We start from the raw sequence: 56055 nt of genomic DNA, 5'->3' as shown, positions 1-56055 counted from the left end.
CTCAACGGGATCTTCTTCCACGTATCGGACGATGCCGACCCGGTGCTCAAGGCTGCCGCGACCGACGGCCACCGTCTCGCGCGTTTCACCCTGCCCCGTCCCGACGGCGCGGAGGGGATGCCCGACGTGATTGTGCCGCGCAAAGCCGTGGCCGAACTCCGGAAACTGCTCGAGGAAGCGATGGACGGGAATGTCCAGATCGACCTGTCGGCCAGCAAGATTCGCTTCACTCTCGGCGGCGAGGGCGGCGTAGTCCTGACCAGCAAGCTGATCGATGGCACTTTCCCCGACTATTCGCGCGTGATTCCAACGGGTAACGACAAGCTCCTCAAGCTCGATCCGAAGAGCTTCCACGAAGGTGTCGACCGTGTGGCGACCATCGCCACCGAGAAAACGCGCGCGGTTAAGATGGGCCTCGACAAGGACAAGGTCACGCTGACCGTCACCAGCCCTGACAACGGCACGGCGACCGAGGAAGTGCCCGCCGAATATGCCTCGGACGGCTTCGAGATCGGCTTCAATGCAGCCTATCTCAAGGATATCCTCGGCCAGATCGACAGCGACAATGTCGAGATCCACCTCGCCGATGCCGGCGCGCCGACGTTGATCCGCAAGGACGAGAACTCGCCTGCCCTTTACGTCCTCATGCCGATGCGGGTCTGACCGGCTTTCTTCAGGCGGCGGGAACGGCGGCTCGGGGCCGGGCTTGCTGCACGCGCGCAAGGAGCCATACACGCGCAGGCTTGTCGCAAAACCGGTCGAGTGCCAGCGACAGCGCCGCTATCGCAGCGCATGCGCCTGCAATTGCGAGATCGCCGCCTCCGGCTGCCAATGCGATCAGTGGTACGTGGACGCAATATAGCGGGTAGGAGAGGTCGCCCAGTACGGCCGCTGACCGGCGCTGGGGCACTTCGATCCGCGCCGTCCATGCGACGATAAGCGGGACGCCGATCAGGGCTGCGACGACGGCCGCATTGTTGTCTGCCGTACCGATTGTGAGGAAGCCGACCACAGCCAGGCCGATGGGAAGCCAGGCGCCATTGCCAGTCTGCCGCCGGTCGATGTTTTGCCTGCGATAGATCAACACGCCCGCAGTAAAGCCGTAGCCAACTCGTGCGAGACCGCCCACGATCGATGGCCAGTCGGCTCCGAAGTCCGCAAACCTTCCCGGTGAAAATGCCATGTTAATCAATACAAGGGCGCTCACAGCCATGATCGCGAAGAGCGCTATCGATTTCGAGCGGTAGAGCAGCAGGGCGAAAGCGAAATAGGCGAGCATTTCGAACATGAGCGACCACAGCGGCGGGTTCGCGGGAAACAGCAGGGTGGGTGATTTCCAATTGGGAAGGAGGAACAGCATACCTGCATGTCCTCCATGCAGCATGATGCCCAGCACCGCGCCCAGTGCGAGCATCGGCCAAAGCCTGACAGCTCGCCGAAGCAGGAATTCGCGCGTCGAGAACCCGTTCCTCAATCGCTGTTCGTAAGCATGAGCGATGACAAAACCGCTGAGACAGAAGAACAGGTCAACGGCGAGAAAGCCGCCGGTCATATGCAGAGCGAAGCTGGCCTCGGCGTGGAAGAGCATGACACAGACGGCTGCCACACCGCGTAGCGCATCCATGGTCGCGAAACGGCCGTCTGCTGGGGTGCTCCTGCCCATTGTTCCGGGCTAGTCCAACATGATTAAGGAAGGCTTGTCGGTGACCTGTCGCCAGAACCGTTTCCGCACGCTAGCGTGACATTGAAGGAGAATTCACGATGGTCACGCAGGTGCATGTCAACAAGTCGGATATCGGCAAGGCCGAGCTTGCGGAATTGGCCACGGAAACGCTTGCCGACCGTGCGGTACGGCTCGCGATCGAGAGTTTCTCGGTCACCGCCAACAACGTGACCTACGCGGTGGTCGGCGACGGTTTCGGTTACTGGAACTTCTTCCCCGCGCCGGACGGGAAGGGCATCGTGCCGATGTGGGGGCACGCCCGGGTCGTCGAGAGCAACCACCCCGACATCGCCGTTGGCGAACGGGTCTATGGCTACCTTCCGATGGCGAGCCATCTCGACGTGCTGCCGGGCAAGGTCTCGGCCGGCGGGTTTACCGACATGGCCGAGCATCGCCAGCCGATGAGCCCGATCTACAATCAGTATTCGCGCCTTGCAGCCGATCCCGAACACGTTCCTGCACGCGAGGGCGAACGGATGATCTTCGGCCCGCTGTTCAAGACCGGCTTCCTCATCGAGTATTTCATGCGCTCGGAAGATTGGTTCGGCGCATCGCAGGTCATCCTTACCAGCGCCTCGTCCAAGACCGCTATGGGCCTGGCGAGTGTGGCCAAGCAGCGCTCGCCGCAGGTGAGGCGGATCGGGCTGACTTCCGCGGGCAATGTGGAGTTCGTGAAGGAAAGTGGTCTTTACGACGAGGTGCTGGCCTATAACGATGTCGGCTCCATCGCAGCCGAACCCAGCGTATCGGTCGATTTCGCCGGCAATTCCGGACTGCTCAAGTCGATCCACACGCATCTCGGCGAGGCGCTCAAATACTCCTGCCTCGTCGGTGTGACGCATATCGACGAGCGTGCCGGCGGGACCGAGGACATTCCGGGACCCACGCCGACGCTGTTCTTTGCGCCGGACCATGCGGTGGCGCTGTTCAAGAATGTTGGGCCGGAAGAGGCTGGCAAGATGCTGGCGGAAAGCTGGCACGCCTTCCTCGCCGATGCCGGAGACAGCGTGACGATCGAGCGCCGCCAAGGGCTTGCTGCCGCACGTGACGTCTTTGTCGAAATGGTAGGCGGGACGGTCGATCCGGCGAAAGGGATCGTAATCGAGCCCTAGATCTCGATCGCAATCTTGCCGAAGTGGCTGCCGCTTTCCTGGTGGCGGAATGCATCGGCGAGGTTTTTCAGCGCAAAGCTGTCGCTGATCTGGGGTTTGATCCCATTCGCGTCGATCGCGGCGATCATTTCCTGCTGCATCGTGCGGCTGCCCACGGTCAGGCCCTGCACCTTGAGGTTCTTCGAGAACAGCAGCGCGGTCTGGACCGGTCCGGCGAAGCCTGCGAGCACGCCGATCAGCGCGATATGTCCTCCGACGCGCGTTGCCAGCATCGACTGGTCGAGCGTTCCGGCACCGCCGATTTCGATCACGCAATCAACGCCGCGCCCGCCGGTGATCTCGAGCGCCTTGGGGCCCCAGGCCTGCACTTCCTTGTAATTGATGAGGTAGTCCGCGCCCAGTTTGCGGACACGCTCCAGCTTCTCGTCCGAGGAACTGGTGGCGATCACCGTCGCACCCGCCGCTTTGGCGAATTGCAGCGCGAAGATCGATACGCCGCCTGTGCCCTGCACCAGAACCGTATCGCCGGGCTTCAGCGAATAGTCGACGAACAGCGCCCGCCAGGCGGTCAGCCCCGCGCAGGTCAGCGTCGCCGCCTCGGCATGGCTGAAGCCCTCGGGGGCCCGCGTGAACCAGTGCGTCGGCGCGGTGATCGCCTCGCGCGCATAGCCATCGATCCCGTCGCCGGGCACGCGGGTGAAGGCGGTGGCGGGCGGTTCTCCGTCGAGCCAGTCGGGAAAGAAGGTGCTGACGACATGGTCGCCGACCGCAAACTCGGTAACGCCTTCGCCGATGGCGGTGACTTCTCCGGCGCCGTCCGACATGGGGATGCGGCCCTGCTGGGTAGGGATCATGCCTTTGACCACGGCATAGTCGTGATAATTGAGCGAGCTCGCCTTCAGCCCGACCGTGATCTCCCCCGGTCCCGGGGCAGGTGCATCGTCGATCTCGCAATAGTCGAGCGCTTCGAGTGTCGAGGGGCTGGCGCCGGTGCGGATGGCTTTCATTGCGAACTCTCCGAATTTTTGAATTTCCCGTGACGTCCGGTCCCGGCGGCGAAACGCGCTGCCCCCGATTGCGTCTCGCCACTTTCGACTATGGCCATGCCGAGCTGCATTTCGTTGCGGATGGCATCGTCCTCTTCGAGCGACCATTGCTCGATGGCGGAACGGCGGTCGCTGCGCATGCAGGCCTGCGGGAAGCTGGCGATCTGGTTGGCCAGCGCAAGGGCATGTTCGAGGGCACTCCCGCTGGGAGCCACCCGGTTGGCCAGTCCGATGGATTCAGCTTCTTGTGCATCGACCGGCCGGCCCGTCAGGATCAGGTCCATGGCGCGCGAGTGGCCGATGAGCCGGGGAAGCCGGATTGTCCCCATGTCGATCAGCGGCACGCCGAAGCGGCGACAGAACACACCGAGCACGGCATCTTCCGCCATGACGCGCAGGTCGCACCACAGCGCCAGTTCGAGCCCGCCGGCGACCGCATGGCCTTCGATTGCCGCGATCACCGGCTTGGACAGCTGCATCCGGCTCGGGCCCATCGGTGCATCGCCATCGAGCGCCAGACGATTGCCGCCGCCCTCGGCGATCGCGTGCAAATCGGCCCCGGCGCAGAAGGTGCCTCCCGCGCCGGTCAGGATCGCGACATTCGCCTCGGCGTCGGTATCGAATCTGGTAAACGCCTGCACGAGCGCTTCTGCCGTCGGGCGATCGACGGCATTGCGGCGTTCCGGCCGCTCGATCGAGACGATCGCGACGGGTCCTTCGCGCCGGTATCCGACCGTCATGCGCTTATTCCGCAGCCTCCAGCATCTCGACGCGCTGCGGCCCACGGATCAGGCCGCCGGGGGTTTCGCCCGTCCATTCGCCTTCGCGGAAAGTGACCTTGCCGTTCTTGATCGTGGCGACATAGCCTTCGGCCTTCTGCAGCAAGCGCTTGCCACCGGCGGGCAGGTCGAAGGCGAGCCACGGCTTGCCGAGCTTCAGCCGGTCCATGTCGATGATGTTGAGATCGGCGAGATAGCCCGGCGCGATGATGCCGCGATCCTCGAGGCCGTAGAGGCGCGCGGTGTCGTTGCACTGGCGCTTGATCGCATTTTCGAGCGTGATCGTGCCGCGCTCGCGGTCGCGTACCCAGTGTTGAAGCATGAAGGTGGGGGAGGCTGCATCGCAGATCGTCCCGCAATGCGCGCCGCCGTCGGACAGCGAATTCACCGTGTCGTCCGACTGCTGGAGCTCCATCAGGAAGTCGAGATTGCCATCCGCGTAATTGAGGATGGGCAGGTAGATGAAGCCCTTGCCGTCGTCGCTGCACAGCAGGTCGTAGGCATATTCGTCGCCCGACTTGCCCGCGGCCTTGGCGCGTTCGAGGATGCTCTCGGCCGCGGTCGGCTCGTAGTTGAAATCGGGGTCCATCTCGAACTGCATGTTCCAGCCCCCGCAGACCACCATGATCAGGCCGATGATATCCTGATTGACCTCGGAGAAGTCGTGCTGTTCGGCCAGCAGTTTCGCCTTGAATTCGGGATCGAACAGCTTGGCCTTCTGCTCTTCCCACGGCAGGTCCTCGATTTCCTTCCAGCTCGGCTTGAGGCGGAAGGGGTGGACGGTGCCCTGCCAGGCCATCACGATGCCATTCCCGCGCAGGGCGATCTGCGCGACGATATTGGCGCCATTGTCGTTCTCGGCGCGCATGCTCTCGATCTGCTCTTCGAGCGGCAGTTCCTTGGCGATCGACTGCAGCGCGGCGAAGGTCACGGGCAGGCCGGTCTCGCGGCTCATCTTGCCCATCCAGCCGAATTCGTCCCATTCGCGCATCATGTCGGATGCCATTTCGAAGACGCCGTGACCCGCACGGCCCATCGCGCGGCCAATCTCTACCAGTTCCTCGGCGGTGGCGGTGGTGCCCGGGACGACTTCGCCGTCGATGTCTCGGTGGAGCACGGTACGCGAGGTGGAGAAGCCCAGGGCGCCTGCGCGAACGCCTTCTTCGACGATCTGGCTCATCTGGGCGATGTCGTCCTCGGTCGGCACGGCGCCGGGGCGCTCGCGATCACCCAGCACATAGGCGCGCACCGAACCGTGGGGCACATGCGTACCGACATCGACCGTGCGCGGCATTTTCTCGAGAGCGTCGAGATATTCGGGGAAGGTCTCCCAGTCCCAGCTCATCCCTTCGGCGAGCGCGGTGCCGGGGATATCCTCGACTCCTTCCATCAGGCCGATCAGCCATTCGTGCTTGTCGGGCTTGGCGGGGGCGAAGCCGACGCCGCAGTTGCCCATCACGACCGTGGTCACGCCGTGCCAGCTCGACGGGGCCATCTCCTGGTCCCAGGTGGCCTGTCCGTCATAATGCGTATGGATATCGACGAAGCCGGGCGTGACCAGATGGCCGCCCGCATCGATTTCCTCTCTCGCATCGCCGCTGACTTCGCCGACCTGAGCGATCAGTCCATCCTTGATTGCTATATCGCCGGAAAAGCGGTCCTGGCCGGTGCCATCGACGATGGTGCCGTTACGAATGATCAGGTCGAATGCGGGCATGATTGCGTGCTCCTCTCTCCATGGAGGAAGGTTCCACATTGCAACCGATGAGTCCAGCGGTGTTTAGGTAGTGCGTTCGGGCATTCGGACGGCCAGCAAAATGACGAGACCGATAAGGAATAGCAGGTGGATCGAGGTCATGCCGATCCGCTGATCGCCCGACCACAGCGTGAATTGTTCGACCAGCAACGGTCCCATCCAGACAGTGATCGTGCCGGCGATGGCATAAAGCCCGAAGAACTCGCCACTGCGCCCCGGTGGGGCGAGAGTGACGAGCATGGTGCGGCTCGACGAAATGCTCGCGGTGGCGGTCACCGCGATGATGCTGATCGACCCAAGGTAGACGAGGTCCGAAAGCGTCCGGAAAACAAGGCCGTCCCACACCACGAAATTGTCTACGAGCCCGAGGAACAGGCTTTCGCGGGTGATCGTAAGCTGGAACAGTCCGACCAGCACCATGCCGAATATCTCGAGCGCGAGCGCGCGCTTGACGCCGACCTTGCCTTCCAGCCAACCGCCGAAAATGCCGCCGCCAAATGCGCATGCACTGGCGAAAATCGCGTAGCAGAGCATTTCGAGGAAGTTCCAACCGAGGAACAGGGCGACATAGACGGCACCCAGCGCAAGCAATGCTGCCATGCCATCCGCGTAGAACATCCGCGCGATGAGAAATTTGAGCAGCTCGCGATATTTGGTCGCCTCGCGTACCGTGCGCCAGACGCTGCGCGCACCTTCGCGGAATGCTGCGATCCAGCTTGCTCCGGGAACACCGGGATCCTTGGCGTTGGTGAAGAAGGGGATAGAAAAAAGCGCGAGCCAGACCGCGCAGATGGGGCCGGCGAGACGGGCGTGCTCGAATTTCGACAGGTCGACACCGAATTGCGGGGCGGCGAAGGGCCAGCCGACCATGGCGGGCAGGACGAAGAGCAGTGCGATGGCGAGGAATATGAGCGTCGCCGCGCCATTGCCGAGGCCCAGCCCAAGGCCCGAAATCATGGCGAGCCGCCTGGGCTCGCCCGACACGCTCAGCATCGCGTTATGCGTCACCTCGGAATAAGTGTAGCTCACATAGGCGATCACCAGCAGTGCCATGATCGCCGATACGGGCAGGCCCTGTCCGCCCGGCATCGCAAACCACAGCAATGCCGAGCAGATCGTTATCGAGCCCAGGAAGACGGCAAGGATCGGTTTGAGCCTTCCGCCCCGATCGAGCGCCGCCCCGAGAAAGGGGGCGGTCAGCGCGGCGATGAAACCTGCCCATTTGGTAACCGAGGCAATGGTCGCCTGACCCTGTGCATTTGCCGCGGCTCGCGCATCTTCTTGCGACAGATCGTCGAGCGCGCCGCTAGCCAGCAGATCGGCCCCGATGATATCGCGCGCGAAGTAAGGCGCGAAGATGTAGATGACGATCAGGATGTAGTAGGGGTTGCGGGCCCATTCGAAGATCGCCCAGGCAAATCCCGTCCTGCCCAGCGCCCCGCCTTCACCGGTCGTCTGTCTGACGGGCTGGTTAGCGAGCGGGTTGGCGGAAAGGGCTGGATCGGTGGCCATCGCTTGTCCCTGTCCGATCCCGCTGCAGGCCCATTCAGGCAGCCCGGGCCATCTCCGCTTCGGTGGCCGGCGCATCGAGGAAAGTGCGTAGCTTGGCCACGCTGTCGTCGGCATGGGTCAGCAGAAACAGGTGCCCGCCGCCCTCGATCACGTCGAGCTGGGCATTGGGTATTGCCATAGCAAGGATGCGGCCATTGACGAGCGGGACGATCTGGTCGTCGTCGCCCATCATCACCAGCACTTCTTTGCTCAGGAAGGGCAGGGCGGGTAGGCTCGTCCAGCCGAGCATGGCGATGAGCTGATAGAAATAGCCGCGCGGCGAGGGCGGCTTGAGACGGCCGATATGGCTGTCCTTCTGGTGTGCCTGCCCATCGGGATCGATCCCGCCATAAAGCGTCTGAAAATGCTCGTTCATGAACTTTGGATCGATGTAGCGGCGCGGATTGGCCATCTTGGTCAGCGCCTTGGGATTACCCGGCACCATCAACATGCCTGCCGTGGTCGCGGCGAGTACAAGGCGGCGCGTGCGCTTGGGGTATTGCAGGGCGAAATGCTGCGCCATTGCGCCGCCCCAGCTCACTCCCATCACATCGACTTCGTCCACGCCGAGCTGGTCGAGGATAAGGCTCGCCGTCCAGCTCATGGTGAAGGGGTTGTAAGGCAGTGTGGGATCGGGGCTCTCGCCCGTGCCCGGCATGTCGAACATGACGAAAGCACGCTCGGTCAACATCTCTGCGAGCGGTGCGACCGCCTCGATATTGGCGCCGATACCGTTGAAGAACAGAATCGGCGGATGGTCCGATGGCTCCTCCAGCCGCCAGTGAGCGACGCGTAATGTCCGACCACCCGCCCCCATCATCTGGATGTTCGCGGTCCCAGAGGATTCTTGGGGCTCGTTCTTGCTTACGGTCACTCGCGCGTCCTTTGTGCGGCTGCTCAGCAGGGTTCCATAACGTAGAGACCCGGGGCCGGGTCCAGCGGCGTGTAGTCCTTGTTCCCCAGCTTAGCGGGCGCTTTCTTCTTCTCGCCCGCGCGCGTCTGCACCCATTCCATCCAGAACGGCCACCAACTCCCGGCGACCTCCTCGGTGCCCTTGAGCCATGCGTCCGCCGTGTCGGGCAGCTTCTTTTTCGGGTCCTTCTGGACGTAATACTTCGCCTTGGGATTGCCCGGCGGGTTGAGGATCGCCTGCATGTGCCCCGAATGGCTGAGGACGTAAGTCACGTCTTTCGACCCGAACAGGCGGGTCGAGCGATAAGTCGCTTTCCACGGAGTGATGTGGTCGGTGACCCCGCCGAGAATGAACAGGTCGCTGGTGACCTTCGACAGGTCGATCTTGTGGTCGACCATCTCGACTTCGCCCTGCCTGGTGAAGGCGAGCGTTTCGAAGATGGTCAGGAAGTCTCCCATCAGGCTGGCCGAAAGATTGGTCGCATCGGCATTCCAGAACAACACGTCGAAAGCGGGCGGGTCCTGGCCGAGCAGGTAGTTGTTGATGACATAGTTCCAGATGAGATCGTTCGGCCGCAGCCAGGCGAAACCGCGCGCGAGGTCGTCCCCCTTGATGACGCCCTTCTTCTCCGCCCGGCGGCGGGCGAGTTTCAGCCCGTTTTCGCTGACCAGCGAGCCGGCCTCGATATCGTTCTGCTTGGGATGCAGCACACAAACCATCAGAGTGAGCGCACCCAGCAGATCGTCCCCGTCCGCGGCCATCTTGGACGCTAGCATCGCGGCGGTCTGCCCGCCCGAGCATCCGGCCGAGACATTGACCTTCTTCGAACCGGTGATTGTGCTCACCGCCTCCATCGCCTCGCGGCAGGAACGGACGTAATCGGCCATGTCCCACACGCCCTGTTCCTTGCTCGGGTTCTTCCAGCTGATGACGAAGGTCTGGATGCCGTTGTCGAGCTGGTACTTCACCACCGATTTCTCCGGCGAGAGATCGTTGATGTACATCTTGTTGATCTGCGGCGGGATGGTGAGCTGCGGGACCTCGTAGACCTCGTCGGTGGTCGGGGCATACTGGATCAATTCCATCATCTCGGTGCGCAGGACGACCGAGCCTTTCGACGTCGCGACATTTTCGCCCAGTTTGAAGGGCTTCTTGTCCACCTGGCTGACCATGCCCTTGTTGTAGACCATGTCGTCATAGGCGTTCTTGAGGCCCTTGATCAGGCTCAGACCGCCGCTGGTGATCGCCATTTTCTGTGCGCTCGGATTGCCGACCAGCGTATTCGTGGGCGCAAGGCCGTCGATGATGATGTTCGAGATGAACCGCGCGCGGTCGCGCTCGAGTTCGTCCAGTTCGAGATCCTCGAGCCATTTCGAGGCGCCCTTCTGCACCGCGAGGTAGTATTGCATCCCGGCGCGCATGAACGGGTTGTACTGCCAGGCGGGATCCTGGAAACGCTTGTCCTTGGGGTGAGGGGCGAGATCGCTCTGGCCGGTCATGATCTTGATCATGTCCTCGCCCATCGCCTGACTGTGCTTGACCAGGCGTTGGGGGTCCGAAGCCGTTTCGCGCAGCATGACCGCGACTGCGCCGAAGATATCCTCGCGGGTCAATCCGACCAGTGGTCCGAGGGCGCTGGTGGACTGGGCGGCTTCGTCTTCGAGCTTGGCCATATTCGAGCTGTTCTCCATCCTACTTCGCGCCGTTCTGCAGCGGCTTGTCCCACGGGTCATGCGGCGTACGGACGAGCAATGCAAGCGAGCCCTATCCGCTGCGCGCGGCAATCATGCTTTCGACATCGACGAATTTCTCGCGCGGAGCGCCTTCGCGCGCGGCGGCAATTTCGGCTTCCTCGATCTTCTGCCAGTCGCGGAAAGAAACCACGTCGAGCCCGCGCGCCTCGGCCAGCTCGTCGAAGCCTTCGCGTCCGCGCTTTCGCGAGGAGGACGCAAAATCCTGATCGACGAGATCGATTACCGCGTAGCCGTCGGGCCGGTTGGTCCCGATCGTCCCGCTTGGCCCACGCTTGGCCCAGCCGACGCAATAGAGGCCGGGCAGGATCCGCCCATCGTCATTGGCGAACCTCCCCGCACGCTCTTCGAAGGGGACACCTTCGATCGTGTTCGTCTGATACCCGATACAAGTCACCACCAGATCGGCGGGGAGGCGATAGACCTCCCCCGTGCCGACCGCACGCCCGGCTTCCACCGTGGTCCGCTCCACCTCGATCGCGGTGACCTTTCCGCCCTCGCTGACGATCGCATTGGGGTTGGCGAAGAAGTCGAAGTTCAGGGCAAGCGGCTTCTCGCCATGGATGCTTTCCGGGATCGCTGCGAATTCACGGAGCAGGGTAACCGACTTGCGCAGACCGGGCTCGAGAATCGCATCGTCTTCCACCGGCGGCAGGTCGGCCGGATCCACACGCGGGCTGGCGCGCTCCAAATGCAGCAATTCGCCCAATTCCTTGGGCGTCATCATGATTTGGTGCGGACCGCGCCGACCGAGAATCGTTACCGTTTCGATCTTGCTTGCCTGTAACGCGGCGAGGGCATGGGCGACTATGTCCGAACCGGCGAATTCAGCCTCGGTCTTGGACAGTATGCGCGCGACGTCTAGCGCGACGTTGCCCATGCCGATCACCACGGCGTGCCGCCCCGAAAGATCCGGGTCGAGCGCGGCAAATTCGGGATGGCCATTGTACCACCCGACGAAGGCTGCGCTGCCGACGACGTTTTTCGTCTCCGCCCCTTCGATATTCAGCGGTCGGTCACTTGGCGCGCCGGTAGCCAGCACGACGGCATCGTAGAGCTCCCGGAGCTCGGCGATCGAAATGTCTTTGCCGACGGTAACATTGCCAGCGAACCGCACCGTGTCGCCCACCGCAGTTTTTTCGTATCGCCGGGCAACGGCCTTGATCGACTGGTGATCGGGGGCGACGCCGGTTCGGATCAGGCCGAAAGGCACCGGCAGTCTGTCGAATACGTCGATGCGCGCGTTTTCGCCCCATTTCTTCACCGCCGCTTCCGCCGTGTAATAGCCCGCCGGTCCCGAACCCACGATAGCGATGTGACGCATGCCCCTCTCCCACAAGACCAGCACTCAATGCACATGTGCCGCATGACTGGCAAGATAACGCAATCTTGCAGAAGGTCAGTGCAGACATGGTTATCCGTTTGGAAAGATATCGTCTCTATAGACGACGATTGGCGCAAGGCGTCAGAGACGAGGCCCGAGAGTTTTCAGTTGGGAGTTCGATAGCAGATGGGAGGGTTCTTCTCACGATCGGCACGGGCAGTTGCCGATGGAGATTTCGCGCCGGAGAATGCGCCGGTAAACCCGATTGCCGCATCCGACGCCGTTCGCCGGGTCGAACTCCTCGACAGCTTCGAGGCTGCCGGCCTCGGCTGGTTCTGGGCAACCGACGCCCAGGGACGGCTCATATATCTATCCGACAACGCCGCTCGAATGCTCGGCTGGACCGATGGCGAGGCGATCGGAAAGCCGCTCGGCGAGCTGTTCATTCCCGAGCGAGCCGGTGATCCGGACAAGGCCGAACGTCCGCTTGCCTTCCTCTTGAGCGCGCGCAACTCGATCAGCGGGTTCAATGTTCGACTGGCTGTCGAGGGGCAGGAAGTCTGGTGGGAAATTGCCGGCAAACCGCAATTCGACGAAAAGCAGCGCTTCACCGGCTACCGCGGCAGCGCGAAGGATATTACCGCCACGCGCGAAAGCCAGCGCGATGCCGCACGTCTTGCGCAATATGATCCGCTGACGGGCCTTGCCAATCGACATCGGATTACCAGGCGATTGACCGAGACGCTCAAGGCCTACCGCAATTCGAAGCGCACCTGTGCGCTGGTGATGCTCGACCTGGACCGGTTCAAGCAAGTCAATGAAACGCTCGGGCATCAGGCTGGCGACGAATTGCTCAAACAGGTTGCCACGAGGCTCGGGCGTATCGTCGACAACAAGGGCGAAATCGGCCGACCGGGGGGTGACGAGTTCCAGATCATCCTGCCCGATATGGATGATCGCGGCGCACTCGGCGAACTGGTTCAACGTCTGATTCAGATGGTCTCGCAGCCCTATTCGCTCAACGGCACGCGTGCGATCGTCGGGACGTCGGCCGGTATTGCCATTGCTCCTTATGACGGCCTCGAAGCCGAGGAGCTCACTGCGGCTTCCGATCTTGCTCTACATGCTGCCAAGGGTGGGGGCCGTGGCCAGTATCGCTTCTACTCAAGCGACCTCAAGGACGGCGCAAAGAACCGCCGCCGGATCGAAGAAGACCTGCGCGACGCGATCGAGAACGGTCAACTTTCGATGCATTACCAGCCGCTGGTCTGCGCCAAAACGCATGAGGTCCGGTGTTGCGAAGCGTTGATGCGCTGGGAACATCCCGATCGCGGTGAAATCTCTCCCGCGGAGTTCATTCCTGTCGCCGAAGAGGTCGGAATCATCAAGGAAATGGGCGAGTGGGCCTTGAACGAGGTTTGCCGCCAGGCGAAACAATGGCCCGTCGACCTGCGCGTAGCGGTCAATGTTTCGGCCGTGCAGTTTGCGGACGACGATTTTCCGCAGGTCGTCAGCAACGCCTTGGACAATACCGATTTCGAGCCTGAGCGCCTCGAACTCGAAATTACCGAGAGCGTGTTTCTGGGCGATGCGGGCCGTGCGGAGATCATCTTCGGCAAGCTCAAGGCACTGGGCGTCAAGCTTGCACTCGACGATTTCGGAACGGGTTACAGCTCGCTCAGCTATTTGCGCACCGCGCCATTCGACAAGATCAAGATCGACCAAAGCTTCGTTCGCGGCGCGACCGAAGAAGGCAACAACAACGCCGCCATCCTCAGCGCGATCGTCAGCCTCGCAGGAGCGCTCAACATGGAAACGGTGGCCGAAGGGGTCCAGGCAAAGGACGAGCTGGATCTTGTTACCGAACGCGGAGCGACGCTGATCCAGGGGCAGATTTTTTCCCGTGCCCTGACCAATGACGATTTCCTCGGCCGCCTGCAGGAAGGAAAGATCAAATACGAACCGAGAGGGCCGGCGAAGTACCGCGCGGATCGCAAGAAGGTGTTCCGCCGGATCGGGCTGATCCACGAAGACAGTCGCTACAAGGTGGTGATGCGCAATCTGTCGAAGACGGGCGCGATGATCGAAGGCCTGCTGGAAGTGCCGTTGGGGACGCAGGTGGTGCTCGATCTCGGCGGTGGCCAGCTGGCCGTTGCGACGGTGCGCCGGTCCAAGGGATCGGTGCAGGGAGTAGAGTTCGAGACCCCGCTGATCAGCGACGGCGCGGATGGCCTGTGCACCCGCCATCGCGTCTCGCCCTATCAAATAGAGGCAGCCGGTCGCCCCTTGGCCGCGCTGCCGCACGATCCCTATTCGCTGATCATGGCCGAGCGGATGGGCGCCGGCGCGCCTAAGAAATTCGTCGAGGTCGAAGTCGGCACACCCAAACCCGGCGCTGGCCCCGGATCGTAATCCATTCGCGACTAGGCAAGCGCGTGCGTCGCGTCGCATGGACCCTAGCGGATTGGCCCGCGTTGCTAGGTTGAAATCTACCTGGGCAGCAGGGAAGTTGCTGCGCGCGCTTTGCTAGCTGACAGGCGGTTTCTGTGCAGCTAAAGGGCGCTCGCAATGACTGACCTTTCCAAGATCCGCAATTTTTCGATCATCGCGCATATCGACCATGGCAAGTCCACGCTGGCCGATCGGCTGATCCAGCACTGCGGCGGGCTGACCGATCGCGAGATGTCCGAGCAAGTCCTTGATAATATGGACATCGAGAAGGAGCGCGGCATCACCATCAAGGCGCAGACCGTGCGCCTCGACTACACCGCGCGCGATGGCGAGACCTATGAGCTCAACCTCATGGACACGCCCGGCCATGTCGACTTCGCCTATGAAGTCTCCCGCTCCCTCGCCGCCTGCGAAGGCGCGCTGCTCGTCGTCGACGCAGCCCAAGGCGTCGAGGCGCAGACGCTCGCCAATGTCTACCAGTCGATCGAGCACGACCACGAGATCGTCCCGGTCATCAACAAGATCGACCTCCCCGCCGCCGAACCGACCCGCGTCGCGGAGGAAATCGAGGAAATCGTCGGCATCGAGGCCACCGGCCCGTGGGAGGAAGGCGGCGCCGTCCTCACCTCGGCCAAATCCGGCATCGGCATCGAGGAAACGCTCGAGGCGCTGGTCAAACGCATCCCGCCCCCCAAGGGCGACCGCGCCGCACCGCTCAAGGCCATGCTCGTCGATTCGTGGTACGACCCCTATCTCGGCGTCGTCATCCTCGTGCGCGTGATGGACGGCGTCATCACCAAGGGCCAGCAGGTCAGGTTCATGCAGGGCGGCACGCAGCATTTGATCGACCGCGTCGGCTGCTTCACCCCCAAGCGCACCGATTTGCCCGAACTCGGCCCCGGCGAAATCGGCTTCATCACCGCGCAGATCAAGGAAGTCGAACAGGCCCGCGTCGGCGACACCATCACCACGGTGAAGGGCGGGGCGGACACGGCGCTGCCGGGCTATAAGGAAGTCCAGCCCGTGGTCTTCTGCGGCCTCTTCCCGGTCGACGCCGCCGATTTCGAGAAGCTGCGCGAAAGCATCGGCAAGCTGCGCCTCAACGATGCCAGCTTCAGCTACGAGATGGAATCGAGCGCCGCGCTGGGCTTCGGCTTCCGCGCCGGCTTCCTCGGCCTGCTGCACCTGGAAATCATCCAGGAACGCCTCTCCAGAGAATACGACCTCGACCTCATCACCACGGCCCCGTCCGTGGTCTACCGCGTCCACCTCGCCCACACCAAGACCGAGGACGCCAAGGTCATCGATATCCACAACCCCGCCGACTGGCCCGACGTCAACCGGATCGAAGCGGTGGAAGAACCGTGGATCAAGGCGGTGATCTACACGCCCGACGAATACCTCGGCGCGATCCTCAAGCTGTGCCAGGACCGCCGCGGCATCCAGACCGACCTCACCTATGTCGGCGGCCGCGCGCAGGTGAGCTACGAGCTGCCGCTGAACGAGGTGGTGTTCGACTTCTACGACCGCCTCAAGTCGATCAGCCGCGGCTATGCGAGCTTCGATTACGAGCAGATCGGCCTGCGCGAAGGCGACCTCGTGAAGATGAACATCCTCGTCAACAACGAACCGGTCGACGCGCTATCGCTGATCGTCCACCGCTCGGTCGCCGAAGAACGCGGCCGCGGCATGTGCGAGCGCCTGAAAGACCTCATCCCCCGCCACCTGTTCAAGATCCCGATCCAGGCCGCGATCGGCGGCAAGATCATCGCCCGCGAAACCATCGCCGCCCTGCGCAAGGACGTCACCGCCAAATGCTACGGCGGCGATATTTCGCGTAAGAAGAAGCTGCTGGAGAAGCAGAAGAAGGGCAAGGCCAGAATGAGGGAATACGGAAACGTCTCGATCCCTCAGGAAGCTTTCATTGCCGCGCTGCGGATGGGTGAAGAGTAGCCCTAATTCTGAGGATGCGGGAGCGCCCGGTAGCGTAGCTGGCCAGAGGCCAACGGTGGCCTGTCCCCGCGTAGGCGGGGAGGAATGTGAGCATCCCGCAGGAGGCGTTTATCGCTGCGCTCCGGATAGGGGAGGAGTGAGGAAACTGGGTATAGATTGATCCAGAACGGATATAGAACGTGGCCTTTTTGAACCAAACTGAATATGGCTACACTAGGAAGCATCTAAGTTTGCTAGGCTGATGAAATTCAAGGACCAACAAACAGCTCAAAAGCTGCGTGGCGGATATTACACGCCTCTGGATCTCGCCTCGTTCATCGCGCGCTGGGTCGGAGAGATCAATCCCGACAAAGTCCTCGAGCCGAGTTGCGGTGATGGCGCATTCTTTCAGGCCATGTCCGATGTAGGCGGCTTCGAGAAGTCGGCCCTGACCGGCTTCGAGCTCGACAGCGACGAAGCAGGCAAGGCCGCCCGGCGAGCAAAGGAACTCAACCTTTGGAAGCCGGCCGTCCGGTCCGAGGACTTCCTCGGCTGGGCAATCGAGAACATGGTGAAGGGCGGTGAGCGATTTGACGCCGTGGTGGGAAATCCACCCTTCGTCCGATATCAGTTTCTTCCTCCGCAATTTCAGGTCCGGGCCGCCACGATCTTTGACGAGCTCGGGCTCAAGTTCACGAAGCACACAAATGCTTGGGTGCCGTTCATCCTCGCTTCAATGTCGCTGCTGCGCCCCGGCGGGCGATTGGCAATGGTAGTCCCGGCCGAGATCATTCACGTCACTCACGCGCAATCGCTCCGCAGCTATCTCGGTAAGGAGTGCCGGCGACTTGTCATCATCGACCCGGAAGAGCTTTGGTTCAACGGTACGTTGCAAGGCGCTGTAATTCTCATGGCGGAGAAGCGCAGCAGCCCCAGACAGAATACCGAAGGGCTCGGCATGGTGCCCGTCCGGGGGCGGGAGTTCCTCCGCCGCTCACCGTCTGAAGTCTTCTTGGAGCCGCAGTCAATCAACGGTAAGACGGTCGCTGGCAAATGGACCCGGGCGCTGCTCGACCTCGAGACCCGTGACGTTTTCGACGAGCTCGAGGCCCACACCGAAGTGCATCGCTTCGATGACATCGCCCGCGTGGACGTAGGCATCGTCACTGGCGCGAATAAGTTCTTCCTCGTCCCTGACGCGACAGTCGAGGCTTACGGCCTGAGCAAATATGCGCACCCGATGTTCGGGCGCAGCGAACACTGCCCGGGCGTGATCTATGATGAACAACAGCACGCAGCGAATGCCGATAAGGGAAGCCCAACCAACTTCCTCTGGTTCGATGACGCGCCCGCCAAGATGGCGAAGCGAGCGCGCCAGTACATCGAGCGCGGCGAAGCCGAGAAGCTGCACACCCGCTACAAGTGTCGTATTCGTGCCCCTTGGTACAAAGTCCCCTCGGTCTACTCGACCGAAGTGGGAATGCTCAAGCGCTGCCACGACACACCCCGCCTAATCCTCAACAAGATCGGCGCGTACACGACCGATACGGCGTACCGCATTCGCACCAAGGAAGCGGACGGGAAGCGGCTAGTTGGCTGCTTCATAAACCCGCTCACAGCGCTCAGTGCCGAGCTTGAGGGACGGCACTATGGCGGCGGAGTACTCGAACTCATACCGTCCGAGATCGAGCGGTTGGTCATTCCGATGCCCGAGAAGGTCGAACTCGACCTAGCTGAGCTAGATAACTCCATCCGGAACCGGCCTACGCATGAGACGCTCGAGCGACAAGGCAAGGTTGTTCTCGGGGCACTTGGCATCTCGAAGGCAAAACAGGCTAGCGCACTCGAGGGTTGGCGGAAACTTCGCAACCGGCGGCATCGGACTTCGACGGAGGCTGTCTAGGCTTAATCAAACTCAATCTGGAACTCGGTTGGGTCCTCGGTCGAGCGCCAAATACGCATGGTCCGGTCGAGGAGGTCCTCTCGTGCAACAAGCGGACGCGCCTCGTCCCAACTGAGGTTGGTTGGGGATTGGCTTCTTTCATAGGCCGTTGCAGCAATCGTCAGGCTGTGACGCACGGTTAATTCAAAAGTCCCGACAAGGACGCCTTTTATGACAAGATCGAAGTCCTGCTTGGCCGTTTCGATTGTGCCGTTCGAGGTCCAATTGAGATGCCCAAACAGGTCGTCACGGAAGTATGTTACTCGGTCTATGTCATCGAAGGTTCCCGAGCCGAGCGTAGTTGAACCCGTAGGATTTGAACTCGCGCCGGTTGGGATGCCCAAAGAACGGCGACTCAACGGCTTGCTTTCCCAGACGAGTTCGAGGTGTGGAGCAACTGTCGCTGAGGCACCGGCTGCGTTGCCGGGAGCTGCTGCGGCCGGTGCCGCCGGTGCCGAAGCTGGAGCCGGAGCCGTAGGTGCTTTTGGCTTGGGCTTTCCGCGCACAGGCTTCGGCTGCATTTTCATCCGTGGAGTGGGGTCAGTGCTTCCAGCTTTGGCCCTAGTCGGGCTCCGAGGTGGCGGGGTCGCAGTCTCGTCGATCAGTCGCCCGGCGTCCAAGAGCTCGTCAATTACGGCCTCGTCATCAATCTGGAAGACGTTGTCGGGGTGCTCACCAGCGAGGCCGTCAAATGAGACCTCGAGCTCATCGACGAATTTGCTTTCGTCCTCATCGTCGAGGTCGAGGTCGAGCAGCAAGCCCGCTTCGATATTATTGTTCAGGCCGCCCAGCGTCAGGTTCGCGCTGCCGACAGATAGCTGAGCAGCCTTGTCTCGCCGGACGTGATACATCTTCGGATGGAATAGAAGAGTCCGTGACCCGGTATCGACGGCAAACAGGGACACCCCCATCGCCAAAAGCCGCTTCATCGCCTGAGCGGATGTGATCTCGTTCCTAATCCCTGCGAACACGGTGATTTTATCGGCGTGGGGTGCGAGCAATGGTGCAATGAGACTGACGCCATCATCTGATACAAAAGCAACGCTGACAATCGCACGATCGAGTTCGCCTTCGAACATTTCTATTAATGCTGCAGCGTGAGTACGATCGGTCAGACCTTGGAGAATCAGTTCCATGTTGAACTGATTACTTGTTCAGTTGTTTAGATCAATCCCACCCCTCATCCTTGATCGTCCGCCGGCGCGGGTTCTCCGGCGGGGCCGGCTCATCCTCCCCCTCGCGCTTGGCCCAATCGGGCGGGGGTAGGGGCATCGGGTCGGGCTCGCGAGCGGCGTGCTCGCGGTCGAAATACATCGGGTGCTCGGGGTCCTCGCTGGCGCGGTAGCCGCGGGCGGCGTCTTCGGCGCGCAGGCGCTCGAATTCGGCGCGGGCGGCGAGGGTGCGGGGGCTCAGCGTCATCTCCTGCTGGCGGCGGAAGGCCTCGACCTTGCGCTCGATGCTGGCGCGCACCTCGGCGGGGGAGACGCGGCGCTGCTCGGCCTCCCATTCGGCGCGCCACTTCTTCTTCAACCGCTCCTCCTCCATCCGGCCGACCGCGTTGAGGGCCTTGGGGCGGCCTTCGGCAAAGCGCTCGGGCGCGCGGTTTCTCAGCATGAACATCAGCAGGCGATCGTTGTGGACGGTGCGCGTGCCCACGAGCTTGCCGTAGCTGTAGACGGGTACCTCCACGCCGTTGAGTGCGCGGTCCATCGCGGTGTCCTCGATCCGCTGCACGCCGAGATCGAGCGCGGCCTCCCATGCGGCGGCGAATTCCTCGGCGCCGGGCTGGCGGCGCAAATGGTAGGCGCCGACCGTGCTGCGGCGGACCATGCGGCAGGCCGCAGCGACCGAGCCGGTATCGGCCAGCGCCTCGATGAAGGCGCGCTGGACATGCGGCTTCCACCCGTTCGAGCGGTCCTTCTTGCGCGGGACCGGGGTGAAGCTGGGGAGGGTGGAAGGGGGTTTTGGGTCGTTGCTCATCGCGCAGGATGAAGCAGATTCGGCGCGAGTAGGAAAATCGGGGGAGGGAGGGGGGGGGAGTCCTTGCTTTTCGAACCCGCCTCCGCGGGTTCGTCCTCGGGGCCGTCCCTCCGCTTCGCTACGGGCCCGCAGCGGGTGCAGCTTGCTGCACGTCTAGCGAGGACGAACCGACGGAGGTCGGTTCGCAAACCAAAAACCCACCCGGTTCGCAAACCAAGCTCTCTTGCCCCGGCGAAAAAGCGCAATAGGATTGCGGGGAGGGAGGCCCGACGATGCTCGAACGCCTGCGCGGCCTGCGCGATGCGCCTGCGATCCTTGCGGGGCTGATCGCGCTGGCGCTGGTGGTGGTACTCCAGCTGGCGCAGCCGGGGGCGTTGGGACGCGTGGGGCTGGCGGTGTTCGATGCCTACCAGCGCGCCGCTCCCCGCGACCTGCCCGGCGAGGAGCGGGTGGCGGTGGTCGATGTGGACGAAGCCTCCATCGCGCGGCTCGGTCAATGGCCCTGGCCGCGCACCGAACTGGTCACGCTGACCGAGCGGCTGACGGATGCGGGCGCCGTGGCGGTGGTCTACGACATCGTCTTTTCCGAACCGGACCGCACGTCGCCCGAGCAACTGACTGCCTCGCTCGACCTCGGCGAGAGGCTTGCGGACCTGCCGTCGCACGATGCGCTGCTGGCGGATAGCTTTTCCGCACAACCCGTGGTCACCGCCTATTTCCTCGACCGCGAGCCGCGCGGCGGTGCGATCGAGCCGAAAGCGAGTTTCACGCTGCACGGTTCGCTGCCCTCGCGCGACGTGCCCGGCTATGCGGGCGCGATCCAGCCGCTCGCGGTCCTGGAAGGGGCCGCCCGGGGCAGCGGTTTCGTCAGTCTGGAAAGCGATGCCGACGGGATCGTTCGCCGGATACCGCTGGTCGCGATCCATCGCGGCGTATTGGTGCCTTCGCTGGGCCTCGAGGCGGTGAGGGTCGCCGAAGGAGCCGGTTCGCCCAACCTCCTCGCCAGCGATGGCAGTGGGGAAACGCAAGGGGCGGGCGGGGCGGCGGTGGCCGTGCGGCTGGCGGGGCGCGAGATCCCCGTCACCGATGCCGGCGAGATGTGGGTGCATTTCCCCGCAACCGAGCGGGCGTCGCTGCCAGCCTGGCAGATTATCGAAGGGGCGATCGACGATGCCGCGCTGGCCGAAGCGGTGCGCGGGCGGATCGTCTTCATCGGCGGGAGCGCTGCGGGGCTGCAGGATCTCGTCTCGACCCCGGTGGCCGAGCGGGTCGCGGGCGTGACCGTCCATGCCGCCGGGGTCGAGCAAATGCTGGCCGGCCATTTCCTCGAGCGGCCCGACTGGGCCTTCGGACTCGAACTCGTGCTCGTGATGGTGCTGGGTGGAGCGCTGGCATTGCTGCTCCCCCGCCTGGGCGCGACGCTGGGTGCGGTGGCGGTCATCGCGGGGATCGCGCTCGTCGCCGGCGGAAGCTGGCTGGCCTTCACCCGCGCGCAATATCTGCTCGACCCGACCTGGCCGGTGCTGGCGCTGGTCGCGGTCTATGCGGTGCAGACGGTCGCCGTCTTCTACCGAGAGGAGCGCCAGCGCGCCTATATCCATTCGGCATTCGACCGTTATCTCTCGCCCGAGATGGTCCGCCGTATCGCCGCCGATCCCGACCAGCTCGAACTGGGCGGCGAGGAACGCGACATGAGCGTGCTGATGTGCGACATCCGCGGTTTCAGCCGCATGTCGGAGCGCTATTCCCCGCGCGAGGTAATCGATTTCCTGATCGAATTCCTCACCCCGATGAGCGAGATCCTGCTCGCGCGGAAAGCCACGCTCGACAAATATATCGGCGATGCCATCCTGGCCTTCTGGAACGCCCCGCTCGACGATCCCGACCACCATCGCAACGCCGCGCGCGCTGCGCTCGAAATGGTTGCGATGGTCGAAGAGCTCAACCGGACCATGCCGACCCGCAAGGGCGTGGTCTGGCCGGGCGAGGTCGGGATCGGGATCGGGCTCAATTCGGGATTGTGCTGCGTCGGCAACATGGGCTCGCGCCAGCGGCTGTCCTATTCGCTGATCGGCGATACGGTGAACATGGCCTCGCGCATGGAAGGGCTGACCAAGCAGTATGGCGTACCGATCGTTACCGGGAGCGCGCTGGCGCGCGAACTGCCCGGTTTCGCACTGATCGAGCTGGATCGCGTGCGCGTGGTCGGCCGCGATGCGCCGGAGACGATCTTCGCGCTGCTGGACGATGAGGCGCGTTCGAGCGAAGCCAATTTCGCACGATTGTCCGCCGCCCATCACGACATGCTCGCTGCCTATCGTGCGCAGGATTGGGACCTGGCCGATGCGATCCTGGCCAAGGCGGAGGACCATTATGCGGCGCTAGGCATCCCGAAACTGTGCGCCCTCATGCGTGAGCGGATCGAAGCGCTGCGCAGCGACCCGCCGCCACCCGAATGGGACGGGGTCTACCAGGCCACCAGCAAATAGCTTTGCGTAGGCGCGGGGTGGCTACCGATTGCGATAATTGTTCGACTGGTTGCGATTGTGGTCCTGCGTCCGGTCGTCGGGCTCTTCATCGTCGTCCCCGTTGCTGCCGCTGAGCAGCGCGCCGACCGCAATGGCTCCCGCAATCGGGAGCAGCGCGCGCAGCAAGCCGCCGCCGCCACCGCTCGCCGCGCGGGCAACCTCTGGCTGTAGCTGGTCCTGCACTTGCGCCAGGCCGGGGCTCGAGATGAAGAACGGCCCGATCGGCTGGGCGCCGTCGCGCGGGATGTAGGCGGCGAGGCCCGGCTGGTCGAGCAGCACGGTCTTGCCCGCAGCGCTGACCTCGGCCTGCCCGACGGTGAGGTCGCCCGCGGTTCCCGCACCCGGCCCGCGCAGCACGACCAGCGTCGCCTCGTCCCTGTCGCTGTCGACATTGCCGACGAATTCCTCGTCCTCGGCGATATCCTCGGCTTCCTCGCCGACCAGCATGTCGAGCGCGGTGCCGCGAATGCCGATCCGCCCCGAGGGAGTCTGGATTTCGCCGCTGTTGTCGCCTTCCGCGCTGCCCGAGAAGAAGCGCAGCGCGCCCTTGACGAAGGTAGCGAAGAAGCTGCGCCCTTCGTTCGGGTCGTAGACGAAGCGATCGATCCGCACGCGCGAACTCGCGCCGATGCCGAAGCTGGAGCGGTCGAGCAGGAGGATCTGCAATTGCGATTTTTGGGCCGTGTCGATCAGATCGCCCCAGGCGATGCGCTGCTTGCGCTGGATCTTCGCGGGTTTGCGGATTTGCGCATTGCTCATCCGCACGTCCCCGACGACGGTGGAGGCATTGCCCACCTCGACCCGCTGCTGCGCGGAAAGCGTGGTGGCAAGCATGCTGCCCGCGACGAGCATGGCGGTGATTTTCAACGGTGCGCCCATCACTGCACCTCTCCACCGGCTTCGCAGGCGCTGCGGGCATCGGCGAGCGTTTCGCGACCGAATTCGCGTTCTTTCAATTTGTCGATCTCGACCAGCCCGCCCCGGATATCGTCGATCCGGCACAGGTAGAGTGCATGCAGCAGCCGCCCCTCGGCGGATTTGGGATTGACCGCCAGCATGCGTTCCAGCGTCGCCAGCGCCTCGAGATAGGCGCCTTGCCGGGCGAGTGCCTGCGCGGCCTCGATCCCGCCGCGCTCGTCCTGCGCGGCATCGGACAAGGCGTCGAGCTCGGCCAGCGTCTCGGCCTGGAGCGTTTCCGATGGCAGGCAGGCGGCACCTGCCAGCAGCATGGCGCCCATGATTGCCTTGGGTGTCATAACGTGTTCCTCCCCGGAAAACGCATGATGCGACCGGGGAGGAAGATAAAGGAAAGTCGGCGATTTCTCCAGTCGCGCGCGCGACCGGGAGGTTTACGGGCGTGTCTGACCCTCGCCGTGGACGAGATACTTGAAGCTGCACAGCTGTTCGAGACCGACGGGTCCGCGCGCGTGCATCTTGCCCGTGGCGATCCCGATTTCGGCGCCCATGCCGAATTCGCCGCCATCGGCGAACTGGGTGCTGGCATTGTGCATCACGATCGCGCTGTCGATCGCGGTCATGAAGCGGCGCGCTGCATCGTCGTCTTCGGTGATGATCGCATCGGTATGGTGACTCGAATGCTCGTCGACCCAGGCGATGCCTTCTTCAAGTCCGTCGACGATCTTAACCGAAGCGATCGGATCGAGATATTCGGTACCCCAGTCGTCCTCGCTGGCGGGCTTCAACCGGTCGTCGATCGCGACCGCATCGGCATCGCCGCGCAGCTCGCAATCGCCGGCCATCGCATCGGCGAATTTGGGAATGAAGGCCTCGGCCGCAGAGCGGTCGACCACCACGCTTTCGGTCGCCCCGCACACGCCCGTACGGCGCAGCTTGGCGTTGCGAATGACCCTGACCGCCTTGTCGATATCGGCGGCTTCGTGGACATAGCTGTGGCAATTGCCGTCGAGGTGGAGGAGCGTGGGAACGCTCGCCTGGTCGCGCACCAGCTCGACCAGGCCGCGCCCGCCACGCGGGATCACGAGGTCGACGAATTCATCGGCCTTGAGCAGTGCGGCGACGGCGCCGCGATCGGTGGTCTGGACGGTCTGCACCGCATCTTCGGGCAGGCCTGCGGCCTTTAGCCCGGCGCGCATGCATTCGACGATCACGCGGGTCGAATGGCGGCTTTCGCTGCCACCGCGCAGGATCACGGCATTGCCGCTCTTGAGGCACAGAGCGCTGGCATCGGCGCCGACATTGGGGCGCGATTCGTAGATCATCCCGATCACGCCGATCGGCACGGCGACGCGTTCGATGGTAAGGCCGTTGGGCCGCTCGAACGTCGCCAGCTTGCGGCCGACGGGATCGGGCAGCTCGGCGATTTCCTCGAGCGCGCCGGCCATGCCCTCGACACGGTCCTCGCTCAAAGCGAGACGGTCGATGAAGCTGTCGGGCTTGGTGCCGCGTACGCTTTCGACATCTTCGGCATTGGCTTCGAGCAGTTCGGCCGTCCGCTCGCGCAGGGCCTTGGCCGCTTCGCGCAATGCGGTGTTCTTCGCCTCCGTGCTGGCGGCGAGCAGGCCGCGCGCGGCCTTGCGGGCGCGCTGGCCGAGGTCGTGGATATGGATTTGCGGGTCGAGTGCTTGGTCGGTCATGGTCTCTTCTCTTCTGTTTCGTGCGGGGGCGGGAGGCGCTGCGATCAGCGCAGCTCGACCGCCCGGTCGTAAGCCGCCTGCAATGTATCATGGAGGCGGGTCGATAGGCCACCGTCGCCGTTGAGCGCGTTCAGGCCCGCAGCGGTAGTGCCGCCTTTGCTGGTCACCGAATTGCGGAGGTCCTCGAGGCTTGGCGCACCCGGCTCGCTGGCCATGGCGATCGCGCCGCCGATGGTGCCGAGCACCATGTCGCGTGCTTCGTCCTCGTCGAAACCCTGTGCCATCGCGGCCTCGGCATAGGCGCGGGCGATCTCGAAGACGTAGCCCGGGCCGGAACCGGCGACCGCGGTCACGCGGTCGAGCTTCTCTTCGCTATCGACGGTGATGGTGGCTCCGGCGCGGCGCATGAAGCGTTCTGCATGCGCTGTGTGATCCGTCGTCGCATGCGGGCCGGGACAGATACCGCTGACCCCGCGACCGATGGCGGCGGGCAGGTTGGGCATGGTGCGGATGACGGGAGCGCCGCCCATCAATTGCGACAAGCGCTTTGCCGAATAGCCCGCCGCGATCGAAAGCACGTAGCCTCCGGGCGCGAGCAGCTCGGCATAGTCGGCGAGGATGTCGTCGATCAGCTGCGGCTTTACGGCCGCGATGATCAGGTCGAAGCGCCGGTCGGCAACATCGGTCCTATCGGCGACCAGCTCTACACCCTCGGGAACGTCGCTGCCGGCCGGATCGACGACGGTGATGGTTTCGGGCCCTTCGACCCATTGCGAAAGTAATGCGGACCCCATTTTTCCGCATCCGACAATGCAAACAGTTTTCGTAATGACTAAAATCCGTTTCCGAGCGCAACAGCTCTTGTTGTATCTTGCCTGTTCTTGAATATGGAGTTGAGATCGACGTAGTTATTTCCCTTAACTATATCGAATACAATCCTTTTCTATATGTATCGATCCTGTCGAATGAATGCCGATATTCTTGAAAATCCGGTTGTGCAGTGCACAACCTCTATCTATATTGCACGCAAGAAATTTCAAGCCTAAGCAACATTCGAAAATCATGACTCAAAAGCGAAACATCGTCGTCAAAATCGGTTCTGCGCTCCTCGCCAACCAGGACCTCCTCACGCCCCGCTACGGTTTCCTTCAGCGGCTGCTGGAAGACATTGCCCAGCTGCGCGCGGAAGGCTCCAACGTCATATTGTGTTCCTCCGGTTCGGTCGCTCTGGGCCTGCGCATCATCGGGGAAACGCCCGAAAGCGCCGGAGTTTCCGACAAGCAGGCCGCTGCCGCCTGCGGAATGCCGTTGCTGCTCAACGCCTACAAGCAGGTGGGGCATGAGTTCGGATTCGAAATCGCGCAGGTCCTGCTGACACTGGGCGATTTCGAGGATCACCGCCGCTTCCTGAACACGCGCAACACGGTGCACCGGCTGCTCGAATCCGACGTCGTCCCGATCGTCAACGAGAACGACACGATCACCACCGAGGAGATTCGCGTCGGCGACAACGACCGGCTGGCGGCCAAGGTGGCGCAGATGGTCGGCGCGGACGATTTCGTCATTCTGACCGGCGTCGACGGCCTTTACGACCGCAATCCCGACGATCCCGAGGCACAATTCGTGCCCGAGGTGGAAGACGTCGGCATGTATATGGACGCGACCAAGGGCAAGAGCACGCTGGGCACCGGCGGAATGGGCACCAAGCTGCAGGCCGCCAACATGGCGCAGGAAGCGGGCGTGACCACCTGGATCGCGCAGGGCGAGGTCGACCGGCCGGTTTCCAACGTGCTCGACGGTACGCGCCGCGCGACCAAGATCCTGCCGCATCCCAATCCCCTGTCCGGCTGGGACAGCTGGATCGCCAATCGCTTGCAGATGGCGGGCAGTATCGTGATTTCGGACACCACTGCGGCGGCGCTCAGCGGCGACCGTCCGATCCGCCGCGAAGACATTATCTCGATGACCGGCGATTTCACGCGCGGCGATGTGCTGCATATCTATGACAGCAAGGGGATCGAGCGGGCGCGCGGCCTGAGCGACTTCACTTCCGAGGAACTGCGCGTGCTGATCAGCAACCCCGATACGCAGGCGGAAAAGCTGCTTGGCTATCGCACCAAGGGCGAGGTGATCCGCAGCGCCAACCTCGTTATGCTGGATAACCGCCACCTGCTGTGGGATGCGCCCGAGGAAATCGTGAGCGGCGAAATCGGGCGATCCGCGACGGCCTAGGTTCTTGCTTGCCGCTGCCGGGGACAGCGGCGCGAACTTCACTTGGCGTTCATGGGGACGCTGGCTATAGGCTGCTTCCCATGACGATCCAGACCCGTTCCCCGATCAAGCTCATCCTCGGCGCCGCGCTCGCGGGTGCGACGCTTCTCACCGCCGGATGCGCAGGCCGCGACAATGGCCCCCAGGATACCGCCTATGTCGCGCGCGATGTGGAAACGCTTTATTGGGAGGCCAAACGCCGCCTCGACCGGGGGCAGGCGCAAATCGCGGCCGCCCTGTTCGACGAGGTCGAGCGTCAGCACCCCTACTCGCCCTGGGCCCGCCGCGCGCAGCTGATGAGCTCTTTCAGCTATTACGTCGCCAAGGATTACAACAAGGCGATCCAGGCAGCCCAGCGCTTCCTGCAGATCCACCCCGGCAACAAGGACGCGCCCTATGCCTTCTACCTGATCGCGCTCAGCTATTACGAGCAGATCAGCGACGTGCAGCGCGACCAGAAGATCACCGACCAGGCCCTGACGGCGCTGAACGAGATCAACCGCCGCTTTCCCAACACCGATTACGCCGCCGATGCGCGGCTCAAGATCGACCTCGTACGCGACCACCTCGCCGGCAAGGAAATGGAAATCGGCCGCCATTACGAACGTTCGGGCAAATGGATCGCGGCGCAGATCCGCTTCCAGAACGTGGTCGACAATTACGAGACCACCAGCCACGCGCCCGAAGCGCTCTACCGCCTGACCGAGACCAGCCTCGCGCTCGGCATTCCCGAGGAGGCGGTGAAATATGCCGCCGTGCTTGGCGCGAACTATCCAGGCAATGAATGGTACGACAAGGCGTATGAGCTGGTGCAGGATCACGCTGCGGGCGTCAGCCCGAGCTGATCGCCGCGTCAGGCGCGAATGGCCAGCCGTTCGCCGCATTGCTCCGGCAGTTGCTGTGTTTCTCCTGACGCCATGACCCGGTTCCGCCCTTCGTTTTTCGCGCGATAGAGGGCCCGGTCCGCCCGGCCGTAGAGCGCGGTCCAATCCGCCGCGCCGGCGATGTCGCCCTCGGCCACGCCGATACTCGCGGTGATCGGCTCGCCATGCGGCATGTAGGCTCCGCGGATCTCGACGAGCAATTGCAGCGCGATCGCCGAATCCAGCGCCTCGACCGGGGCCAGAAGCGCGAATTCCTCGCCTCCCAGCCTTGCGGCACAGATTCCACCGCGTGCATGGATCTGCACGAGTTGGGCAAAGGCGCGCAGCACTTCGTCGCCGACATCGTGGCCGTAGCGGTCGTTGATCGCTTTGAAGCGATCGATGTCGACCACCATCAGGCGTACTCTTCGCTCCCGCGCGGCTAGATCCTCGAACCGCTCCATCAGCGCGCGGCGATTGGACAGGCCGGTAAGCGGATCGCGGCGTGCCAGGCGAGCGGAATTGTAGCGCTCCTCGACGAGGTTCAACAGGAGGCTCTGATGCCGTTTCATCATCGTTACCTGGAACCCGATCGCCAGCACCATCGAAACTCCGAGGACGAGGTTCATCGGCTCGCCGGTCGAGGCCAGCACGACGGCCGCAGGGCCTAGCGTCACCAGCAGCACCGACAGGCCGACACCGCGGGCTGCGGTGAGGCAATAGCCCAGCGTTAGGGCGCCCAGCGACATGATCGCGGGATAATAGATGCGCGTCTCGACCGGCGCGCTTGCCCAGCTGGCGATGCACCAGATGCTGCCGATGGTCGCCGTTGCCAGGCACAATTGCCACACCAGACCGATGGCCTTGCGCGCATCCGCGTTGCTTTCTTCGTATCGGGCGGGATCGTGGAGCACGACGAGGCCGAGCGTACACAGCGCGAAAATGACCAGCGGCAGGCCATAGGCGACCAGTGGGCCGGCACCCGGGCTCGCCCCGTAGACCGCCATCGGCAGGCTGAGGATGAAACCGGCGAACAGCAGCCGCGCCTGGCCGCGCATGTGATGCGCCGTGAGCATGGTGAAATCCTCGCGCAGATGCGCGGGAATGTCCGGTCCAAGCAGGCCGACGATAGTGCGTCCCAAGCTCACCTGGCGGTCCTATTGCGCCAAATGCTAATTCGACGTTTATGCGCGCAGAAGATTGTACGGCAACCAAGCTTGTCGATTGCGGTTCGCGGCATGCTGACTTGAGGTGCGGCATTGGCTAGGAAGCAGCGGCATGCTGACCCGGCTATCCATCCGCAACATCGTGCTGATCGAGGCGCTCGACCTTGCCTTCGGGCGCGGGCTCGGCGTGCTCACGGGCGAAACAGGTGCGGGCAAGTCGATCCTGCTCGATGCGCTCGGCCTCGTCCTCGGCAACCGCGCCGACAGCGGTCTGGTGCGCAGCGGCGAGGACAAGGCCAGCGTAACCGCGACCTTCGAATTCAACCATTTGCCGCGCGGCCTGGCCGATCTGCTCGACGATGCCGATATCGCGATCGAGGAGGGCGAGCCGCTGATCGTGCGGCGGCAATTGAAGGCCGACGGCAAGAGCAAGGCCTTCGTCAACGACCAGTCGGTCAGCGTCGGCCTGCTGCGCGAAATGGCGGGATGTCTCGTCGAACTGCATGGCCAGCACGACGACCGCGGGCTGGTCAATCCGCGCGGCCACCGTGCGCTGCTCGACCGGTTCGCCGGGGCCGACACCGCCCGGCTGGCGGCTGCGTGGGCCACCTGGCGCAAGGCCGAGGATGCGCTTGCCGAAGCGCGCGAGGCGGTGGAGACGGCCAAGGCCGACCAGGACCTGCTGCTCGCGCATCTTTCCGAACTGACCGCGCTCGAACCCAAGGCGGGTGAAGAGGCGCGGCTCGCCGAAACCCGTGCGGATATGCAGAAGGGCGAGAAGCTTTCGGGCGATCTGGAGGAATTGCGTCACCTGTGGGAAGGCTCGGATTCGCCGCTCGCGAGCTTGCGCGTGGCGGCGCGGCGGCTCGACCGGATCGCGCCCGAACACCCGCTGCTCGCCGAAGCGCTCGCCGCGCTCGACCGGGCCGTGATCGAGGCGGGCGAGGCGGAGGACAGGCTCGAGGCGGCAGCCGAGGCGCTGGTCCACGATCCGGCCGCGCTGGAAGCCGCCGAAACGCGGCTGTTCGAACTGCGCGCGCTGGCCCGCAAGCATCGCTGCGAGGTCGACGAATTGCCGCGCAAAATGCGCGAGATGCGCGCGGCGCTCGAAAGTATCGAGGGCGGGGAAGCCCAACTCGACGCGCTCGAGGCGGCGGCGAAGGATGCGGGAGCGCGCTATCGCGCCGAGGCCGAGGCGTTGCATGGCGCGCGCGTGGCGGCGGCGTTGCGGCTCGACGAGGCGGTCGCGCGCGAGCTCGCCCCGCTCAAACTCGATGCGGCGCGGTTCAAGACGGCGGTCACCGAATTGCCCGAGGACAGATGGGGCGCGCATGGGATGGACGCGGTCGAATTCCTCATCGCGACCAATCCGGGTGCCGATTTCGCGCCGCTCGCCAAGATCGCGAGCGGGGGCGAATTGTCGCGGTTCATCCTCGCGCTAAAGGTTGCGCTGGCCGAACAGGGCGGGGCGGCGACGGTAATCTTCGACGAGATTGATCGCGGCGTCGGCGGCGCGGTGGCCAGCGCGATCGGCGAACGGCTCGCACGGCTTTCGGCCGACGGGCAATTGCTCGCCGTCACCCACAGCCCCCAGGTCGCCGCGCGCGGGCGCACGCATTACATGATCGCCAAAAGCTCCGAAGAGACAGTGACCAAGACCAGCGTCGCGCTGCTCGACGAAGCCGGCCGCCAGGAAGAGATCGCACGGATGCTGAGCGGCGCCGAGGTCACGCCCGAAGCGCGCGCGCAGGCCGACCGGCTGCTGGAGGGGGTGTGATGGGCGCTCCCAAAGCCCCCTCTTCTTCAGAGGAGGGGGTGTGATGGGCTCGAGAGACATACTCTCTCTCGTGGTGTTTGTTTTTCTACTGTGCGCGCTGACAGCCCTTCCTTCAATGCGGTTTGGCAGCGCAGACAAAGAGGCGGCACTGGCTGCGGCACTCAAAGCAGAACTTGAGTGGTTTTTGGGCGATGACCTCTACTTGACCGGGGACAGCTCGAAGGACCGTGTGTCCCTGTGTCTTGAGAGTGACGGTGGCATTGATATCGAGCTGTTATCTGATGATTTATCTGACACAATCATCCGACCCGTTCCCTTCGATCTATGCCGCCGCGTGATTGAAAAGGGTAACTTCGGGATGTTCAGCGCCATTTACCACCACTTCGGACCAGACGGCGAGGAAGCTGGACATTTGCAAGTCATCGACATCGAGTGTCGGACGTCGTCCTCATGCATCATCGACATAGACGGATTCGGCAGTGGCTATCGCCATTTCGTGGAACGACAGGGCCAAGTTTGGAAGGTCGAAAAAACGAGAAATCGGTGGATTGTTTGATGGCGCTTGAAATCACCGAGGCAGAAGCCGCCAACGAATTGATGCGGCTGGCGAAGGCGATCGCGAAGCACGACCGGCTCTATCATGCCGAGGACGCGCCCGAGATCTCGGATCCGGAATACGATGCGCTGGTGCGGCGCAATGCCGAGCTGGAGGCGGCGTTTCCGCATCTGGTGCGCGAAGATTCGCCCAGCCGGAAGGTTGGGCACGCCGCGTCCGCCTCGCCGCTTTCCAAGGTCCGCCACGAGGTTCGCATGATGAGCCTCGACAATGCCTTCAACGCCGGGGAGGTCGAGGAATGGGTCGCGCGCGTGCGGCGGTTCCTGTCGCTGTCCAAAGACGATCCGGTAGCCTTCACCGCCGAGGACAAGATCGACGGCCTGTCCTGCTCGCTGCGCTACGAACAGGGTCGGCTGGTCCGTGCCGCCACACGCGGCGACGGACAGGTGGGTGAGGACGTGACGCCCAATGTCGCGCACATCGCGGATATCCCGCAGCAGCTGGATGGCGATGCGCCCGAGGTGTTCGAGATTCGCGGCGAGGTCTATATGGCGCGCGCCGATTTCGAGGCGCTCAATGCGCGGCTGATGGACGATGCGCGCGCCGCGGCCGAAGAAAAGGGCGAGGAATTCGATCCCGCCAAGGTCCGCCAATTCGCCAATCCGCGCAATGCCGCGGCCGGATCGCTGCGGCAGAAGGATGCCAGCGTAACCGCGCAGCGTCCGCTCAAGTTCTGGGCGCATGGCTGGGGCGCTGCCTCTGCTGTACCCGGCGCAACGCAGGAAGAAGTGGTGCGCGTTTTCGAGCGCTGGGGCGTCCCCGTCTCGCCACTGTTCGCGCGGTTCGACAGCGCATCCGACATCCTCGCACATTACGAAACCATCGCTGCGCAAAGGGCCGGGTTGCCCTATGAAATCGATGGCGTCGTCTACAAGGTCGACCGGCTCGACTACCAGCAGCGTCTCGGCTTCGTCGCCAAGGCACCGCGCTGGGCGCTGGCGCACAAATTCCCTGCCGAGCAGGCGGAGACCACGCTCGAGAGCATCGATATCCAGGTCGGGCGCACGGGCAAGCTCACGCCGGTCGGCCGCCTCGCGCCGGTGCTGGTGGGCGGGGTGACAGTGACCAATGTCACGCTGCACAATCGCGACGAGATCGCGCGGTTGGGCGTGCGCCCGGGCGATCGCGTGGTCGTCCAGCGTGCGGGCGACGTTATTCCACAGCTTGTGGATAACCTCACGCGCGACGAAACCCGAGAACCCTTCGTGTTCCCCGACCACTGCCCCGAATGCGGCAGCGAGGCGGTGGCGGAAGAAGGCGAGGTCGACGTGCGCTGCACAGGCGGTCTCATATGTCCCGCGCAACGCACGGAAAGATTGAAACATTTCGTCAGCCGCGGCGCGCTCGACATCGACGGCCTGGGCGAAAAGACGATCGACCAGTTCTTTGCCCTCGGATGGCTCGAAAGCCCCGCCGACATCTTCCGCCTCAAGCAGCGCCGCGAGGACATCCTCGCGCTCGACGGGTGGAAGGAGCGGTCTGTGGACAACCTGTTGGCTTCTGTGGAAGCCCGGCGCGAACCGGATGCCGCGCGGCTGCTGTTCGGCCTCGGTATCCGCCATGTCGGCGCGGTCACCGCGCGCGATCTGATGAAGGGATTGGGCGATATCCGCCTGTTGCCGCGAAAGGCGGGTGAATTCGATGCCTATAGGTTGGACAATCCGCGCGGTGAGGACGAGAAGGAAAGCCCCTTCAACACCCGCATGACCGAGGCGGTGAAGAGGATATTCGAGGTCCGCACCGATGGTATCGGGACTGCGGTCGGCCATGCACTCGCCGACTTCTTCCACGAAGAGCACAATCGCACCGTCTGGAACGATCTGATCGGTGAGGAACCGGGCAAGGGCGTCGTCGACCCGCCCCGCTACGAGGTGGAGACGAAGGAAAGCCCGGTCAGCGGGAAGACCGTGGTCTTTACCGGCAAGCTCGAGACGATGAGCCGCGACGAGGCCAAGGCGCAGGCCGAACGCCTGGGCGCCAAGGCCAGCGGCTCGGTCAGTTCGAAGACCGACTTGCTGGTCGCCGGGCCCGGTGCGGGCAGCAAGCTCAAGAAGGCCACCGAACTCGGGATCGAAGTGATCGACGAGGCCGGTTGGGCCGAGATCGTGAAAGCGGCCCGATAGTCGCTCAACCCAGGGGGAAGTTTCAGATATGTTGATCGTCGATGCGCAGGCCGACCTGCGCCGTGCCTATACCGATGGCGGGCCGGGCGTGCTGATTTCGGGCCTGGTCTGGCTCGCCGCATGGTTCGCGGAAAGCCGCAGCGGCATCCCGACCGGCTTCGCCGTGCTCTTCTTCGGCGGCATGCTGATCTATCCGCTCGCGCTGTTCGCCAATCGTGCCCTGCTGCGCCGCGCAGGCGAGCAAAAGGGCAACCCCGGCGGGCCGCTGGTCATGGAATCGACCATCGCGATGATCGCCGGACTGTTCGCCGCCTTCCTGTTTCTCGACCATGCGCCCGAACTGGTCATGCCGCTCGCCGCGATCATGGTCGGCACGCATTATTTCGCCTTCAAGACGGCCTATGGCGACAAGGCCTTCTGGTTACTCGGCGCGGTGATCACGCTGCTTGGTTTCGCCGCGATCTATCGCTTCCTGCCGCTGCCCGGATCGGTCACGCTACAGGTGGCGGTGGTCGAGATCCTCTTCGGTATCGGCCTGACGCTGCGCGGCACCAGAGGATGATTGCCGAAACGCACGAGCAGGCCGCACGCATCGCGGGGCTACTGCGCGACCGCGGCGAGAAAATCGCGGTGGCCGATGGCGCGACCGGCGGACTGATCGCCGCCTCGCTGCTGACGGTGCCCGGCGCGCTCGATTTCTTCGTCGGGGGCGGGGTGGTCTATTCCTTTCGCGCCCGCGACGTGCTGTTCGACCTCCCGCGCGAAGCCTACAAGGGCATGCGCGGCGCGAGCGAGGATTACGCGCTGCTGCAGGCTCTCGCGATCCGCGACAATCTCGGCGCCGAATGGGGTATCGCCGAAAGCGGCTCGGTCGGCGGGTCGAGCCACCCCAGCGGTGCACCCGCAGGTCGCAGTTGTGCGGCGGTGGTCGGGCCCGATGGCTTCGAGTTCACCCGTGTCACCGAGACCGGCAGCGACGACCGGATCGCCAATATGGAAGCCTTTACGCGCGCTGCCTTGCAGACGCTCGAGGATGCGCTGAGCCACTGATCAGTCGTTGGGCATGATGTGCACTTCGCGCACCGCCGCCGTGTCCGGCTGCGACAGCGCGAAGACGACCGCGTCCGCCACATCCTCGGGCTGGATCTTGTCGGGCTTGGGTTCGTCGAAGAAGGGTGTGTCGACCATTCCCGGCGTGATGACCGTGCAGCGGCCGCCCCATTCGCGCATCTCCTCGGCGAGGTTGCCCGCAAAGCCCTGCACGAACCACTTGGTCGCGCCATAGACCGAGCCTTTCAGATGGTCGCGTCCGGCCTTCGAGCCGGTGACGACGAACTGCCCCTTTGTCTTGCGCAGATGCGGCAGCGTGGCATGCGCGGTGGTGAGTACGGCGAGCACGTTGAGATGGATCATGGCGTGCCATTCGTCGGGATCGCCCTTTTCGATCCCGGGGTTCGATACGCCGGCGCCGGCATTGGCGAAAACCGCGTCGAGGCTGCCGAAGTGCGCGGCGGCTTTCTCGATCGCAGCGTTCAATTCGTCGCGATCGGTGATGTCGCAGGGCAGGGCCAGCGCGGCCTCGCCGATATCGCCGGCGAGCTTTTCCAGCTTGTCTTTCGAACGGGCGAGCAGCGCGACATTCCAGCCGGCTGCCGCAGCAGCGCGCGCGGTCGCGGCGCCGATCCCGCTCGAAGCGCCGGTGATGAGCAGGGTCTTCGACATGCAATCTCCTGTGGGATGTGTTTCTTTCCCAGTGCCCGGGCGGCACCTTGGTTCCATCCTCGCACCATGTCGTTCCTATCCTCGCTTCTACTGGTATAGATGGTTATGGTGCGATCACAGGGGCTTGGCAGGGGGTACGCCATGATCGGGAGCAATCTGAGCAGGAGCGAGCGCCGCGCCGATGCGCGCGCCATAGGGACCGAGGGGAAGCGCTGGATCCGCTCGTGGATCAACGTGTTCCGCTGCGAGACCGAGGCACGCGTCCCCCCCGACGAGGCGCGGCTCGCCGAGTTGTTGCGCGAGGGGAAGTTCAGCTGCGTGGGCAAATCGCACTCCTACAATGGCGTGCAGGTGGTGCCCGGCGTCACAGCGATGATGATGCGCGAAGGCGGGCTGACGACGCTGTCCTACGACCCGGCAACCGAAACCGTCCGTGTGGGCGCTTCGGTTTCGGTGCGCGATCTCAAGCTCTATCTGCGCGACGAGCATGGCCGAGGGCTGCACAATTCGGGCAATTACATGGAGCAGTCGGTCATCGGCGCATTGGCGACCGGAACGCACGGTTTTGGCCCGCGCGCGGTGATGGCCGACAGCATCGTCGAGCTGACTTTCCTCGACGGCGCGGGCCAACGGGTGACGCTGAAGCGCGGCGAATCCGATTTCGCCTATGTCGCGCTGTCCTTCGGCACGATCGCGCCGATCGTCGAACTGGTGCTCGAGACCAAGCCGCTCGAACCCTATGTCTCGGTCAGCTCGATGAGCCGGCTGTCGAAACTGGACGAGCTCAAACAAGGCTCGATCGCCGCGAACTGGGCGGTCCTGCCCTATACCGACAAGGACGATCCGGTAATCATGCTCCACGCGCTGGCCGAGTGCGACAAGGGGCAGGAACCGCCCGCGCATCCGGAAGCCAAGGGCGGCAGCGGCTGGTTCGCCAAGTGGTTCCTCAAGCGTTACTATAAGTTCGACAAGTTCCTGCCGTGGCTGCGCCGCCCGCTGCAGCGCTTTATCGACTGGCTCGATCTCAAGCAGAGCGAGCGCGTGATCACCGATCCTGGCGACCTCGACTATCTCTACGATCCCAAGCCCGGGCTGAAAGAAAATCGCGCGCCGAGCATCACGCGCGGGCTCTTTTCGACCACCTACACGGGGTACAACCTCGCCTTCTTCGTACCGCTGGAGAAGGCGCCCGCGGTGGTGAAATACATCATCCGCGAGGCAGATGCGCTGCGCGATCTGGGGTTCTTCCTCAAGGGGATCATCTCGGTGCGCGAATTACCCGGCGAGGCGGGGCCGCATTTCGCCGCCAATGCGCGCCGGTCGATGGCTGCGATCGACCTGTTCGCCGACCCGCGCGACTATGCCTGGCTCGAGCGGCTCCAGCGGCTCGTGATGCATTACGAGCCCGCCACGCGCCCGCATTTCGGCAAGAGCGCGCTGGGGCCGGAATTCTGCAGCAGTCTCGACCAGCACCATCTGGACGAACTGATGAAAATCCATCGCAAGCATTTCCCGCAAGGCAATCTGATGTTTTCCGAACGCGTTCGCGCGATGCTCGACGTGGGACGTCCGCTGGCAGGTGAATCGGTCGCGGCAGCCGGGCTCGCCTGACGCCGAGGAACCTCGCCAGAACAGAGCGTTGTTTGGGTGTGACCCTGTCGTTTCGCTTTCTGCTGATCCTCGTTCCCGTTCTCCTGCTGGCGCTGCTCGTCGTGTGGCTGCCGCGTCTGCAGCCGGCGGCTGGGAGCGATCCGTTGGTCGAGCAGGCGGTGGAAGAGGCCGAAGGCCCCGAACTGAGCCTGGCGCAGCAGCGGCTCGATCGCGAACTCAGCCGGATCGGAAGCACATTTGCCGGCCATGTCGGGATCGCAGTGCGCGACCTGGAGGCTCGCCGGACGCTGCATTTCAACGGTCTTGAAGCCTTCCCGCAGCAAAGCGTGAGCAAGCTGTGGGTGGCGATGACCGCGCTGGACGAGGTCGACGAGGAGCGGCTGGACCTCACGGAACGGGTCGAGATCCGCGCTCGCGACCTCACGGTCTTCTACCAGCCGATCCGCGATATCGTGCGGCGCGACGGCCGCTTCGCCTCAGATTATGCCGACCTGATCGAACGCGCCATCGCCGAAAGCGACAATACTGCGAACGACCGCATCCTGCGCCGGATCGGCGGACCCGAGGCGGTACAGGATTTCCTCGACGGCCATGGCCTTTCGAGCATTCGCTTCGGTACCGACGAGCGGAGCAAGCAAAGCGCGATCGCGGGACTCGACTGGCGCCAATCCTATGCCCAGGGCCCGGCCTTCTTCGAGGCACGCGATCGCGTGCCCGATTCGCGGCGGCGTGAGGCGTTCGAGACCTATCTCGCCGATCCGGTGGATGGTGCGCCTCCGGTGGCGATCGTCGAGGCGCTTGCGCGCCTGTACCGGGGCGATTTGCTGTCGAATGCCTCGACCAGCCTGCTGCTCGGCGCGCTATCGCGGACTAAGAGCGGACCGCAAAGGCTCAAGGCGGGAGCTCCCGAGGATTGGTTGGTGCGCCACAAGACCGGCACCGGCCAGTTCTTCGATGGCGAGCAGTCGGGCTATAACGATGTCGGACTGGTCACTTCGCCCGAGGGACGCAGCTACGCCATCGCAGTGATGATTGCCCGCACGCGCGAGCCGACTCCGCTGCGGATGGAAATGATGCAGGAAGTGGTTCGTGCCGTGGCGCGCTACGATGCGGCGCAATATGGCGACCAGGCGTCGAGCGGTTCGGTCGCCGGTCCCGCCGCCCCTTTGCGCAGCGCGAAGCCATAGCCAATTTCCGCCCACACGCAGTTGTGAATGAAGCACCGTGCCCGCTTACGCACCGCTTCCTGCCCGGCGATCGGGGCGAGGGGGCGCATCGGGTATCCAGCGCATCACGCCGCCCGCGAGCGGCGTCCACAGCCCCATCTCGATCCCCGCATGGGCAAGCACGTCGCCGACCCACTGGTTGCAGGTGTTCGTCAGCGTGTAGCGCCCGAGTGCATCGTAATTGCGCGCGCCGCGCTCGAAGCTGTCATAGGTTACACGGGTTTCACCCGCAGCAAGCGGCGGCAAGGCCGCCTCGACCTGCTCGACCAGCCGGGCATATTCCTCGCGCCGGAGGGTAAGCGGGCGGTGGTACTCGCTCGTCGCCGGGCGCACGTAATGACCAACCCGCATCAGTCCCTCTCCGCCGAACAGCGCGATCCGCAGCGCAGTGCTCAGCTTGAGATCGCCCCAGGTCGGCGTGTTGAGAAACACCTCCTTCTCGCCCCATCCGATCGCGACATGCGTTGGCATCTGCCCGTCGAAGCGCGCCTGACCGGCGGAGGGGAAGGTCGACCGCCAATCCTTGACCGGGCTGACGACCGGCATGACGATCCCGGTATGGACGCCATTGGTCTCCACCATGATGGTGATACCCTCTTCCGGTTCGGTCCATCCCGCATTGCGCGGTATGCTGCTGCCGATCCACGCAGTCAGGAGGAAGAGCGCCACGAGGGCGACGGGGAGGGCGACCAGCCCTGCGAGCCAGCGCCGCCAGTGCCTCATCGTACGCGACTCTTGCGCAGCCACAGGATCGACCAGTCGCCATTGACCAGCTTGCGCGACAGACGGAAGCCGAGCGCGCGATAGGCGCGGCGCACGCGGCTCTCCTGCGTTTCGAGCAGGCCGGCAAGCAGCAGGTTTCCTCCCGGTGCGATCGATCCAGCGAAGGACGGCGCAAGCTCCACCAGCGGCCCGGCAAGGATATTGGCGATGAACAGATCGTATGGCCCGCGCAGCGCGAGAAGCGGATCCTCCATTCCGTCGGCGATCACCATGGTCAGTTCGCCCGGTCCGTCGCCCTCGGCAATGGCATTGGTCGCCATATTGTCGCGCACCACCTCCGCGCAGACGGGATCGATATCCGATGCGGTGGCCGTGGCATTCGGCCAGAGGTGCATGGCGGCAAAGGCCAGCAATCCGGTGCCGGTGCCGATATCGACGTGGTTGCGCGCGACCACGCCCTCGCGCTTCATCAGGTCGAGCATGGCGAGGCAGCCCGCCGTCGTCTCGTGCTGTCCGGTGCCGAAGGCCTGGCTGGCGGGTATGACCAAATCGACCATCGCCGGATCGGCTTCATGTTCTGGCGTTCGGACGTGAAAGCGACCCGCGCGGATCGGATCGACTCCTTTCTGGCTTTCGGTCACCCAGTCGGTGTCGGGCAGTTTCTCGACCGAAAGGGCGGGAGGCTTGCCATCGAACAGCGCGGCCACGCGCTTGAGATCGGCCGGTTTGGGCTTTCGGTCGAGATAGACTTCGAAAGTCCATTCGTCGGGCAGATGGTCGGCGACTTCCATCCCCGTAACCACCCATTCGACGGGCCAGTCGAGCGCATCCTCATGCGCGACCAGCGCCGCCCTGGCGACCGATTTGGATACTTCGGCATGGATTTTCCAGGCGTCATCCACCGGCGCGTTCCTTCGCGAGACGCTGGTCTAGGCGGGCTTCGACGGCATCGGCATATTGCGTGCAGCTCATCCCGCCGACCAACGATCCGCCGGCCGCGCGCTCGACCATCTTGCTGGCGGAGGGATGCGGCGTGAGCAGCAGGTCGCAGTTCACCTCGCGCAGCCGCTGCAGCCCGGCGCGATAGGCGGCGACATAGTCGGGATGGTCGGAAAAACGATAGGCATCGCCGCTGACCGGCGACAGCGAGTCGGCATAGACGATGTCGAGGCAGTCCCCTGCGGCATCGCAGGACTGCCATGTCCAGCTCAGCGCGCCGGGCGAATGCCCGGGCGTGGCGAGGGCGGTCAGTGTGGCGGTTTCGGTGCGGACCGTGTCGCCATCGCCGACCACCACGTCGACACCGACCGGTTCCATAGCATCGTGCATGCCGAATTGCGGATCCTGCGGGTCGGATTCGCCCGTTCTCAGGACCTCGGCCGCTCTGCGCGAGGCGACGACATGCGCGCCGCTGGCTTGTTTGATCAACGCATGTCCGCCGGTGTGATCGAAATGTTCGTGGCTGTGCAACAGGCTGGCGATCTCATTGGGGCGGAAGCCGAGCTTGCCGATATTGTCGAGAACGACCCTGGCGCCTGCCTCGGTCCCGCTGTCGATCAGCACGTGGCCCTGCTCGCCTGCGATAAGGATCGCCGAGATGCCGCAGGTGCCGACGTAATAGGTCGATCCATGGATGCGATAGGGCGGGGCGGGCTTGTCCCAATCGTCCCATTTCGTGCAGCCGGCCGCCCATTGCTGCGGCGAGACGCGCTCAGGCTCGGGCAGCGGATCGGGCCGCTGGATCGGCGGGGCGCAGGCGGTAAGCAGCGCGGTCAGAACCAGCGCGCAGTTCATTCTAACGGACATAGCTGGCTCCATTGGCATCGAGCGTCGCGCCGGTCATGCTCGGCGGTGCATCGAGCGCGCAGAAGGTGATGAGCCTGGCGATTTCCTCCGGCTCGGCGACGCGGCCCAGCGGGATATCGGCCAGCAGCCCGGCGCCGCCCCGGCTTTCGAGATAGTCGCCCGCCATCGACGTGTCGGTAAAGCCCGGCGTGATCGCGAAGCTCAATATGCCCTCGCTGGCATATTGGCGCGCGATGGTCTTGTGCATTGCCAGCATTCCGCCCTTGCTCGCCGCATAGTGCCAATGCGCGGGCGAATCGCCGCGATGGCCCGCCCGGCTGGCAACATGGACAATGCGCCCCGGCACGCCGCGTTCCTGCCAGTGCCTTACGGCAAATCGGCTGAGCTGCGCGGCGGCGGTCAGATTGATGCGCATCGTATCTTCCCAGGCATCGAGCCACTCGATGTCGGACCGCTCGATCGGATTGGGATCGAACAGGCCGGCATTGTTGACCAGCACATCGATCGCGCCGCCAGACCGGGCTAGGGCGGCGAGCCACAATTCCTGCGGTGCGCCCGGTTCGGTGAAATCGGCGGGCACCGTGTCGATGGTACTGCTCCTGGTCGCCTGGCCGACGACCTTCGCGCCGCGCGCTTCGAGTGCGGTCTTGGCCGCCGCGCCAATTCCGCGACTGGAGCCGGTGAGGAGGATGCATGTCATGCAAACACCCTTCGAAAAATTTGCGCAGCTTGTCGAGGCCGCGTGCCTTGTCACGCACTGTCATATCGCTAAGGGAGGCGTTCCAATCTCTTCTACCGGACGAAACGCATGGCCAACCGCCCGATCGCACCGCACCTTCAGATATGGAAATGGGGACCGCACATGGCGGTCTCGATCCTCCACCGCATCACCGGCGACGGGATGGCGATGGTCGGGCTGGGCGTCCTGCTGTGGTGGCTCGGTGCGATGGCATCGGGTCCCGATGCCTACGCGACCTTCGAAATGGTCATGGGCTCGCCGCTGGGCATGGTCGTGCTAGTGGGCCTGTCGTGGGCCTTCTTCACGCACATGATGAGCGGCCTTCGCCACTTCGTCCTCGACATCGGCGCGGGCTACGAGCTCGACACCAACAAGATGTGGTCGATCCTCTCGCCGCTGCTCGGCATCCTCCTTACCGCGGGCTTCTGGGCCCTCGTCCTTCTCAAGTGAGCTGACTGAACATGGGTAACGGAACCTCCATCGGACGCGTGCGCGGGCTCGGCTCGGCGCATGAAGGCGCGCATCACTGGCTGGTGCAGCGCTTTACCGCCATCGGCAATCTGGTGCTGATGCTTTTCCTCGCGATCAGCCTCGCGCTGTTGCCGAACTATTCCTTCGGCACCGTCACCGGCTGGGCCTCGCAGACGCTGCCCGCGACCGCGCTGGCGCTGCTAATCGTCTCGGTCTTCTGGCACGCACGGCTCGGCCTGCAGGTGCTGATCGAAGACTATGTCCACGACGCCGGAAACAAGTTCGGCGTCCTCGCCCTTCTCAACCTTGCAACCATCGGCGGCGGCGCCTTCGGCCTCGTTTCGATTGCCCGCCTCGCGCTTGGAGGAGCCGCCTGATGGCCCATAGCGATACTTTCAGCATCAACGGCCGCGAATACCCGATTACCGACCACACCTATGACGTGGTCGTCGTCGGCGCGGGCGGCAGCGGCCTGCGCGCCACCATGGGGGCGGCCGAAAGCGGCCTCAAGACCGCCAATATCACCAAGGTCTTCCCCACGCGTTCGCACACCGTTGCAGCGCAGGGCGGCATTGCGGCCTCGCTCGGCAACAACAGCCCCGACCACTGGTCGTGGCACATGTACGATACGGTCAAGGGCTCCGACTGGCTCGGCGACCAGGACGCGATCGAATATCTGGTGCGCGAAGCGCCGCAGGCGGTCTACGAGCTCGAGCACGCGGGCGTGCCCTTCAGCCGCAACGACGACGGCACGATCTACCAGCGCCCGTTCGGCGGCCACATGCAGAACATGGGCGAAGGCCCGCCGGTGCAGCGCACCTGCGCCGCGGCCGACCGCACCGGTCATGCCATGCTGCATGCGCTCTACCAGCAGAGCCTGAAGTACGACGCGGACTTCTTCATCGAATATTTCGCGCTCGACCTGATCATGAAGGACGGTCAGTGCGTCGGCGTGATCGCCATGTGCCTCGACGATGGCACGATCCACCGCTTCCGTTCGAAGGCGGTGGTTCTGGCGACCGGCGGCTATGGCCGCTGCTATTTCACCGCGACCTCCGCACACACCTGCACCGGCGATGGCGGCGGCATGGTGCTGCGCGCAGGGCTCCCGCTGCAGGACATGGAATTCGTCCAGTTCCACCCGACCGGCATCTACGGCGCGGGCGTGCTCATCACCGAAGGTGCGCGTGGCGAGGGCGGCTACCTCACCAATTCCGAGGGCGAGCGATTCATGGAGCGCTATGCGCCCAGCGCGAAAGATCTCGCCAGCCGCGACGTCGTGTCGCGTTCGATGGCGCTCGAAATGCGCGAAGGCCGCGGTGTTGGCCCCGAGAAAGACCACATCTACCTGCACCTCGACCATATCGACCCCAACGTGCTCGCGCAGCGCCTGCCGGGCATCACCGAAAGCGGCAAGATCTTCGCCGGCGTCGACCTGACCCGCGAACCGCTGCCGGTCACCCCGACGGTCCACTACAACATGGGCGGCATCCCCTGTAACTATCACGGCGAGGTGATGGCGGGCGACGCGAACGATCCGGAAAAGATCGTCCCCGGCCTGTTCGCGGTGGGCGAGGCGGCCTGCGTCTCGGTCCACGGCGCGAACCGGCTCGGCTCGAACTCGCTGATCGACCTCGTGGTGTTCGGCCGCGCGACCGGCCATCGCCTCAAGGAACTGATCAAGCCGGGCACCAGCCACGACGAGCTGCCCAAGGACAGCGCCGAGCTCTCGCTCACCCGTCTCGACCATTTCCGCCATGCCGACGGCGGCACGCCGACCGCGGCGCTGCGCGCGGACATGCAGAAGACCATGACCCGCCACGCTGCCGTGTTCCGCGACAGCAAGCTGATGGCCGAGGGCGTCGAGAACCTGAAGCAGATCAACAAGGGGCTCGAGGACGTGAAGGTCCACGACCGCTCGCTGATCTGGAACAGCGATTTGATCGAAACGCTCGAGCTCGACAACCTCATGGCGCAGGCGAATGTCACCATGGCATCGGCCGAGAACCGCAAGGAAAGCCGCGGCGCCCACGCGCACGAGGACTTCCCGGACCGCGACGACAAGAACTGGATGAAGCACACCATCGCCTGGTTCGAGGGCTGGGGCGGAAACGGCGGCGGCGTGAAGATCGACTACCGCCCGGTCCACGAATACACGCTGACCGACGATGTGAAGTACATCGAGCCGAAGAAGCGGGTTTATTGATAAAGACTGACGACCCCGCTTTCGCGGAGGTCAGTTAGCGAGGATCTCTGCTACCTTGAGGATTGCCTCGCGGGAGCGATCATCTGCGCGCGAGTATAAGTCAAGAAGCTGCCGTGCTTGCGGTGCTGCCAAGTAGGGATTGTCGTCCGCCGACAATAAATCTGCGGGAGTGACATTGAGCTCACCCGCAATCTGCCTAAGTCGATGTATTTTCAGGTCTCGCTCACCATTTTCCAGTTGACTAATTCCCGCTGCGGATACGCCTATGGCCTCGCCAAGCTTTGCTTGTGTTAGGTTCCTTGCCTTGCGCAGCTTCCGTATACGGTTTGGATATTTCTTCGGTTCTTTCATCATTGAGAATCGTGAGTTAATTTTCGATCCGTATCAAGCTGTCAGGTAGACTCGTGCCAGCTAGGAGCGTGATCACCTCTCCTACTGCCGTCGAAAGCCACTAGAAGCCGAGACAGAATAGCTAGGGGCGCCTTAACGCCTCCTCCACGTCCATGCGGTTGTGAATGATCCTGACGACGTCGATCACTTGCTGGCCAACCCGATAGAAGATCAGGTGCTCTCCGCTCAGGGCTTTGCGAAAGGTGCCGTGGTACCCCTCGTACTTCGGATAGCTCGCTGGGAAATCGCAGATGCGCAGGAGGCAATCCTCGAGAGCCCGAACATAGTCGTCGGCCTGATCGATGCCCCAGCGTTCGGCGGTGGCTAGCCAGATTTCCGCAAGGTCGAGCCTCGCCGCGTCGCGCAGGCGGAATTGCATCATTCGGCTTTGTAGTTCGCCCGCATATCGCGGAGGAAGCCGTCGAAATCGAACGGCCGGGCGGGGCCGCTGTCGAGCCCTTCTTTCAGCGCGCGGTCGAGCGCCTCGCGCTTGCTATCCTGCGCGATGTATTGCCGCATCGCTTCGCGCACCACTTCACTGGTCGTCGCGAATTCGCCGCTTTCGACCTTTCTGCGAGCGAAATCGGTATAGGGTTTTCCGAGCGCGATAGAAGTGTTCTTGCCGGCCATTCGGCAACGATACCAAAATTTGGTATTTGCCGCAAACGCATTGACTTGCGGGATCGAGGCGGCGCAATTCGCGCGATGCGTTTCATTCTCCCCATGCTCGCGATAGCAGCCTCCTGCATTTCGCCAGCCTCCGCCCAACTGACCGTCCCCGAGCAGGCCGTCGTCGAAAGCGTCGAGAGCGGTTTCGAGCGCGATGTCGCGCTGCTCGAACAGATCACGCTTATCAATTCGGGCACGCACAACCATGCGGGCGTGAAGGCGGTTGCCGATGTGCTGGCGCCCGAGTTCGAGGCGCTGGGGTTCGCGGTCGAGTGGATCGACCAGTCGGCGAACGAGCGCGCGGGGCACCTGTTCGCGCGGCACGATGGCGCGCCCCGAACCACGAAGATCCTGCTGATCGGGCATCTCGACACGGTGTTCGAACACGATTCCTCCTTCACCGGCTTTGTGCGCGAGGGCGACAGGGCGGTGGGGCCGGGCGTGGTCGACAACAAGGGCGGCATCGTGGTGATCATCGCCGCGCTGCGCGCCATGAAAGAGGCAGGCACGCTCGAGGGTGCGAATATCGTGGTCGCGCTGACCGGCGACGAGGAAGACGCGGGCGAGCCGCTCGAGGCGGCGCGCGCGGATCTGATCGAGGCCGGCAAGTGGGCCGATGTCGCGCTCGGCTTCGAGGGATTGTCGGTGCTCGACGGCAAGGATGCGGGCGTGATCGCGCGGCGTTCCTCGGGCAGCTGGACGCTGACGATCAGCGCGAGGAGCGGGCACAGTTCGGGCATCTTATCCGATCACGCGGGCTACGGTGCGATTTACGAAATGGCCCGCATTCTCGACAGCTTCCGCCGCGAGCTGCCGGAAGAAAACCTGACCTACAACGTCGGCTTCATGGCGGGCGGGACCCCCGCAGAACTGGGCGAGGACGCGCTTTCGGCCACCACCAGCGGGAAGACCAATATCATCCCGTCGAGCGCGGTAGCGCGCGGCGATCTGCGCGCGCTGACGCAGGAGCAGAATGAACGCGCGGCCGCAAGGATGCGCGCGATCGTCGCCGATCACCTGCCGGGGACCGAGGCGGAGCTCGCAATCGAATTCCGCTATCCGCCGATGGCCCCGACCGATGGTAACCGCGCGCTGCTCGACAGGTTGAACGCGATCAATGCCGATCTCGGGCACGAGATGATGGAGCCCTATCCGCCCTCGCGCCGCGGGGCAGCCGACATCAGCTTCGTCGCACCCGATGTCGACGGGCTGGCGGGGATGGGGCCAGCAGGCAGCGGCAGCCATGCCGAAGGCGAAACGATCGAGCTGCGCTCGATCGTGCGGCAGGCGCAGCGCACGGCCATCCTGTTAAGCCGCCTGGCGAAAGAGCCATCGGCGAACTAGCTTCCCCGATGCGATTTCTTCCAGTCATGGCCTTTGCAGCTTTGCTCGCATCCTGTGCGACCACCGCCGGCACGCCGCCTGAAAGGCTGGGGGCGCCGCCGTTCTACCAGAAGCATGTCGATGCCGCCGGCATCCCGATCCTCTCGTCTTCGCGCGTGCCCGACGAGGCGCTGTTTGCCGCGCGCGACATGATGCGCGGGATGCTGGCGCATCGTCCCGATCTGGCTGCATGGCTAGCCGCGAACGACTATCGTGTCGCACTGATCGCGCGCGACGAGGCGCTGCTCGACCTTCCGGAGAACGCCGGTTGGACGAAGCCCGGGCGTGATGATCCGCGGCTGACACGCTGCGAGATCAAGCATTACGACGTGCGGATAGGAGCCAAGACCGCGCGAGAATACTGGGACGAACGCGCGCGCGGCATCGGCGGCGAGCGCATGGTCGGGTCGGAAGAGGATGTGCTCGGCCTGCCGATCAGCCGCTATTTCGGCGAGACGATCTTCGTCCATGAATTCGCGCACAATGTGCTCTTCGCGATCCAGGGCGCGGACCCTGCGCTCTATGCGCGCGTCGAGGCCGCCTATGCCAACGCGCTGGCGAACGGCCTATGGTTCGAGGAATATACCACCACCACGGTGCAGGAATACTGGGCCGAAGGCACACAGTTCTGGTTCAATTCGAACCGCTTGCAGGCCTTCGAAGGGCGGCAGATCCTGAACCACACCGACCTTCGGGCCTACGATCCGCAGCTCTACGCCGTGCTGGCGGAGGCCTATGGCGACCGGCACGAGCTGAAGTCCGATCCTTTCCACATGCATCCCGCGCGTACGCCGCCTGGGCCGCCACCTGAGAATACCGCCGAAGTCTGCTAGTCGCTTTGCGCGGGCAGCTCGTCCACCCGCCGCATGTCGACGATCTCGACCGGATCGGCGAGCAACTGGCCTTTCATCCAGCCTTCGCCTTTCTCGGGATCGATCGGCGCGGCGTGGATCGCGTGGACCACGTCCATCCCGCCGACGACATAGCCGAACACGGCGAAACCCAATTGCAGATGGGGATCGGGCGATTCCGGCGTGGCATCGAGCCCGGTCTGGTCCTTGATCATGATCGAGAAATCGCCCGTAGCGGTGCCGGGATCGTATCGCGCCATCGACAGGGCGCCGTCGGTATGGCTGAGTCCCGTGACAGTGGTCGGCTCATGCGCGATCGGGTCGAGCACACGCTCGGGATGCATCTGCGTACCGCCTTGCAGCAACCCGTTGGGCGGCTCGCCCCAATCGAGGTGCATCGCGCGGTAGAATTTGGTCCCGTCGAAGCGGTCCTCGTCGACATAGCGCAGGAAATTGGCAGCCGTTATCGGGGCGCGTTCGGTCTCGATCGAAACGGTGATGTCGCCCTTTGTGGTTTCGATCACGACCAGCTGCGTATCGAAGGTCGGCTCCTTGGCCGGGGATTCCTCCTGCGCCGACAAGGGCGAGATGAACAGGGCGAGCGGGGCCAGCGCGGCGATGATCCGTGTCATTCATCCAGACTGATATGTCGTTGGTCGATAAGCAAGCGCCTTTACCGCCCATTCATCCACGCTTCAGATTTACAGGCGTAGTCGTTTCGGCTACAGACGTAATCGAAGAATTACGCATGTCGGATCAGGAGTAGGGAATGGCCAAGCGCAAGAACGCCCCGGGCGAGCGGATCAGCGAAGCCGAGCACGCCGTTATGGAAGTGCTGTGGGACAAGAACCCCATTTCCGCTGCCGAGGTCTGCGACCAGGTCTGCGCGCAGCGTGACTGGTCGATCCCCACGGTGAAGACGCTGCTCAGCCGTCTGGTCCAGAAGGAAGTGGTCGGCACCGAGCCCGACGGTCGCAAGTTCCTCTACCGCCCGCTGATCGCGCGTGCCGACTATGTCGGGGGCGAGAGCCGCCGCCTGGTCGAACGCCTGTTCGGCGGCCGCGCCGCGCCGCTATTCGCGCAGCTCGCCGAGAGCGAAGCGCTGACCGAGGACGATCTCGCCGAAATCGAAGCGCTCTTGAGGGAGATGCGCAAATGACCGAGCTAATTCGCGAATATTGGGACTGGTTCCTGTTCGATACGCTGGTGTGGACCGGGGCCTTGCTCGGTCTCGCGCTGCTGTTGCGCCGTCCGGTGGCAAAGCACCTGGGCGCGGGTGCGGCCTATGCGCTCTGGTTCCTGCCACTCGCGCGGCTGCTGTTTCCACCGGTCACCTTGCCCGCATGGATGCGGCCTGGCTTTCTCGAGAGCGCGCCTGCATCGGCACCCGTGGTTTCCGACCTTGCGCTGGCACCTGCGGCAGAAAGCGGTTTCTCCTATGCCGAATTCGTCGCCCCGGTCGCGCCGGTCACACTGGATTCGCCGATCGACCTTGTGACGCCGCTGGTGATCCTGTGGCTGCTCGGTGCGGCCCTCTTCATGGGGCGGCGCTTCTGGCTCTATGGCGAGCTGCGCCGCGAACTGCTCGAGGATGCGCGCCCCGTGGGCGAGGTCGGCAAAATCCGGCTGGTCGAGACCACCGCGATTTCCGGTCCGATGGCCTTCGGCGTGATCGACAAGGTCGTGGCCCTGCCCGACGGTTTCATGGCCAGCCGCGAACGCCAGGTCCGCGATCTCGCCATCGCGCACGAACTCGAACATCACCGCGGTCACGACATCCTCGTCAACGTGCTGATCCAGCCGCTGTTCGCGGTCCACTGGTTCAATCCGCTGGGCTGGATGGGCTGGACCGCCATGCGCCGCGACCAGGAAGCTGCCTGCGATGCCCGTGTGGTTGCCAGCCGTAGCCGCGACGAGCGCGCCGCCTATGCCGCGATCATCGCCGATTTCGCGCGCCGCCCGCAAATCGCTCCGCGACCCGCGCTGGCGGCGCCGATGGCCTGTCCTGTGCTGGGCGACAAGTCGATCATCCACCGCCTGCGCAGCCTGCCGATGACCGATGATTCACGCCGTCGCCGTTTCGCCGCGCGCGGAGCGGTTGCCGCTGCCGTCCTCGCGCTGCCGATGACCGCCAGCATCTGCTATGTCGGCGCAAGCCCGGCGCTTGCCAGTGCGGCCCCGGAAATGACCGAAGTGGTCCACCCGGTCGGCTACGAGGACGAGCAGCCGGTGGCTCGGCGAGCGGAGCTTGCGTTCCTAGATACCGAAGCCATGGCCGAAGTGGTGCAGGAGCGCGTAGAAGAACGCCGGGAACAGGCTGCGGAAGCGCGCGAGCGCGCCCATGCCTTGCGCGAGGAAGCGCACCGGATGCGCGAGCGGGCCCACGCCAGGCGCGAAGACCATTCGGCAGAATATTCGGAAGAGCGAAAGCAATGGGTCGAGGGCCGCATTCAATTCGCACGCGGTCGCCAGCAATGGGCCGATGGGCGTCTCCAATGGGCCGATGGCCGCGTGCAGCATGCCAAGAACGAGGCTAAACACAGCGAGGCGCGTGCGGTTGTCTATGCTTCGGCAGGTGAGTGGGAAGAAGAGCTCGGCGAAGCGATCGAGGAAAGCGTCGCACTGGCCATGAACCATGTGCCTGAGGTGATCGAAAGTTGCCGTTATCCCGACAGCCCGGTGACTACCATCCACAAGGACGACAAGGCGGTAATGTATATCTGCGATACGGCAGGTGATCGCCTCGCTCTCAAGGCGCTCAAGAATGCCCGCCGCGGGATCGAAACCGACGATCGCGTGTCGGAAGAAACGCGCCGCGAGATCCTGCGCGACCTGGATGCCGAAATTCGCGAATTGAAGCGTAGCATACGCGGCTGATCGTACTCCCGGGCCTGTGCGCCGAGCCCCCGTAACGCGAAAGGAAGGGCGCAGCCGCCAAATGCTGCGCCCTTCTTCTCACTTGTCCGGATTGTCCCTCAGCCGATCGCGGTGATCCGGTCGCAGGCGCGATCGTCGCCCTGTAGGCCTAGTCGCAGCGCGTCGCTACGCTGCTGGCTGGTGCCGTGGGTGAAGTTCTCAGCCGATACACGCCCCCGGGTCAGCCGGTCGTCGCCAATGGCGGCCGCGGCCCGCATACCCTCCTCGATATCGCCGGGCTCGATCAGGTTGCGGTTCTTGCCCGCCCACACGCCGGCATAGCAATCGGCCTGCAGTTCCATCAGCACGTTGAGCTGGTTGGCCTGGCGCGGGTTCTGTTGCTGGGCACTGCGGATCTGACCGGAGATACCGGTAATCGTCTGGATATGGTGCCCGTATTCATGCGCCAGCACGTAATAGCGGGCAAAGTCTCCTCCCGCGCCAAGCTGTCGTTCGAGCGTGTCGTAGAAGCTGGTATCGATATAGATCGTCTGGTCGGCAGGGCAGTAGAACGGACCCATGGAGGAACTGCCGCTGCCGCATGCGGTACGCACTCCGCCGCCGCCATAGAGGTCGAGCGTGGGCTGCTGGAACCGGTCGCGGAGGCCCTGTTCCGCAAAGGTGCGCGCCCAGGTCTGGTTGAGCGATTGGAGCCCGTTGCAGGCCTCGCGCGCATATTCGCTGCCGGTGCAGATTTCCTGTTCGTTGGTGTTGGCGGGGCCGGATGCGACCTGCCCTTGTTGCACGCTTTCGACCATGCCCGCTGTCTGCATCGGATCGAGCCCGAACACGAAATAGCCGAGCGCCGCGATCACGATCGTACCGCAGCCTAGACCGCCGGCCTTCCCTCCGGGCAAGCCTCCGCCGCTCGAGCGCACCTTGATATTTCCGGTATTGAACGGATTGAGCCGCATGCGCTCCCCCATGGTTTTGGCCGCTTTACAGCGCACTCCATGTGCGCGATGGCCGTATCTGATTACTGACCTAACGCCTGGAGCCCCGAATGTTTCTCGAAGGAAAGCGCGCACTTGTCACCGGATCGACCAGCGGCATCGGCCTCGCCATCGCGCGGGCGCTGGCGGGCGAGGGCGCCGAGGTCGTTCTCAACGGCTTCGGCGACGAGGGCGAGATCGCGGAATTGTGCAAGGAATTGGGCGCCAGCCACAGCGGTGCGGACCTGACGGACGTGGCACAGGTCGAGGCGATGATGGAAGAGGCGGGGGAGATCGATATCCTGGTCAACAATGCCGGGGTCCAGCATGTCAGCCCGGTCGAGGGTTTCCCGGTCGACAAGTGGAACCTCATCATCGCGCTGAACCTCAGCGCGGCGTTCCACACCACCCGCCTCGCGGTGCCGGGAATGAAGAAGAAAGGCTGGGGCCGGATCATCAACACGGCCAGCGCGCATTCGAAGGTCGCGAGCCCGTTCAAGAGTGCCTACAACGCATCGAAGCACGGCATCGCGGGCTTCACCAAGACGATCGCGCTCGAGCTCGCCGAGCACGGCGTTACCGCGAATTGCATCAGCCCCGGCTACGTCTGGACGCCGCTGATCGAAGGGCAGATCCCCGACACGATGAAGGCGCGCGGGATGACTCGCGAAGAGGTCATCAACGATGTGCTGCTGGTGAAACAGGCGACCAAGAAATTCGTCCAGCCCGAGGAAGTGGGCGCGCTCGCCGCCTTCCTCTGCCGCGATGAAGCGCAGAACGTCAACGGCGCCAACTGGAGCGTCGACGGCGGCTGGACGGCGGAGTGATGTTTGAGCCCGGTCGGAGAAAGGCCGACATTTTGCTCGTTCTGGGCCTGATGCTGGCGCTGCTCGCTAGTGTCGGAGTGTTTTGGCTGAAGGCCGCCGGACCAAGCACGATGGAGACAGGGACAGTCATGTCACTCACCAACGCTGCCGGTTCGGAAGGACAGAGCGGCATCGTGACACTTCGTGCATCCGACGGCTCGACTCGGCAACTCCAAGCACCAAGAAGGTTGCTTGTCAGGTGTCGGGTCGGTGACCAAATCGAGATAATCCGCCGCAGGCATTCAATGGAAGTGAGCCCGGCGGGGTGTATTGGATCGGGCGGGGGCGGCGCCCTCTAGCTAATCCCACAATCCGTCGTTACATGGGCCGCCACATTTCCTCCGGCAGGCGATTCTCAAACGTGGCACAGCTCGACATTCCCCTCGGTCTTACTTTCGACGACGTTCTCCTGGTGCCGGCGGAGAGCGACATTCTTCCGTCGATGGCCAATACCGCCACGCAGCTGACGCGCGAGATCGGGCTCAACATCCCGGTCATTTCATCTGCTATGGATACCGTGACGGGGGCGGATATGGCGATCGCCATGGGGCAGCTCGGCGGAATCGGCGTGCTGCACCGGAATTTCGAAGTCGAGGACCAGGCCGCCGCCGTTCGCGCGGTGAAGCGCTATGAAAGCGGCATGGTGGTCAATCCGATCACCATCCATCCCGACGCCACGCTGGGCGAGGCGCAGGAAATCATGGCCAAGAACCGGATCAGCGGCATCCCGGTGACCGACCGCAGCGGCAAGCTGGTCGGCATTCTCACCAATCGCGATGTGCGCTTTGCGGAAAATCCGCGTCAGCCGGTCAAGGAATTGATGACCACCGACAACCTTGCCACCGTGCCGCTCGGCACCAGCCAGGAAGAGGCGCGCCGCATGCTGCACCAGCGCCGGATCGAAAAGCTGCTCGTGGTCGATGACAATGGTCGCTGCGTCGGCCTCATCACGGTCAAGGATATCGAAAAGGCGGTTGCCTATCCCGACGCCACCAAGGATGCGACCGGCCGCCTGCGGGTCGCGGCTGCGACCACGGTGGGCGACAAGGGCTTCGAGCGTACCGAAGCGCTGATCGACGCGGAAGTGGACGTGGTGGTGATCGACACCGCTCACGGGCACAACAAGGATGTCGCGCGCTCGGTCGAGCGGGTGAAAAAGCTTTCCAACTCGGTCCAGGTCATCGCCGGCAACATCGCCACCGGCGAGGCGGCCAAGGTGCTCGCCGGCGCGGGCGCCGATGCGGTCAAGGTCGGGATCGGTCCCGGATCGATCTGCACCACGCGCGTCGTCGCGGGCGTGGGCGTTCCCCAACTGACTGCGATCATGGACTGTGTAGAGGAAGCGGAAAAGCAGGGCGTGCCCGTGATTGCCGATGGCGGCCTTCGCACCAGCGGCGATGCGGCCAAGGCGCTGGCGGCCGGTGCCTCGTCGATCATGATCGGCTCGATGCTCGCCGGAACCGAGGAAGCGCCGGGCGAAACCTTCATCTACCAGGGCCGCAGCTACAAGGCGTATCGCGGCATGGGCAGCGTGGGCGCGATGGCGCGCGGCAGCGCCGACCGCTATTTCCAGGCCGATGTCAGCCAGCAGAAGCTGGTGCCCGAGGGCATCGAGGGCCAGGTGCCCTACAAGGGCCATGCCAGCGCGGTCGTCCACCAGCTCGTTGGCGGTATCAAGGCTGCGATGGGCTATACGGGCAGCGCATCGATCGAAGATCTGCGCAAGCGCGCGAAGTTCGTGCGTATCACCAATGCGGGCCTGACCGAAAGCCATGTTCACGACGTGTCGATCACCCGCGAGGCGCCGAACTATCCCACCCGATGACATTGCGAACGTCATCGTGTGAGTCCCCGCGCAGGCGGGGATCTCAGGCCTGCTGTCTTTCGCCTGCTGCGCGAGACCTCTGCCTTCCCGCGGGATCGGTGAGGAGTAACTCATGACCCCCGCCGCTCGCGTCCAGACCTCGATCGAACTGCTTGATGCCATCATCGCGGCGGCACGCGGCAAGGGCGCGCCCGCCGACCGAATCCTTGCCGACTGGTTCCGCAACAACCGCTTCGCCGGATCGAAGGATCGCCGCGCAATTCGCGAGCTCGTCTATGCCGCGATCCGCGCCTGCGGACCGGTGCCGGAAACGGGCCGAGCCGCGATGCTCCGCCTCGCCGAACTGGACGGGAGCATCGCCCCGCTGTTCGACGGTTCCACCTATGGTCCCGCGCCAATCGGCAAGGGCGAGGGCGCGGCACGGGGCGGCGTGGCTCCGGTGTGGCTGGAAGAGCGGCTTGCTGGATCGGGCATCGCCGGGCCCGAGGCCGAAGCGCTGCTTGAGCGCGCACCGCTCGATCTGCGAGTGAACACGCTCAAGGTGGATCGCGCCAGATTGGAGCTCCCGGCAGAGTTCGCGCTCACCGATGCGCCCCACGGCCTGCGCCTCGAAGCTGGAACGCCGGTCGAGCAATGGCCCGCCTTTCGCGAGGGCCAGATCGAGGTGCAGGACACCGGTTCCCAGCTCGCCTGCCTCGCAGTCGCCGCGCAGCCGGGGGAAACGGTGATCGATCTGTGCGCGGGCGGTGGCGGCAAGACGCTCGCGCTGGCCGCTGCGATGGACAATCGGGGGCGGTTGATCGCTTCGGATACCGACCGCAACCGTCTTGCACGGCTTGCGCCGCGAGCCGAACGCGCAGGGGCCGCCAATATCGAGACCATCCTGCTCGATCCGCAAAAGGAGTTGGATGCGCTCGCCGAATTCGCAGGGCAGGCCGATGCGGTGCTGATCGATGCGCCGTGTTCGGGCACGGGCACCTGGCGCCGCAACCCGGAGGCACGCTGGCGGCTCGACGAAAAGGAGCTGGCGCGGCTGTGCGCAGTCCAGGCGCACCTGCTGGATGTGGCGACACGCCTGGTCAAGCCGGGCGGGCGGATCGTCTATGTCACCTGCTCGCTGCTCGACGAGGAAGGGGCAGGGCAGATCGACGCCTTTCTGATGCGTCATCCGCAGCTGGCGGCGCGCGAACTTGCGCTTCCGCTGGGCCGGAAACGCGGGCAAGGAACGCGTCTTTCACCGTTCCATGACGGCACAGACGGTTTTTTCATCGCCTGTGCAGGGTGAACATGGTAGCCCTGCCGATTATGGCTGACACGCCAAGCCTTGGACGGAATACACTTCTGGAGACGATGATGCGTTTTGCCCCTGCTGCCGCAGCCCTTTCCCTTGTCTTTGCCGTGACTTCGAGCGTGGGCTGGGCCGGCGATCGCGAACCCGCGCCGCGCGCGGGCGTGCTGATCGCCGAGGGCAAGGCCGCGCTGGCGCAGGGCGATACGCAG

General features: G+C 64.0%; 51 protein-coding genes (2 of these 51 only partly in view). 26 read left to right on the top strand and 25 right to left on the bottom strand.

The genetic code is table 11. The features are described 5' to 3' along the window. Nucleotides 1-663: the 3' portion of a DNA polymerase III subunit beta gene (dnaN, locus tag ACQY4G_RS13970; protein ID WP_067689663.1), read on the top strand. The gene continues 462 nt to the left of window position 1, outside the view; 663 of the gene's 1125 nt are visible here — the last part of the coding sequence; the start codon falls outside the window, past its left edge; its stop codon occupies nucleotides 661-663. A 10-nt stretch (nucleotides 664-673) separates the two neighbouring features. Here dnaN and ACQY4G_RS13965 read toward each other — a convergent pair whose 3' ends face one another. After that, nucleotides 674-1624: an acyltransferase family protein gene (locus ACQY4G_RS13965; protein ID WP_425061761.1), complete on the bottom strand. Its 951-nt coding sequence runs from the start codon at nucleotides 1622-1624 to the stop codon at nucleotides 674-676. 137 nt (nucleotides 1625-1761) lie between these two features. Between ACQY4G_RS13965 and ACQY4G_RS13960 the strand changes: the two genes are divergently transcribed. After that, the gene (locus ACQY4G_RS13960) at nucleotides 1762-2835 is read left to right on the top strand and encodes a DUF2855 family protein (RefSeq protein ID WP_421991749.1); all 1074 of its coding nucleotides are present in this window, start codon (nucleotides 1762-1764) and stop codon (nucleotides 2833-2835) included. On the opposite strand, the gene ACQY4G_RS13955 is transcribed toward ACQY4G_RS13960, so the two are convergent. From ACQY4G_RS13955 to ACQY4G_RS13925, 7 genes are all read right to left on the bottom strand, one after another. Further along, nucleotides 2832-3842: a zinc-dependent alcohol dehydrogenase family protein gene (locus ACQY4G_RS13955; RefSeq protein WP_421991747.1), complete on the bottom strand. Its 1011-nt coding sequence runs from the start codon at nucleotides 3840-3842 to the stop codon at nucleotides 2832-2834. The genes ACQY4G_RS13960 and ACQY4G_RS13955 overlap by 4 nt on opposite strands. Next, nucleotides 3839-4621 carry a crotonase/enoyl-CoA hydratase family protein gene (locus tag ACQY4G_RS13950; RefSeq protein ID WP_421991745.1) on the bottom strand — a complete coding sequence of 261 codons (783 nt, stop codon included), beginning with the start codon at nucleotides 4619-4621 and terminating at the stop codon, nucleotides 3839-3841. The genes ACQY4G_RS13955 and ACQY4G_RS13950 overlap by 4 nt, the downstream gene beginning before the upstream one ends. Nucleotides 4622-4625: 4 nt before the next feature. Further along, nucleotides 4626-6377: an N-acyl-D-amino-acid deacylase family protein gene (locus ACQY4G_RS13945; RefSeq protein ID WP_421991743.1), complete on the bottom strand. Its 1752-nt coding sequence runs from the start codon at nucleotides 6375-6377 to the stop codon at nucleotides 4626-4628. A gap of 63 nt (nucleotides 6378-6440) precedes the next feature. Further along, the gene (locus tag ACQY4G_RS13940; protein WP_421991741.1) at nucleotides 6441-7928 is read right to left on the bottom strand and encodes an MFS transporter; all 1488 of its coding nucleotides are present in this window, start codon (nucleotides 7926-7928) and stop codon (nucleotides 6441-6443) included. 34 nt (nucleotides 7929-7962) lie between these two features. Continuing rightward, a complete protein-coding gene (locus tag ACQY4G_RS13935) occupies nucleotides 7963-8841 on the bottom strand; it encodes an alpha/beta fold hydrolase (RefSeq protein ID WP_421991739.1) in 879 nt (292 codons plus the stop codon). Between the two features lie 23 nt (nucleotides 8842-8864). Further along, on the bottom strand, nucleotides 8865-10553 hold the full coding sequence (locus ACQY4G_RS13930; RefSeq protein ID WP_421991737.1) for a PHA/PHB synthase family protein: 1689 nt from the start codon (nucleotides 10551-10553) through the stop codon (nucleotides 8865-8867). Nucleotides 10554-10644: 91 nt separating this feature from the next. Then, nucleotides 10645-11955, bottom strand: a complete 1311-nt coding sequence (locus ACQY4G_RS13925) for an FAD-dependent oxidoreductase (RefSeq protein WP_421991735.1) — start codon at nucleotides 11953-11955, stop codon at nucleotides 10645-10647. Nucleotides 11956-12141: 186 nt separating this feature from the next. On the opposite strand from ACQY4G_RS13925, the gene ACQY4G_RS13920 reads away from it, so the two are divergent. The 3 genes from ACQY4G_RS13920 (at nucleotide 12142) to ACQY4G_RS13910 (ending at nucleotide 18241) form a co-directional block, all read left to right on the top strand. After that, on the top strand, nucleotides 12142-14367 hold the full coding sequence (locus tag ACQY4G_RS13920) for an EAL domain-containing protein (RefSeq protein WP_421991733.1): 2226 nt from the start codon (nucleotides 12142-12144) through the stop codon (nucleotides 14365-14367). A gap of 156 nt (nucleotides 14368-14523) precedes the next feature. Further along, nucleotides 14524-16359, top strand: a complete 1836-nt coding sequence (lepA, locus tag ACQY4G_RS13915) for a translation elongation factor 4 (RefSeq protein WP_421991731.1) — start codon at nucleotides 14524-14526, stop codon at nucleotides 16357-16359. 241 nt (nucleotides 16360-16600) lie between these two features. Continuing rightward, nucleotides 16601-18241, top strand: a complete 1641-nt coding sequence (locus ACQY4G_RS13910) for an Eco57I restriction-modification methylase domain-containing protein (protein ID WP_421991729.1) — start codon at nucleotides 16601-16603, stop codon at nucleotides 18239-18241. Between the two features lie 2 nt (nucleotides 18242-18243). Here ACQY4G_RS13910 and ACQY4G_RS13905 read toward each other — a convergent pair whose 3' ends face one another. Together ACQY4G_RS13905 and ACQY4G_RS13900 are read right to left on the bottom strand one after the other, a co-directional pair. After that, nucleotides 18244-19416: a hypothetical protein gene (locus ACQY4G_RS13905; protein ID WP_421991727.1), complete on the bottom strand. Its 1173-nt coding sequence runs from the start codon at nucleotides 19414-19416 to the stop codon at nucleotides 18244-18246. Between the two features lie 31 nt (nucleotides 19417-19447). Next, the gene (locus ACQY4G_RS13900) at nucleotides 19448-20260 is read right to left on the bottom strand and encodes a hypothetical protein (RefSeq protein WP_421991725.1); all 813 of its coding nucleotides are present in this window, start codon (nucleotides 20258-20260) and stop codon (nucleotides 19448-19450) included. 272 nt (nucleotides 20261-20532) lie between these two features. Between ACQY4G_RS13900 and ACQY4G_RS13895 the strand changes: the two genes are divergently transcribed. Further along, nucleotides 20533-22749, top strand: coding sequence for a CHASE2 domain-containing protein (locus ACQY4G_RS13895; protein ID WP_421991723.1), 2217 nt, complete (start codon nucleotides 20533-20535; stop codon nucleotides 22747-22749). A gap of 21 nt (nucleotides 22750-22770) precedes the next feature. Here the strand turns inward: ACQY4G_RS13895 and ACQY4G_RS13890 are convergent, their stop codons facing one another. The 4 genes from ACQY4G_RS13890 to ACQY4G_RS13875 all read right to left on the bottom strand — a co-directional run bounded on the left by ACQY4G_RS13890 (nucleotide 22771) and on the right by ACQY4G_RS13875 (nucleotide 26197). Next, nucleotides 22771-23667, bottom strand: a complete 897-nt coding sequence (locus tag ACQY4G_RS13890; protein WP_425061765.1) for a FecR domain-containing protein — start codon at nucleotides 23665-23667, stop codon at nucleotides 22771-22773. Next, nucleotides 23667-24044 carry a hypothetical protein gene (locus tag ACQY4G_RS13885; RefSeq protein ID WP_421991719.1) on the bottom strand — a complete coding sequence of 126 codons (378 nt, stop codon included), beginning with the start codon at nucleotides 24042-24044 and terminating at the stop codon, nucleotides 23667-23669. The genes ACQY4G_RS13890 and ACQY4G_RS13885 overlap by 1 nt, the downstream gene beginning before the upstream one ends. Nucleotides 24045-24137: 93 nt before the next feature. Continuing rightward, complete coding sequence (locus ACQY4G_RS13880; protein ID WP_421991717.1) at nucleotides 24138-25403, bottom strand: glutamate-5-semialdehyde dehydrogenase; 1266 nt, start codon at nucleotides 25401-25403, stop codon at nucleotides 24138-24140. A gap of 44 nt (nucleotides 25404-25447) precedes the next feature. Next, on the bottom strand, nucleotides 25448-26197 hold the full coding sequence (locus tag ACQY4G_RS13875) for a pyrroline-5-carboxylate reductase family protein (protein ID WP_421991715.1): 750 nt from the start codon (nucleotides 26195-26197) through the stop codon (nucleotides 25448-25450). Nucleotides 26198-26465: 268 nt separating this feature from the next. Here ACQY4G_RS13875 and proB point away from each other — a divergent pair, with 268 nt between their 5' ends. Continuing rightward, complete coding sequence (proB, locus tag ACQY4G_RS13870; RefSeq protein ID WP_421991713.1) at nucleotides 26466-27635, top strand: glutamate 5-kinase; 1170 nt, start codon at nucleotides 26466-26468, stop codon at nucleotides 27633-27635. An 80-nt stretch (nucleotides 27636-27715) separates the two neighbouring features. Then, nucleotides 27716-28519 (top strand): outer membrane protein assembly factor BamD, encoded by an 804-nt coding sequence (locus ACQY4G_RS13865; protein WP_067689606.1) that lies wholly within the window; start codon nucleotides 27716-27718, stop codon nucleotides 28517-28519. An 8-nt stretch (nucleotides 28520-28527) separates the two neighbouring features. Here ACQY4G_RS13865 and ACQY4G_RS13860 read toward each other — a convergent pair whose 3' ends face one another. Next, a complete protein-coding gene (locus ACQY4G_RS13860) occupies nucleotides 28528-29685 on the bottom strand; it encodes a diguanylate cyclase (protein WP_421991711.1) in 1158 nt (385 codons plus the stop codon). A 130-nt stretch (nucleotides 29686-29815) separates the two neighbouring features. Here ACQY4G_RS13860 and recN point away from each other — a divergent pair, with 130 nt between their 5' ends. Genes recN through ACQY4G_RS13835 form a run of 5 tightly spaced genes read left to right on the top strand, consistent with a single transcriptional unit; the run spans nucleotide 29816 to nucleotide 35269 of the window. Then, nucleotides 29816-31480, top strand: coding sequence for a DNA repair protein RecN (gene recN, locus ACQY4G_RS13855; protein ID WP_421991709.1), 1665 nt, complete (start codon nucleotides 29816-29818; stop codon nucleotides 31478-31480). A 43-nt stretch (nucleotides 31481-31523) separates the two neighbouring features. Further along, on the top strand, nucleotides 31524-32036 hold the full coding sequence (locus ACQY4G_RS13850) for a hypothetical protein (protein WP_421991707.1): 513 nt from the start codon (nucleotides 31524-31526) through the stop codon (nucleotides 32034-32036). Further along, complete coding sequence (gene ligA, locus ACQY4G_RS13845; protein WP_421991705.1) at nucleotides 32036-34219, top strand: NAD-dependent DNA ligase LigA; 2184 nt, start codon at nucleotides 32036-32038, stop codon at nucleotides 34217-34219. Before ACQY4G_RS13850 ends, ligA begins: the two co-directional genes overlap by 1 nt. Before the next feature lie 28 nt (nucleotides 34220-34247). Then, on the top strand, nucleotides 34248-34781 hold the full coding sequence (locus ACQY4G_RS13840) for a DUF7010 family protein (RefSeq protein WP_421991703.1): 534 nt from the start codon (nucleotides 34248-34250) through the stop codon (nucleotides 34779-34781). Beyond that, nucleotides 34778-35269 (top strand): CinA family protein, encoded by a 492-nt coding sequence (locus ACQY4G_RS13835; protein ID WP_421991701.1) that lies wholly within the window; start codon nucleotides 34778-34780, stop codon nucleotides 35267-35269. Before ACQY4G_RS13840 ends, ACQY4G_RS13835 begins: the two co-directional genes overlap by 4 nt. Here ACQY4G_RS13835 and ACQY4G_RS13830 read toward each other — a convergent pair whose 3' ends face one another. Continuing rightward, nucleotides 35270-35941 (bottom strand): SDR family oxidoreductase, encoded by a 672-nt coding sequence (locus tag ACQY4G_RS13830; RefSeq protein WP_421991699.1) that lies wholly within the window; start codon nucleotides 35939-35941, stop codon nucleotides 35270-35272. It abuts the gene before it with no gap. 141 nt (nucleotides 35942-36082) lie between these two features. Between ACQY4G_RS13830 and ACQY4G_RS13825 the strand changes: the two genes are divergently transcribed. Beyond that, nucleotides 36083-37552: an FAD-binding protein gene (locus ACQY4G_RS13825; RefSeq protein ID WP_421991697.1), complete on the top strand. Its 1470-nt coding sequence runs from the start codon at nucleotides 36083-36085 to the stop codon at nucleotides 37550-37552. A gap of 38 nt (nucleotides 37553-37590) precedes the next feature. Then, nucleotides 37591-38739: a serine hydrolase gene (locus ACQY4G_RS13820; protein WP_421991695.1), complete on the top strand. Its 1149-nt coding sequence runs from the start codon at nucleotides 37591-37593 to the stop codon at nucleotides 38737-38739. Nucleotides 38740-38784: 45 nt separating this feature from the next. On the opposite strand, the gene ACQY4G_RS13815 is transcribed toward ACQY4G_RS13820, so the two are convergent. The 4 genes from ACQY4G_RS13815 to ACQY4G_RS13800 are packed head-to-tail and all read right to left on the bottom strand — an operon-like array spanning nucleotide 38785 to nucleotide 42007. After that, nucleotides 38785-39501, bottom strand: coding sequence for a DUF2459 domain-containing protein (locus ACQY4G_RS13815; protein ID WP_421991693.1), 717 nt, complete (start codon nucleotides 39499-39501; stop codon nucleotides 38785-38787). Then, nucleotides 39498-40403, bottom strand: coding sequence for a 50S ribosomal protein L11 methyltransferase (locus ACQY4G_RS13810; protein WP_421991691.1), 906 nt, complete (start codon nucleotides 40401-40403; stop codon nucleotides 39498-39500). The genes ACQY4G_RS13815 and ACQY4G_RS13810 overlap by 4 nt, the downstream gene beginning before the upstream one ends. Then, the gene (gene bla / locus ACQY4G_RS13805) at nucleotides 40396-41307 is read right to left on the bottom strand and encodes a subclass B3 metallo-beta-lactamase (RefSeq protein WP_421991689.1); all 912 of its coding nucleotides are present in this window, start codon (nucleotides 41305-41307) and stop codon (nucleotides 40396-40398) included. Before bla ends, ACQY4G_RS13810 begins: the two co-directional genes overlap by 8 nt. After that, on the bottom strand, nucleotides 41297-42007 hold the full coding sequence (locus tag ACQY4G_RS13800) for an SDR family NAD(P)-dependent oxidoreductase (RefSeq protein WP_421991686.1): 711 nt from the start codon (nucleotides 42005-42007) through the stop codon (nucleotides 41297-41299). The genes bla and ACQY4G_RS13800 overlap by 11 nt, the downstream gene beginning before the upstream one ends. A 108-nt stretch (nucleotides 42008-42115) precedes the next feature. On the opposite strand from ACQY4G_RS13800, the gene sdhC reads away from it, so the two are divergent. From sdhC to sdhA, 3 genes are read left to right on the top strand one after another with little or no spacing between them, the layout of a single operon-like run. After that, entirely contained in the window at nucleotides 42116-42496 is a 381-nt protein-coding gene (sdhC, locus tag ACQY4G_RS13795; protein ID WP_421991684.1) for a succinate dehydrogenase, cytochrome b556 subunit, read from the top strand. An 11-nt stretch (nucleotides 42497-42507) separates the two neighbouring features. Beyond that, a complete protein-coding gene (sdhD, locus tag ACQY4G_RS13790; RefSeq protein ID WP_421991682.1) occupies nucleotides 42508-42894 on the top strand; it encodes a succinate dehydrogenase, hydrophobic membrane anchor protein in 387 nt (128 codons plus the stop codon). Beyond that, complete coding sequence (gene sdhA / locus ACQY4G_RS13785; protein ID WP_421991680.1) at nucleotides 42894-44723, top strand: succinate dehydrogenase flavoprotein subunit; 1830 nt, start codon at nucleotides 42894-42896, stop codon at nucleotides 44721-44723. The genes sdhD and sdhA overlap by 1 nt, the downstream gene beginning before the upstream one ends. 30 nt (nucleotides 44724-44753) lie before the next feature. Here sdhA and ACQY4G_RS13780 read toward each other — a convergent pair whose 3' ends face one another. The 3 genes from ACQY4G_RS13780 to ACQY4G_RS13770 all read right to left on the bottom strand — a co-directional run bounded on the left by ACQY4G_RS13780 (nucleotide 44754) and on the right by ACQY4G_RS13770 (nucleotide 45743). Then, nucleotides 44754-45077 carry a helix-turn-helix domain-containing protein gene (locus tag ACQY4G_RS13780; RefSeq protein WP_421991678.1) on the bottom strand — a complete coding sequence of 108 codons (324 nt, stop codon included), beginning with the start codon at nucleotides 45075-45077 and terminating at the stop codon, nucleotides 44754-44756. Between the two features lie 118 nt (nucleotides 45078-45195). Beyond that, nucleotides 45196-45495 carry a type II toxin-antitoxin system RelE/ParE family toxin gene (locus ACQY4G_RS13775; RefSeq protein ID WP_421991676.1) on the bottom strand — a complete coding sequence of 100 codons (300 nt, stop codon included), beginning with the start codon at nucleotides 45493-45495 and terminating at the stop codon, nucleotides 45196-45198. Next, a complete protein-coding gene (locus ACQY4G_RS13770; RefSeq protein ID WP_421991674.1) occupies nucleotides 45492-45743 on the bottom strand; it encodes a type II toxin-antitoxin system ParD family antitoxin in 252 nt (83 codons plus the stop codon). The genes ACQY4G_RS13775 and ACQY4G_RS13770 overlap by 4 nt, the downstream gene beginning before the upstream one ends. Nucleotides 45744-45818: 75 nt before the next feature. On the opposite strand from ACQY4G_RS13770, the gene ACQY4G_RS13765 reads away from it, so the two are divergent. Beyond that, a complete protein-coding gene (locus ACQY4G_RS13765) occupies nucleotides 45819-47126 on the top strand; it encodes a M20/M25/M40 family metallo-hydrolase (RefSeq protein WP_421991672.1) in 1308 nt (435 codons plus the stop codon). 8 nt (nucleotides 47127-47134) lie between these two features. Beyond that, nucleotides 47135-47998, top strand: a complete 864-nt coding sequence (locus ACQY4G_RS13760) for a glycoside hydrolase (RefSeq protein WP_421991670.1) — start codon at nucleotides 47135-47137, stop codon at nucleotides 47996-47998. Here the strand turns inward: ACQY4G_RS13760 and ACQY4G_RS13755 are convergent. Next, nucleotides 47995-48648, bottom strand: coding sequence for a peptidylprolyl isomerase (locus tag ACQY4G_RS13755; RefSeq protein WP_421991668.1), 654 nt, complete (start codon nucleotides 48646-48648; stop codon nucleotides 47995-47997). The genes ACQY4G_RS13760 and ACQY4G_RS13755 overlap by 4 nt on opposite strands. A 137-nt stretch (nucleotides 48649-48785) precedes the next feature. Between ACQY4G_RS13755 and ACQY4G_RS13750 the strand changes: the two genes are divergently transcribed. After that, nucleotides 48786-49175 (top strand): BlaI/MecI/CopY family transcriptional regulator, encoded by a 390-nt coding sequence (locus ACQY4G_RS13750; RefSeq protein WP_067689541.1) that lies wholly within the window; start codon nucleotides 48786-48788, stop codon nucleotides 49173-49175. Beyond that, on the top strand, nucleotides 49172-50893 hold the full coding sequence (locus ACQY4G_RS13745) for a M56 family metallopeptidase (RefSeq protein WP_421991666.1): 1722 nt from the start codon (nucleotides 49172-49174) through the stop codon (nucleotides 50891-50893). The genes ACQY4G_RS13750 and ACQY4G_RS13745 overlap by 4 nt, the downstream gene beginning before the upstream one ends. A 98-nt stretch (nucleotides 50894-50991) precedes the next feature. Here ACQY4G_RS13745 and ypfJ read toward each other — a convergent pair whose 3' ends face one another. After that, the gene (gene ypfJ / locus ACQY4G_RS13740; protein ID WP_421991664.1) at nucleotides 50992-51846 is read right to left on the bottom strand and encodes a KPN_02809 family neutral zinc metallopeptidase; all 855 of its coding nucleotides are present in this window, start codon (nucleotides 51844-51846) and stop codon (nucleotides 50992-50994) included. An 89-nt stretch (nucleotides 51847-51935) separates the two neighbouring features. Between ypfJ and ACQY4G_RS13735 the strand changes: the two genes are divergently transcribed. The 4 genes from ACQY4G_RS13735 to ACQY4G_RS13720 all read left to right on the top strand — a co-directional run. Next, nucleotides 51936-52691, top strand: coding sequence for a 3-hydroxybutyrate dehydrogenase (locus tag ACQY4G_RS13735; protein ID WP_421991662.1), 756 nt, complete (start codon nucleotides 51936-51938; stop codon nucleotides 52689-52691). Between the two features lie 361 nt (nucleotides 52692-53052). Beyond that, nucleotides 53053-54555 carry an IMP dehydrogenase gene (gene guaB / locus ACQY4G_RS13730; protein WP_291173129.1) on the top strand — a complete coding sequence of 501 codons (1503 nt, stop codon included), beginning with the start codon at nucleotides 53053-53055 and terminating at the stop codon, nucleotides 54553-54555. A 112-nt stretch (nucleotides 54556-54667) separates the two neighbouring features. After that, a complete protein-coding gene (locus ACQY4G_RS13725) occupies nucleotides 54668-55840 on the top strand; it encodes an RsmB/NOP family class I SAM-dependent RNA methyltransferase (RefSeq protein WP_421991660.1) in 1173 nt (390 codons plus the stop codon). Between the two features lie 68 nt (nucleotides 55841-55908). Continuing rightward, nucleotides 55909-56055, top strand: the 5' end (the start) of a protein-coding gene (locus ACQY4G_RS13720; RefSeq protein WP_067690362.1) for a tetratricopeptide repeat protein. The gene runs 360 nt beyond the window's last position; 147 of the gene's 507 nt are visible here — the first part of the coding sequence; it begins with the start codon at nucleotides 55909-55911; its stop codon lies beyond the right edge, outside the window.

Origin of the sequence: Qipengyuania sp. (assembly GCF_965277845.1) — a bacterium.
In the GTDB taxonomy this organism is placed as follows: domain Bacteria; phylum Pseudomonadota; class Alphaproteobacteria; order Sphingomonadales; family Sphingomonadaceae; genus Qipengyuania.
Note: the sequence above shows the minus strand (reverse complement) of the source record. Positions and strands in the feature narration are given on the sequence as shown.

What these genes read in the sequence shown, in the direction of transcription:
- ACQY4G_RS13900 (WP_421991725.1), bottom strand. Translation starts at nt 20,260, where the DNA reads ATGAGCAACGACCCAAAACCCCCTTCCACCCTCCCCAGCTTCACCCCG.
- ACQY4G_RS13960 (WP_421991749.1), top strand. Translation starts at nt 1,762, where the DNA reads ATGGTCACGCAGGTGCATGTCAACAAGTCGGATATCGGCAAGGCCGAG.
- ACQY4G_RS13865 (WP_067689606.1), top strand. Translation starts at nt 27,716, where the DNA reads ATGACGATCCAGACCCGTTCCCCGATCAAGCTCATCCTCGGCGCCGCG.
- recN (WP_421991709.1), top strand. Translation starts at nt 29,816, where the DNA reads ATGCTGACCCGGCTATCCATCCGCAACATCGTGCTGATCGAGGCGCTC.
- ypfJ (WP_421991664.1), bottom strand. Translation starts at nt 51,846, where the DNA reads ATGCGGCTCAATCCGTTCAATACCGGAAATATCAAGGTGCGCTCGAGC.
- ACQY4G_RS13770 (WP_421991674.1), bottom strand. Translation starts at nt 45,743, where the DNA reads ATGGCCGGCAAGAACACTTCTATCGCGCTCGGAAAACCCTATACCGAT.
- ACQY4G_RS13755 (WP_421991668.1), bottom strand. Translation starts at nt 48,648, where the DNA reads ATGACACGGATCATCGCCGCGCTGGCCCCGCTCGCCCTGTTCATCTCG.
- ligA (WP_421991705.1), top strand. Translation starts at nt 32,036, where the DNA reads ATGGCGCTTGAAATCACCGAGGCAGAAGCCGCCAACGAATTGATGCGG.
- ACQY4G_RS13940 (WP_421991741.1), bottom strand. Translation starts at nt 7,928, where the DNA reads ATGGCCACCGATCCAGCCCTTTCCGCCAACCCGCTCGCTAACCAGCCC.
- ACQY4G_RS13930 (WP_421991737.1), bottom strand. Translation starts at nt 10,553, where the DNA reads ATGGCCAAGCTCGAAGACGAAGCCGCCCAGTCCACCAGCGCCCTCGGA.
- ACQY4G_RS13945 (WP_421991743.1), bottom strand. Translation starts at nt 6,377, where the DNA reads ATGCCCGCATTCGACCTGATCATTCGTAACGGCACCATCGTCGATGGC.
- ACQY4G_RS13925 (WP_421991735.1), bottom strand. Translation starts at nt 11,955, where the DNA reads ATGCGTCACATCGCTATCGTGGGTTCGGGACCGGCGGGCTATTACACG.
- ACQY4G_RS13745 (WP_421991666.1), top strand. Translation starts at nt 49,172, where the DNA reads ATGACCGAGCTAATTCGCGAATATTGGGACTGGTTCCTGTTCGATACG.
- ACQY4G_RS13955 (WP_421991747.1), bottom strand. Translation starts at nt 3,842, where the DNA reads ATGAAAGCCATCCGCACCGGCGCCAGCCCCTCGACACTCGAAGCGCTC.
- sdhA (WP_421991680.1), top strand. Translation starts at nt 42,894, where the DNA reads ATGGCCCATAGCGATACTTTCAGCATCAACGGCCGCGAATACCCGATT.
- sdhC (WP_421991684.1), top strand. Translation starts at nt 42,116, where the DNA reads ATGGCCAACCGCCCGATCGCACCGCACCTTCAGATATGGAAATGGGGA.
- ACQY4G_RS13965 (WP_425061761.1), bottom strand. Translation starts at nt 1,624, where the DNA reads ATGGATGCGCTACGCGGTGTGGCAGCCGTCTGTGTCATGCTCTTCCAC.
- bla (WP_421991689.1), bottom strand. Translation starts at nt 41,307, where the DNA reads ATGTCCGTTAGAATGAACTGCGCGCTGGTTCTGACCGCGCTGCTTACC.
- ACQY4G_RS13890 (WP_425061765.1), bottom strand. Translation starts at nt 23,667, where the DNA reads ATGGGCGCACCGTTGAAAATCACCGCCATGCTCGTCGCGGGCAGCATG.
- guaB (WP_291173129.1), top strand. Translation starts at nt 53,053, where the DNA reads ATGGGCCGCCACATTTCCTCCGGCAGGCGATTCTCAAACGTGGCACAG.
- ACQY4G_RS13850 (WP_421991707.1), top strand. Translation starts at nt 31,524, where the DNA reads ATGGGCTCGAGAGACATACTCTCTCTCGTGGTGTTTGTTTTTCTACTG.
- ACQY4G_RS13910 (WP_421991729.1), top strand. Translation starts at nt 16,601, where the DNA reads ATGAAATTCAAGGACCAACAAACAGCTCAAAAGCTGCGTGGCGGATAT.
- ACQY4G_RS13780 (WP_421991678.1), bottom strand. Translation starts at nt 45,077, where the DNA reads ATGATGAAAGAACCGAAGAAATATCCAAACCGTATACGGAAGCTGCGC.
- ACQY4G_RS13920 (WP_421991733.1), top strand. Translation starts at nt 12,142, where the DNA reads ATGGGAGGGTTCTTCTCACGATCGGCACGGGCAGTTGCCGATGGAGAT.
- ACQY4G_RS13735 (WP_421991662.1), top strand. Translation starts at nt 51,936, where the DNA reads ATGTTTCTCGAAGGAAAGCGCGCACTTGTCACCGGATCGACCAGCGGC.
- ACQY4G_RS13905 (WP_421991727.1), bottom strand. Translation starts at nt 19,416, where the DNA reads ATGGAACTGATTCTCCAAGGTCTGACCGATCGTACTCACGCTGCAGCA.
- ACQY4G_RS13875 (WP_421991715.1), bottom strand. Translation starts at nt 26,197, where the DNA reads ATGGGGTCCGCATTACTTTCGCAATGGGTCGAAGGGCCCGAAACCATC.
- ACQY4G_RS13880 (WP_421991717.1), bottom strand. Translation starts at nt 25,403, where the DNA reads ATGACCGACCAAGCACTCGACCCGCAAATCCATATCCACGACCTCGGC.
- ACQY4G_RS13765 (WP_421991672.1), top strand. Translation starts at nt 45,819, where the DNA reads ATGCGTTTCATTCTCCCCATGCTCGCGATAGCAGCCTCCTGCATTTCG.
- ACQY4G_RS13950 (WP_421991745.1), bottom strand. Translation starts at nt 4,621, where the DNA reads ATGACGGTCGGATACCGGCGCGAAGGACCCGTCGCGATCGTCTCGATC.
- ACQY4G_RS13750 (WP_067689541.1), top strand. Translation starts at nt 48,786, where the DNA reads ATGGCCAAGCGCAAGAACGCCCCGGGCGAGCGGATCAGCGAAGCCGAG.
- sdhD (WP_421991682.1), top strand. Translation starts at nt 42,508, where the DNA reads ATGGGTAACGGAACCTCCATCGGACGCGTGCGCGGGCTCGGCTCGGCG.
- proB (WP_421991713.1), top strand. Translation starts at nt 26,466, where the DNA reads ATGACTCAAAAGCGAAACATCGTCGTCAAAATCGGTTCTGCGCTCCTC.
- ACQY4G_RS13760 (WP_421991670.1), top strand. Translation starts at nt 47,135, where the DNA reads ATGCGATTTCTTCCAGTCATGGCCTTTGCAGCTTTGCTCGCATCCTGT.
- ACQY4G_RS13885 (WP_421991719.1), bottom strand. Translation starts at nt 24,044, where the DNA reads ATGACACCCAAGGCAATCATGGGCGCCATGCTGCTGGCAGGTGCCGCC.
- ACQY4G_RS13830 (WP_421991699.1), bottom strand. Translation starts at nt 35,941, where the DNA reads ATGTCGAAGACCCTGCTCATCACCGGCGCTTCGAGCGGGATCGGCGCC.
- ACQY4G_RS13725 (WP_421991660.1), top strand. Translation starts at nt 54,668, where the DNA reads ATGACCCCCGCCGCTCGCGTCCAGACCTCGATCGAACTGCTTGATGCC.
- ACQY4G_RS13840 (WP_421991703.1), top strand. Translation starts at nt 34,248, where the DNA reads ATGTTGATCGTCGATGCGCAGGCCGACCTGCGCCGTGCCTATACCGAT.
- ACQY4G_RS13815 (WP_421991693.1), bottom strand. Translation starts at nt 39,501, where the DNA reads ATGAGGCACTGGCGGCGCTGGCTCGCAGGGCTGGTCGCCCTCCCCGTC.
- ACQY4G_RS13800 (WP_421991686.1), bottom strand. Translation starts at nt 42,007, where the DNA reads ATGACATGCATCCTCCTCACCGGCTCCAGTCGCGGAATTGGCGCGGCG.
- ACQY4G_RS13835 (WP_421991701.1), top strand. Translation starts at nt 34,778, where the DNA reads ATGATTGCCGAAACGCACGAGCAGGCCGCACGCATCGCGGGGCTACTG.
- ACQY4G_RS13775 (WP_421991676.1), bottom strand. Translation starts at nt 45,495, where the DNA reads ATGATGCAATTCCGCCTGCGCGACGCGGCGAGGCTCGACCTTGCGGAA.
- lepA (WP_421991731.1), top strand. Translation starts at nt 14,524, where the DNA reads ATGACTGACCTTTCCAAGATCCGCAATTTTTCGATCATCGCGCATATC.
- ACQY4G_RS13895 (WP_421991723.1), top strand. Translation starts at nt 20,533, where the DNA reads ATGCTCGAACGCCTGCGCGGCCTGCGCGATGCGCCTGCGATCCTTGCG.
- ACQY4G_RS13825 (WP_421991697.1), top strand. Translation starts at nt 36,083, where the DNA reads ATGATCGGGAGCAATCTGAGCAGGAGCGAGCGCCGCGCCGATGCGCGC.